Source organism: Vibrio sp. V30_P3S12P165, assembly GCF_009904905.1.
In the GTDB taxonomy this organism is placed as follows: domain Bacteria; phylum Pseudomonadota; class Gammaproteobacteria; order Enterobacterales; family Vibrionaceae; genus Vibrio; species Vibrio fujianensis.
Genome location: NZ_WXWH01000055.1, coordinates 57,672 through 105,032, shown reverse-complemented (window position 1 = coordinate 105,032; position 47,361 = coordinate 57,672). Strand labels below are relative to the sequence as shown.

The following is a 47,361-nucleotide window of genomic DNA, read 5'->3' as shown; positions in this document are numbered from 1 at the left end:
CATTGGGTCATACTAGTCTGTTTGATAGACAGTTAAAAAGCATAATTCACTATTGAATTGGTTAATATTTTGTAAATAAAATGCTTAGTAGGCTAGAATGCAATACAAAATCTTTTATGGGGATTTTGTCACGCCATCGTTGCGCTGCTTGGCATGTAGTATCGAGAGGGAATCTGTGATGACGGTAGAAAAACATGTGGATCGTGCTTTATTTGATGAGGTGATGGTACCTTGCTATAGCCCGATGGAATTTATTCCAGTCAAAGGTCAAGGCTCCCGAGTCTGGGATCAGCAAGGGCGTGAATATATCGATTTTGCTGGCGGTATTGCGGTCAGTTGCTTGGGCCATTGTCATCCCGTTTTGGTTCAAGCATTGACAGACCAAGCCAATAAGTTATGGCATTTGAGTAATGTAATGACTAATGAGCCAGCTTTACGCTTAGCGAAGCGGTTAACTGAGCTCAGCTTTGCTGAAAAAGTTTTTTTTGCTAATTCAGGCGCGGAAGCGAATGAAGCCGCCTTAAAGTTGGCTCGCCGTTATGCGGCGGATAACTTTGGCCCAGAAAAATCAGAAATTATTGCCTTTACTCAGGGATTTCATGGCCGAACCTTTTTTACCGTCACGGTTGGGGGGCAAGCCGCATACTCCGATGGTTTTGGCCCGAAGCCGGGCAATGTCACCCATCTTCCTTATAATGATATCAGTGCATTACAAGCGCAGATCTCTGATCGTACCTGTGCTGTGATGATGGAACCCTTACAAGGTGAAGGTGGTCTAATTTCACCCTCTGCTCCATTTATTCAAGCCGTACGAGAGCTTTGTGATAAACACCATGCATTGCTGATTTTTGATGAGGTTCAAACGGGCAATGGACGTACGGGAGATTTCTATGCCTACCAAGGTATCGGTGTGAAACCTGATATTCTTAGTACGGCCAAATCGCTCGGAGGAGGTTTCCCCATTGGCGCAATGTTGACGACCGATAAGCTGGCAAAACATTTAAGTGTCGGTACGCATGGGTCAACTTATGGTGGAAATCCATTAGCATGTGCCGTTGCAGAAGCGGTCGTGCAGATTGTGAGTCAGCCAGAGACGCTAGCAGGGGTTGTTAAGCGTGGCGAATGGATCCGTCAAGGTTTGGCTAAAATAAACGATAAGTATCAAGTTTTTAAAGAAATTCGAGGGAAAGGTCTATTGGTTGGTGCCGAGCTTAATGAGCAATGGCAAGGCCGAGCAAGAGAGATTCTTGTCGCAGCCGGTCAACAAGGTTTAATGATCTTGGTGGCGGGAGCCAGTGTAATACGCATTACCCCATCGCTGATTATTAGTCAGCAAGAGATCGAACTTGGTTTGGAAAAATTGGATCAAGCGATTGCTTCACTGGTTTAGATCGCTTGATTCACTACATCCACCATGGAGCCGGTGGGTGTGCCTCTAGGTTTCATCTCTCTCCCTAGGGGCAGTTGACCTTTCGAACAAAATTTAATCGCGAAAGGTCAACAAACCCTAGATTCTTCATGCGTCAGGAGGGAATATTGATGCTAGTTATTCGTCCAATTGCCATCTCAGACTTCGACGCTTTACATACTTGTGCGGTAGAGTCCGGTTATGGCTTTACTTCATTGCCGGTCAATCAAGAACTGCTAACGAAACGCATCGAGCACTCAGAATATAGCTTTGCCAAAGCAGAGGTGTTATATCCGAGTGATGAAGGCTATCTGATGGTTGGGGTGGATTCAGAGACGGGTGAGGTGGTGGGGACAACCGGAATTGAAGCGGCTGTTGGTTGGGATCGCCCGAGTTATTCCTATCATATCAGTACCATTGTCCATTCATCTCATAAGTTGGGGGTGCATAATACGGTTAAACTGTTGACGTTTGGCAATAATTACACTGGGTGCAGTGAAATATGTACATTATTCCTACGTGAGCCTTACCGCCAAGGCTTAAATGGCCGTTTGTTATCGAAAAGCCGTTTTTTAATGATGGCAGAGCATCCAGAGCGCTTCTCGCAAACTATTTTTGCGGAAATGCGCGGCGTTTCGGATGACAAGGGTAACTCTCCCTTCTGGCAGTGGTTACAACAGCACTTTTTCTCGATTGACTTTACACTGGCTGACTATCTGACCGGTATTGGTAAAAAAGGTTTTATTGCTGATTTGATGCCAAAGCTACCGATTTATATCAACTTGCTCAGTCCAGAAGCGCAAGCGGTGATCGGGCAAGTGCATGACAATACTCGACCAGCATTAGCTTTGCTTGAACAAGAGGGGTTTACTTGTCGTAATTATGTCGACATTTTTGATGCCGGCCCAACAGTAGAATGTGACCTTCGTCACATTGAGTCTGTGCGTCACTCCGTACGGGCTCGAGTTGAAGTGGCTCGCCATGCTAGTGGGCAAGATTACTTAATGTGTAATTGTACCTTTGAGAATTTTCGGGCAACGGCAGCCAAGGCGGGCTATAACCGAGAACGTGAGGTGGTGATCATTACACCTGACGTCGCGAAAGTACTAGAGGTCGAGCAAGGAGACTGGTTGCGGATTCTAGCGCAATAAAATAAAGGGGCAAGATCATGACACAATGGATTAATGGGCAATGGTTAGCTGGTGATGGAGAGGTTTTTTCCTCACTCAGTTCATATAACGGTTGCGTAATTTGGCAAGGAAATAGTGCGAGTCAAGTTCAAGTAGAGCAAGCGATTGCAGCGGCCCGTTCGGCCTTTATTCGTTGGAAAAATTGTCCCTATCATGAGCGAGAGCAAATCCTGCTCCGCTTTGCTGATCTTGTTCAAGCCAATAGTGAAAATATCGCAGAAATCATCGCTAAAGAGACCGGAAAACCGTTATGGGAAGCACGCACTGAAGCTGCAGCGATGGCGGGAAAAATTGCCATTTCCATTCGGGCTTATCAAGATCGCACAGGGGAACAACACCGTGCAACTGCGGGAAGTCAACTAGTGTTACGTCATCGCCCGCTGGGAGTCATGGCGGTATTTGGCCCTTATAACTTTCCTGTTCATCTACCGAATGGACATATTGTTCCGGCTTTATTGGCGGGTAATACGGTCGTATTTAAACCTTCAGAACAAACACCTTGGTGTGGCGAATTAGCGGCCAAGCTTTGGCAACAAGCGGGATTACCCGATGGTGTGCTGAACCTTGTGCAAGGTGGTAAAGAGACGGGCATTGCGCTAGCAAGTTCTGCGAATATTGATGGATTACTGTTCACGGGGAGCGCCAATACTGGCCATCTCTTACACCGTCAGTTTGCTGGTCAACCTGAGAAAATGTTGGCATTAGAAATGGGTGGTAACAACCCGTTGGTGGTGTCGAAGCAGTATGGTGAGATTGATGCCACCGTTTATACTATTATTCAATCTGCCTTTATTAGTGCAGGGCAGCGTTGTACTTGTGCTCGTCGCTTGTATCTTCCTGCTGATGAATCTGACGATCGACTGCTAGCGAAGTTGGTTAGTACTGCGGCCAATTTAATCATTGATGAACCGTTTGCCGAGCCTGCTCCTTTTATGGGGCCGTTAATCTCGGTTGCCGCAGCACGGGCAATGATTCAAGCACAGAAACATTTATGTTCGCTCGGAGCTAAGCCATTGTTGGCGGCTCAGTTGACTCATTTTGCGTTTGTTACTCCCGCCATTCTTGATGTGACGGAAATCGATAATTTACCCGATGAAGAATATTTTGGCCCATTGCTGCAAGTGGTCCGTTATCAGACGTTCGAGCAAGCTGTCGCATTTGCGAATCAGACTCGTTTTGGGTTGTCTGCGGGGCTGATTTCTACCGACGATACAGAGTGGCGCTATTTTATCGATCATATTCGTGCCGGAATTGTCAACCGTAACCGCCCATTGACCGGAGCCAGTGGTGATGCGCCTTTTGGTGGCCCCGGTGCTTCTGGAAACTTACGTCCTAGTGCGTATTATGCGGCAGATTATTGCGCTTATCCTATGGCTTCGATGGAAGGGGAAAGCACACAATTGCCCACGACTTTAGCGCCTGGGATCGAGCTTATCCTATAAACGAGTAAATGGTTGGGTAAAAATAAGGAGACGCTATGACTGTTGATGAATTATTCCAAGCCTTATGGGCTGATTACACCACACGACTTTGTCCTTCTGCGCAGCAAGTGCATCAGTTACTACAAGAAGGTTTTCCGCTAATCAATGACCATATTGCTTTACGAACCTTTAATATCGCACCGCTGGGCATGAATACTTTAGCTCAGCCTTTTCTAGCCTTAGGTTATCAAGCGTGTGGTGATTATTTGTTTGAGAGCAAAAAGTTAGTCGCTAAGCATTACGAGCACTCAGATCCTAAGCAGCCGAAAGTGTTTATTAGTGAATTAAAAGTTGAAGCGTGTTCAGCTGAGTTACAAGCGATAGTCGCTAAGTTAGTGGCTCAAGTGGATACGTCTCGTTTTGATCATGTCGACTTTCTTTACGCAGGCCGTCTATGGGATCTCTCGTTTGCTGATTATCAAATCTTAGCCAAAGAGAGCGAATATGCGGCATGGTTAGCGGCTCATGGCTATGGGGCAAATCACTTTACGGTCAGTGTGAATCAGCTCAAGGCATTCAATCAGGTTAAAGCGGTCAATGACCATTTACGTCAGGCAGGCTTCACCATTAACGAACATGGCGGTGAAGTGAAAGGAACCCCAGAAGTATTACTAGAACAGTCCTCGACCATGGCCGATAAGGTGCCAGTATCGTTTCACGAAGGTGTTGAAGTGATTCCTGGTGGTTTTTATGAATTTGCTAAACGTTATCCAATGGTAAATGGACAACTCTATCAAGGCTTTGTTGCCGCTTCTGCCGATAAAATTTTTGAGAGCACAGATAGAAAGTCGTGACCAAATAAAAAGCTACTTTAAAATGAATAAAGTAGCTTTGTGCATCTGTTATTTAATATCGCTAGCGGGTACCGTAAACGACAATGGTTTTGCCGTGTGCTGAAATTAAGTTTTGCTCTTCCAGCATTTTTAAAATACGACCCACAGTTTCACGTGAACAACCGACGATTTGGCCAATTTCCTGACGAGTGATTTTGATTTGCATCCCATCAGGATGAGTCATTGCATCAGGTTGTTTTGCTAGGTTGAGAAGCGTTTGCGCAATACGACCAGTCACGTCTAAGAAGGCAAGGTCGCCAACTTTTTGGCTGGTGACTTGCAGACGACGGGCCATTTGGCCTGACAAACGCATCAGAATATCAGGGTTAACTTGAATCAATTGGCGGAATTTTTTAAATGAGATCTCTGCCACTTCACAAGGCGATTTAGCTCGAACCCAAGCGGTACGTTCTTGATCTTCTTCGAACAAACCAAGCTCGCCGATGAAATCACCTTGGTTAAGGTAAGAAAGAATCATCTCTTTACCTTCTTCATCTTTAATCAGTACCGCAACAGACCCTTTGACAATGTAGTACAAAGTTTCTGCCTTTTCGCCCGCATGAATCAGCGTGCTTTTAGAAGGGTACTTATGAATATGACAATGTGAAAGAAACCACTCTAGTGTTGGGTCGGTTTGAGGTTTACCTAGAACCATAATATCTCACTTCCTCTGCAGGGTATGCTCGCTGCTGTCCATATATTTTAGCGAAGCCTTAATGGGTTAACTAGAATAAGAGGACTTCCTAATTGCTGCAAGCTATCTTGTGTTCGGTATGGAATAGTATCCTTTTTCTCAGGCGATTTCTTGATTTTAATCGTATCAAAGTACGGATAATCTAAGCAAAAGTGTGCACATGATCACGGTATGAAAAGTAATCGTCATTAGCACGGAATGATTAACCAATTTTGCCCGATTCAATCAACTGTTGCAGTAGTGGTCGAACGATTAACTCCATGGTAAAGCTCATTTTTCCACCGGGGACAACGATGGTGTTGTGGCGAGACATAAATGAACCGTCTATCATCGCTAATAGATAAGGATAATCGACATTCTTGATCCCTCGCAGTCGAATCACCACAAAACTTTCATCTAAGCTAGGAATGCCTTTGGCGTTCAGTGGATTAGAAGTGTCAACCGTTGGAACACGTTGAAAGTTAATGTGCGTGCGAGAAAATTGTGGCGTGATGTAATTAAGGTAATCATCCATTGAGCGAACGATGGAGTCCATGACCGCTTCTCGCGAATGACCTCTATCACGGGTATCTCGAACGTATTTTTGAATCCATTCTAAATTGACAATCGGTACCATGCCTATCAAAAAGTCAACATGCTGCGCAACATTGATTTCGCCATCGACAACTCCGCCATGAAGTCCTTCATAAAACAATACATCAGTATCTTCAGGCAGCTGTTGCCACGGGGTAAAGGTACCGGGCATTTGATTATAGGGAACGGCTTCATCAAACGTATGCAGGTAACGGCGAATTTGACCCGTACCTGATTTACCATATTCCCGAAAAAATTCTTGTAGCGCGGGAAAATCATTCGCTTGTGGGCCAAAATAACTGATGTGGCGACCTTGTTCACGCGCTTTTCGAATTTCAATATCCATTTCTGGGCGGGTAAAACGATGAAAACTGTCTCCTTCGACCCAAGCGGGTTTAATGTTCATCATATTGAACATTTTCCGAAATGCTTCTGATGTCGTGGTGGTTCCTGCGCCTGAAGAGCCAGTGACGGCAATAATAGGGTATTTTGCTGACATGACAAACCTTGTCTATAAATCCTCAACAGGTCACAGCGACCGTGTTGTTAGTTTTCACTATATCATGGAAAATTCGCCGCAGAAAATGGCAGATTCACACTCAATTAGCGAATTTTACTTTTGATATCGATCGTTTCATGTAATTCTGAATAGACGATCACCGCTTCTCCTGTTTCCAGTTGGTGCTTTACTTGCTCGATTTTATCTTGCAAGCTCACCTCTGTTTCACCGTAGTCTGTCCCTTCTCTTAATACAAATTCTCGGATTAAATTCTCTAAGGTTTCATTGGCGATCTGTTGCCAAGGTACGATCATAAATACCTCAATTTATTTTATGTTCGAAGATCAATCGGTGAGCCACCGTTTTAGAATGATAAAAGTGATAAACAGCGAGCTTTGTGGTCAGGCGAATGAAAAGGCTTACAGCCCTGCGTAGTAGTCGGGGAGGGCTTTTTCTAACCAAAGCTCCGGTTGTGTGAGGGTGCCGGAGATAAATCCGACATGGCCACCATTGGTAAATAGTCGATAATCTATATTGTCGGGCAGCGAAAATTTAGGAATGACGGCATCGGTCATAAATGGGTCATCTTTGGCATGGATGATCTGGGTTGGGGTGCGGATTTCTTTCAATCGCTGCATACCAGAACAGCGTTGATAGTAATCATGCGCATTTTTAAAACCATGCAGTGGGGCGGTAATGAGCTGATCAAAGTCATACAGTTTTGTGATTCGTTGAATACCGTTTTCTGAAAGTCCGAGTGTGTCTTGGAGTAAGCGATGCTTTTTCAACGCGTTGCGTTTTAATGATGAGAGCAAATAACGACAATAGAGTTTGGAAAAACCTTGTTCAATACGTTGTGAGCAAGCGGCTAAGTCCAAAGGAGCTGAAATGGCCGTGGCAGCGGTAACAATGGGATCCGTTTGATAATCCGCAAGGTAATTGATCAACATATTACCGCCTAAGGATACTCCGGTAGCGATAATCGGTTGTTGGGGAAATTGTTGGCGTAAATATTCAAGTACCCAGCGGGCATCTGCAGTTTCTCCAGAATGATAAGCACGAGCTAAGTGATTCGGTTTACCACTACAGCCGCGAAAATGCATCATGACCGAAAGCCAGCCCTGTTTGGCAAAGGCATCCATTAATCCATTGGCATAAGGGCTATAAAAAGAGCCTTCCAAACCGTGGAATAGAATAAAAATAGGTTTGCTTTGCGCCTTTTTTGTGCCCGGCGCTTCACTCCAAGCGAGATCGAGAAAATCACCATCGGGGGTATCGAGCGTTTGCCACGTGGGTTCAAACCGTGCCTTTTTGCGAATGAAACGGGGGAGCAGTGTTTGTAAGTGTGGGTTTTGTAAACCGCTGGCGGCAACGAATGGATGCATTATTTGACCCTAACTCATAATTTATCGCGCCAGTATACACCGAAGTCATATGCCCTTCCTAACGAGAACCATGATGTTCGGCTTGCTTTGCTTTAGCCGATGTTGACGGGGGACGAGAATCGTTGGCTCAAATGTGATGCTCCTAGCTGCTGACAGTAGTTTGTAGTGAGGGGTATCTCGCTTGATGTGGTCATTGGGAGCTGATGAATACAGGCGATGAGATCGGCTTGCTGCTGTTTTTCTATCTGCAATTCAAATTGTAGGGCTTCGCGATATAGTGTATCGGGTAGGTGAGACTTTAGCTTACGACGCAGTTCTCGGTAATGTTCGATAAGATCTTCAGTTTGCGCTAATGCGCTGGCAATTGTTGCCCAAGCCGATTCAGGGAAGGTCAGTTGTTTCTCATCTAACCATTTGAGCAACAATAGTAAATTTACATTGCCATGAAACTGATTTTGCAAGCATAAGCACGCCTCTTTGACTTCTCGAACACTGTAATAGCGTAAACTGAATTGCCATAGGCTTTCCAGGGTCAGTAAAGACGTGGCGTGCATATCATTCATTGACTGTTGAATTCCTGTTCCATCTGTTCGAGGTTTTCTTGTTCGCTCATCCATTCGCTTTCAACCGATTCTAATTCAGATTTACTACTGGCTTGTGTGGCGAGTACCTCTGTCAGTTTAGCCTTATTTTCCGCGTCATATAAGGTGGTATCAGATAACGTGAATTCCATTTGAGCTAAAATTGCATTCAACGTATCCATTTTTTCTTCGAGCTGTGTCAGTTTTTTGCGAATTGGTGCCGTTTGCTTACGAAAATCGGCTTCTCGACGCTTTTGTTCTTTTTTGGCGGCCGCACTATTGCTGCTGTCTTTATTGGGTTGAGCTACTTGTGCTTCTTTACGTGCAGCTTTTTGTTGATCAGTGAGCCATTTATAGTAATCGGTCAGATCGCCATCAAAAGGTGCGACTTGTCGATCATGAACCAGATAAAGATCATCGGTGGTGGCTCGTAGTAAATAACGATCGTGACTGACGATCACCATCGCGCCTTCAAAACTTTGTAAAGCCAGTGTGAGAGCTTGGCGCATATCTAGATCTAAGTGGTTGGTTGGTTCATCAAGCAGTAGCAGATTTGGCTTTTGCCATACCACTAACGCCAGCACCAAGCGTGCTTTTTCACCCCCCGAGAAAGGGGCAACTTTTTCGAGTGCTTTATCGCCATGGAATCCAAAGCTACCAAGATAATTACGTAGTTCTAATTCGGTTTTCTCAGGCGCAAGCTGCATCATATGTTGTAGTGGCGTTTCTTCTGGGTGTAAGGTCTCGAGTTGGTGCTGAGCAAAATAACCAATTTTGACTCCTTGAGAATAAGTGAGATCGCCCCCTAGAGCGGTTAGCTCGCTTGATAGCAGTTTAATTAGCGTGGATTTCCCCGCACCGTTACGGCCAAGCAGACCAATGCGACTACCGGGAACCAAGTTAAGACGAATTTTTTCTAAAATAAGATGATCGCCATAACCTGCACTGACGTTATCCATCATTAAAATAGGATTGGGTAAGGCGCTGGGCTCTCGAAATTCAAAACTAAAGGGGTTATCAAATTGTGCTGGCAGCACTTTTTCCATTTTTTCGAGTGCTTTAATTCGGCTTTGGGCTTGGCGTGCTTTAGATGCTTTATAACGAAAACGATCAATATAGCTCTGCATATGAGCCATCTGTTTTTGTTGTTTTTGAAATTGTGCTTGCTGCTGCATCAGTTTTTGAGCACGTTGGACTTCAAAAGAGGAATAGTTTCCGGTGTATTCATTAAGCTGCTGATTTTCGATATGAATAATGCGATTAATGATTGGATCTAGAAAATCACGATCATGAGAGATTAATAATAAGGTACCGGGATAACTTTGTAGCCAACGTTCTAACCACATCACGGCATCTAAATCTAAGTGGTTAGTGGGCTCGTCAAGTAATAGTAAGTCAGAGCGACAAATAAGAGCTTGAGCAAGGTTAAGACGCATACGCCAGCCACCAGAAAATTGAGTGAGGTTCCACCCCATCTGCTCTTGGCTAAAGCCCAATCCATCAAGCAGTTCTGAAGCTCGAGCTTTAATACTATAGCCACCGATGGTTTCGATTTGCCCATGTAGTTCTGCCACTCGTGTGCCGTTATCTAATCGTTCAGCCTCACTGAGTTGTTTTTCCAGTTGACGGTATTCTCTATCGCCATCAATTACATACTCTAAGGCTTGACGCTCAAGCGCTGGTGTTTCTTGAGCAACCCAAGCCATTTCCCAATGTGCAGGCAGGCTAAACGATCCAGCATCAATGGATAGTTCGTCTTTGAGCAGAGCGAATAATGTCGATTTACCGCAGCCATTTTTTCCGACTAGTCCGACTTTGTCGCCAGGATGAATGGTAGCAGAAGCTTGGTCAAGGAGAGGTTTCCCACCGCGAAGTAACTGAATGTCAGAGAAGGTAATCATAATAAATCGTATCTAGTTAGCCGTGATTGTGTCGTCGCGAATAGTAGGGGCAATCAGGATAAATGTCGAACATTATACATTCGTATGTCCTTATGATGCTTATCGCTTTTGTATTTGAATCTCAATATTATTGGCGATGGTTTTTATCCCAATGCTCCCCCTCATCTATCTTTATGAGCCATGATTTACTTGCGGTTAATCTGCAACTTTAAGTTGTTTTGATATATAGTTTGTTAATAAAAAGTGATTAATTAATGTATTCTTTTTATTAAAACGTGTGGTTTTTATCTTGAACAAAATTTAATCGAGAAAGGTCAACAGACCGTAGGAAGAACAGGCTCTAGGAAGAGAGTGCTGTATTTTACGCTTCATTTGCTTATCGAGGGAGTTAAGAATGAGCGAGGCTGATGTTAAGCCAAAGGTTTTAGTTATTTATGCTCACCCTGATCCGGATCATTCGGTGGCTAATCAGGTGATGATCGAGCACATCGCGACGTTACCACATGTCACACTTATTGATCTTTATGCAACATATCCTGATTTCTTCATTGATGTTCACCGCGAACATCAGAGACTACTTGCTCACGATGTCATTGTATTTCAGCATCCACTCTATCTTTATTCTTGCCCAGCTTTACTGAAAGAGTGGATGGATATGGTGTTAGGCAAAGGTTTCGCTTTTGGGCCTGAAAGTGCGTTGCGGGGTAAATATTGGCGCAGTGTGATTACCGTCGGAGGACAACAAGAGGCTTTTAGTGAGCAAGGTTACAATCGTTATCCATTGAGTGACATTTTGCAGCCGTTTGAATTAACCGCAGCATTATGTCGTATGCAGTGGATTGACCCATTGGTGATCTATTGGGCAAGGCATATCAGTGATGCTGAACGCCGACAACATGCCGCACAATATGTCTCTTGGCTAGAAGGGTTATGTCATGATGACTGATTGGCTATCTAGTTCGGTGATTTTTTTGATGGCCGCTGTGGTCGCGGTGCCGATTGCTCAGCGGCTAGGCCTTGGGGCGATTTTAGGGTATTTACTTGCTGGGATAGTGATTGGACCTTGGGGCTTAAAACTCATTAATGACGTGAATGCAATTTTACACTTTGCCGAATTTGGTGTGGTGCTATTGCTATTTTTAGTTGGGTTAGAGCTGAACCCTAAGCGATTGTGGCGTATGAAAGGGCCGATCCTCGGGCTAGGTGGCTCACAGATGCTAGTGTCTAGCGTCATACTGGCGAGTGGCTTGTGGGTATACGGTTTCCCTTGGCCTGTGAGTCTTTGTATTGGGCTGATCCTCGCTCAATCATCGACCGCAATCGCACTGCGTACCATTGATGAAATGCGTTTAACCTTGAGTGACACAGGACGCACGGTCTTTGCCGTCTCTTTATTTCAAGACTTAGCGGTTATACCCACCTTAGCTTTAGTCACCATATTTTCAGGGCAACAAACCGGCGAAAGCCTACCATTAGTTTGGATGTTAACGGGGGTAATTGGGCTATTAATCGCAGGACATTTTTTATTACAGCCTTTATTTCGTTGGGTCGTCAATAGTCAAGTGCGCGAACTATTTACCGTCGCTTCGCTATTGTTAGTGATAGCGATGGCCTTATTGATGGAAAAGCTCGGTTTATCAATGGCATTAGGCGCTTTTTTAGCGGGCATGCTACTGGCTGAAAGTGAATTTCGTCATGAACTCAGCACAGCAATTGAGCCTTTCAAAGGCTTGCTCTTGGGGTTATTTTTTATCGCGGTGGGGATGTCGGTGAATATGACCCTTTTATGGCAAGAGTGGTGGCTGGTTGGTCTACTGGTGACGGGGCTAATCAGTATCAAAATGACGATCATGTATGGTTTAGCTCGAATGGCTAAAGTACGTTCTAAAGCGCGTAGCCGTAGTGCTTTAATCTTAAGTCAAGGTGGAGAAATTGGTTTTGTGATTTTAACATCAGCTACGGAGGGGGCTTTATTAACGGCTGATCAATCAGCATTACTGATTTTAGTGATCAGTGTCTCGATGATGACAACCCCATTGCTGCTCAAACTCCAAATCTTTTACTATCATCAGACCTTAAATGGCCCGGAAGAAGAGCCAGAGAGCACGATTGATAACCAGACTCCGCAAGTTATTGTGGCCGGTTTTGGCCGCTTTGGTCAGATTGTGGGTCGATTAATGTATGCCAATAAAATTAAAATCACTGTATTAGAGAATGATGCCAGTCAAATCAAACTACTACGCAAGTACGGTTATAAGGTGTTCTATGGAGATGCAACTCATCTAGAACTACTGCGTTCGGCAGGGGCAGAACAAGCACAGGCGATAGTAATTTGTACCGATGATCCCGATGAAGTGATGCGCATTACCCAGTTATGTCAGCAACATTTTCCTCAGTTGAGCATTCTCGCTCGAGCCCGTAGCCGGGTTGAGGCGTATCAGTTACTGAATCAAGGTATCCAAGGCTACTCAAGAGAAACGTTTTTAGGTGCATTAGATTTAGGGCGTCAAGTGTTGATAAAACTTGGCATGCATCCTTATCAAGCCAAGCGTGCGCAAGCTCATTTTTGTCGTTTAGATACCGTGATGCTAAAAGAATTATTACCTCAACATAACAACGACAAAGCTTTAACGTTAAGAACCAAAGAGGCTCGAAAAGAATTAGAAGAGATTTTTAGCCGTGAAATGGCGAATGATCGCCAAACCCGAGATGATTGGGAAAAAAGTAGGACTAAGCCGTGAAAGAAAAAAAACGCTTTATTGCTGGCGCGAATTGCCCGCAATGTCAAATGCAAGACACCCTTCGTTGGTGGATAGAAAATAACATTGAATGGGTTGAGTGTGTCGAGTGCCACTACATAGAACAGAGAAAACCGCAATCGGTGACTAAAACTGTGCACGCAGATGGACAAATGATCGGGATTTTTAAGCCAGAATAATTGAGTTTCTGTGTATAATCGCCATAATATTGCTTAACTCACTCTTTTTCCAACTGATGTGAGAGAACCAAACCAACCTCCTTGGAGCCGTTATGAAAATTGAAAAAAACGTGGTTGTTAGCATTGCCTACCAAGTCAAACTTGAAGATGGCATTGTGGTAGACCAATCCACAGCGGAAGCCCCGCTGGAGTACTTACATGGTCACAACAACCTAATCACAGGCCTTGAGCGTGAATTAGAAGGCAAAGTTGCCGGTGATAAATTCAGCGCAACAGTGGCTCCTGAAGACGCTTATGGTGAACACAGTGACGAGCTTGTACAGCGTGTTCCTGCCGAAGTATTCCAAGGCGTCGATGAAATTGAAGTTGGTATGCGTTTCTTAGCGGATACTGATCAAGGTCCAATCCCAGTTGAAATTACTGAAGTAGATGGTGATGAAGTCGTGGTTGATGGTAACCATATGCTCGCTGGCCACACATTGACGTTTGATGTTGAAGTCGTTGCTTTACGTGCTGCTACTGAAGATGAAGTAGCTCATGGTCATATCCACCAATCAGGCGGTTGTGGTCATGACCACGATCACGACCATGAAGGTGGTTGTTGTGGTGGTGAAGGCCATGGTCACGGACATCATCATGGTAAAAACGATGGTTGTTGTGGCGGCGGTAACTGCGGTTCCCATTAATCAACATTATCAAACTATCTTATCCCATATCATCATGTCGATAAGTGTGGTGGACTGATGTAAAAAGCGTTAATTGCCAAAGCGATTAACGCTTTGTTTTTATCTGGAGGTTTGAATGAGCCAACCTTTTGCTATTGCTATTCATGCGGGTGCCGGAACGTTGGTAAAGGCGAAGATGGATGAGCGAGTTAGACAAGAGATCACTAACGGTTTAGAGCGTGCCGTGCAAGCAGGTTACCAACAGTTGTTAGACGGTCATCATGCGTTAAATGCGGTGGTCGAAGCGGTTAAAGTTTTGGAAGATATTCCCCTCTTCAATGCGGGTAAAGGTTCGGTACTTACTCACCAAGAAATGGTCGAAATGGAGGCGATGGTGATGTATGGAAAATCTCATGCTGTAGGCGCTGTCGCTGGACTTAGACATATCAAAAATCCGATAACCCTTGCCTGTGATGTGTTGAAAAAGGGTAAGCAGTTTTTGATTGGTGAAGGGGCAGAAGCATTTGCTTTTAAGCTCGGGCATCATTATACCGAACAAGACTACTTTTTTACGGAACCTCGTTACCAGCAATTATTCGCTATTAAAAATGCCGCACCATTCCTGCCTAGTGAGCAAACCATTGGCGCTGTTGGCGCAGTCGCTCTTGATCAATTCGGTGATTTAGCGGCGGCCACCAGTACTGGTGGTGTTTGTGATAAAGCGTGTGGTCAAGTTGGGGGAGCGGCGATGCTCGGTGTTGGTGCTTTGGTCGATAACAACGAGGTTGCTTTATCGGCTTTTGGTGCACGGGAGGAGTTAGTCAAATACCGAACCACCAGTGAAATTGCTGCCAGAATGCGTTATTTAAAGGAGGATATGGCAACAGCGTGTGCAAGCGTGATGCAAAGAGATTTACAGCCTCAAGCAGGAGTGGTTGGGTTGGATCGACAAGGAGAGATTTATTTTGCAGTGAATGGGCCGACAATGTATCGCGCGAGTATTAACCGACAAGGTGAATGTCGTATTCACATTGATCCGGATGAATGAGGTATCAAGACAAAATCATAGCAAATAAGCCGTTACTTTCGCCGGTGACTTATGTTCTTTGAACTGGGTAGGAATACGTCTAAAAAAGGACTGCAAGAAAGGAAATTCGGTGCTAGAATCCTTTTTTAACTAGCAATCAGATTTGGAAAGATGGGAAATAACGTTGTCGTTCTAGGCACCCAATGGGGTGACGAAGGTAAAGGTAAGATCGTAGACCTTTTAACAGAAGATGCTAAATATGTGGTTCGCTACCAAGGCGGTCATAATGCTGGGCACACTCTGGTTATCGACGGTGAAAAAACCGTTCTTCATTTAATTCCATCCGGTATTCTCCGTGATAATGTAAAATGCATTATCGGTAACGGGGTCGTACTTTCACCGGATGCACTCATCAAGGAAATGAAACCTCTCGAAGAGCGTGGCATTCCCGTTCGTGAACGCCTTTTCATTTCTGAAGCTTGTCCTTTGATTCTCCCTTACCACATTGCGCTTGACCAAGCCCGTGAAGCGGCTCGTGGTAAAAAAGCCATCGGTACCACAGGTCGTGGTATTGGCCCGGCTTATGAAGATAAAGTCGCGCGTCGTGGCTTGCGTGTTGGTGATTTGTTCAATATGGTTTCCTTTGCTGAAAAACTCAAAGAGGTGATGGATTTCCATAACTTCCAATTAGAGCATTTCTACAAAGCAGAACCAGTGAGTTATGATGATGTGTTAGCGCAAGTTGAATCTTACGCAGCGCTACTCACTGCTATGGTGATTGATGTTACTGATGAACTTGATGCTGCTCGTAAGCGTGGTGATAAAATCATGTTTGAAGGTGCTCAAGGTACATTGCTGGACATCGACCATGGTACTTATCCCTATGTAACCTCTTCTAATACGACGGCTGGTGGTGTCGCGGCAGGTTCTGGTTTTGGCCCTCGTCATTTAGGCTATATTCTTGGTATTGCTAAGGCTTATTGTACTCGTGTTGGTGCGGGCCCATTCCCAACAGAATTAGATGATGATATCGGTAATCATCTGGGCACGAAAGGCCATGAATTTGGTGCCACTACCGGGCGTAAGCGTCGTTGCGGTTGGTTTGATGCGGTCGCTATGCGACGTGCCATTCAAATTAACTCAGTGACTGGCTTTTGTTTGACTAAACTTGACGTGTTGGATGGGCTTGAAGAGCTAAAAATCTGTACCGGCTATCAAATGCCAGATGGCTCTGTCGCTCAGGTTTCGCCAATGGCGGCGGACGCTTTTGAAGCGGTGACGCCTATTTATGAAACCATGCCAGGTTGGTCAGAAAATACCTTCGGTGCGCAATCATTGGCGGATCTTCCGCAAGCAGCACTTAACTACATTAAGCGTATTGAAGAGTTGACTGGCGTACCGATTGATATTATTTCCACCGGCCCAGATCGCAACGAAACTATTATCAAAGTGCACCCATTTAACGTGTAACTCCGTTTTAAAACATAAAAGCTGGCCAATGAGTCAGCTTTTTTTATAGGCCGTAGAACGAGTTTTATTGAGAGGCAAAAAATTGCCGCCTAAAGGAAACTTTTGTTAAAGCCTGCTATCGACTGGCCGATATAAGGATCAAACTAAATCTTTGTGCGTAGCCACACTATACTATTATGGTGGCTATCGAAGTTAACTAAGAGTGCCTGTATGAAACTACGTACGGTAGTTGCTTCATTATTTTTTGCATTACATTCTGCGTTCAGTCACGCTAACGTGGCGGATGTCGGAGAGCCCGTGCCGATTTATTCTGAAGCTGAGCTAATCAAACTGATTGAACAAAATAAACATTTAACGCGAGTTAAAGCAGATCATTGCCAGTTAGTTGAAGACATTGTTGCTCGGGCAACACGGATTAGCCTGCCTGCTTATGAATTTCTTTATGGTGATATGCTGGCATGGGGGGTTTGTGTCGAGCAAGACGTTGAGCTCGGTTTATATTATATGGAAAGCGCGGCGCATCAAGGTTTACCTACGGCTCTAGAGCAACTTGGTCGTTACTATTCGCGAGGAACTTTAGTACAGCAAGACAAAGAACGTGCGATTCCCTATTTACGCGAAGCCGCGGCGATGGGAAATTTAAATGCTCGTATTCATTTGGCTGAACTTTTACTCCGAGATCATGGTAGCCCGCTCGATTACGAAGATGCCTATCGTTGGCTGTATAATTCTGTCAGCGCTGATCAACGAACCCACAACCGGATTACCTTGCTACGACAGGGATTAGAAATGAGAATGCCAGAAAATATTATTGCTCGTGCTAAGCGGCGTGGCAGCTTCTGGTAAATAAAGCTTGTTTATCTTAGCTTTTAACTCTATGATTCTTCCGCTTACTGGATGATTGTCATGCAGTAAGTGATAGAAATAGAATATTATTAATACTCAATCCTATCTTATTATTTCCTACTTAGCGTCTAACGCTCGCTTTACCACTTTCTCTCAACATCCTGTCATCATACTCACGATTCAAGGTTTCGTTATTTATAGTGACAACTTGATTCCGGTCACGTAATACACAAAGTTGTTACGCTTCTGCCGGTTGGGATTAGCTATTAAGCTTAAGAACACAGTAGGATATACTTTATGTACCTTCCTAAAATAGCAGGTCTGCCTATGTCTGATAATACCCATAATGATCCTTTTGCGGATCGTGAAGCTGATAACTACGAAAACCCTATTCCAAGCCGAGAATACATTTTAGAATTTCTTACTCAAGCCAATGTACCGATGAATCGTAATGACTTATTTGCCGCGCTTGAACTTAATGGTGAAGATCAATACGAAGGCCTGCGTCGTCGCTTGCGCGCGATGGAACGCGATGGCCAATTGGTTTTTACCCGTCGTCAATGTTATGCCCTACCCGAAAAACTAGAAATGGTAAAAGGGGTCGTTATCGGTCACAAAGATGGCCATGGTTGGGTTCGCCCGGAAGGTAGCCTTAATAAAGAAAACGACATTTTACTACCTCATCATCAAATGCGTACTTTGATCCATGGCGATTTTGTTTTAGTTCAACCAACGGGCACCGATAAACGAGGAAGAAAAGAAGGGCGCTTGGTACGTATTTTGGAAGCGCGTACGACTCAGATTGTTGGTCGGTTTTTCTTGGAACATGGCTATTCATATGTGGTGCCGGATGACTCGCGCATCCATAAAGATATTTTAATCCCTAACGAACACCGCGAAGGCGCTCGGATGGGTAATGTGGTGGTAATTGAAATTACCGATCGCGGCTCACGTAGTCGAGGCATGATGGGGAAAGTGGTTGAAGTGCTTGGTGAAAATATGGCACCCGGCATGGAAACCCAAATTGCTATTCGAACTCACCAGATCCCTCACGAGTGGCCTGAAGAAGTGCTTAAGCAGGTTGAAAACTTTAGCGAAGAGGTGCCAGAAGAAGCTAAACAAGGGCGAGTCGATTTACGCGATTTACCACTGGTGACGATCGATGGTGAAGATGCGCGAGATTTTGATGACGCCGTGTATTGTGAAGCGAAAAAAGGGGGTGGATGGCGTTTATGGGTGGCGATTGCTGATGTCAGTTACTACGTTCGTCCAGATAGTGCGTTAGACAAAGAAGCCATTAATCGAGGCAACTCGGTTTATTTCCCTTCACAAGTGGTACCTATGTTACCTGAGGTTCTTTCCAACGGGCTGTGCTCACTTAACCCGCAAGTTGATCGTTTGTGTATGGTTTGTGAAATGACGATTTCAGACACTGGAAAGCTCTCGGGTTATAAACACTACGAAGCCGTCATGAATTCACATGCCCGCCTCACCTACACCAAAGTGCATGAGATTTTGCAAGGGGATGAAGAGCTACGTGAGCGTTATCAAGCGGTAGTCCCCCATCTTGAAGAGCTGCATAAGATGTATCTTGTACTTAAAGAGGCAAGAGATCAGCGAGGGGCGATTGAGTTTGAAACGGTTGAGACCAAATTTATCTTTAATGCTCAACGTAAGATCGAGAGCATTGAACCTGTCATTCGTAATGAGGCCCATAAGCTGATTGAAGAATGTATGATCATGGCCAATATTGCCTCGGCTTCTTTGGTTGAAAAAGCCAAAGAGCCTGCTCTTTTCCGAGTTCACGAGTCTCCGGGTGAAGAACGCTTAATGGGCTTTAGAGACTTCTTAGGCGAACTTGGCTTAGATTTGGGAGGAGGGCTTGAGCCATCGCCGACCGATTATGCGCATCTCATGAAGCAAATCGGTGAGCGGCAAGATAAAGAATTGATTCAAACTATGTTGCTTCGCTCAATGAAACAAGCCGTTTATAATGCAGACAATGCCGGTCACTTTGGCTTAGCACTGAAACGCTATGCACACTTTACTTCACCCATTCGTCGTTATCCTGATCTATTACTGCACCGAGCTATTAAGTACTTGATTGCCAAAGAAGAAGGACGCAATCAGGATCGTTGGACACCGACTGGTGGTTATCATTATTCTTTTGATGATATGGATTTTTACGGCGAACAATGCTCGACCACTGAGCGTCGCGCTGATGATGCAACGCGAGAAGTGTCTGACTGGCTTAAATGTGAGTATATGCAAGATCATGTCGGAGAAGAACTCGATGGCGTGATCGCGAATGTGACTGGATTTGGTTTTTTTGTTCGACTCACTGAATTACATATCGATGGTTTGGTACATATCTCAACATTGGCCAATGATTACTATCAATTTGATCCAATAGGACAACGACTCATCGGAGAATCTTTTGGTAATATTTATCGCTTGGGTGACGCCGTTAAGGTCAAAGTATTATCGGTTAATTTAGATGATCGACAAATTGATTTTGAATTAATCGAGACTAGTCGTAAGCTACGCGGCGAAGGAAAAACTGCCAAAAAACGCGCAGTGGAAGCGAAAGCCAAAGCAAAAGGAAAAAAAGCGGCGGCTAATCGTGGTGCAAAAGCGGTTCCGATGATAGAGCCTATTAAACGCCCAGATGAACAAGAAACGGGAAAAAGCCCGAAAGGAAAACGAGCTAAACCGAATAAATCTCAGAAAGCTAAATTGGGCCCTAAAACGGCAAAAAGTCGCTCGAAATCGAAATAGGTAAGTCATGAGTAACGAATTAATTTATGGTATTCACTCGGTCAGCGCTGTGATGCAGCGTGACCCTGCGCGCATCATCGAAGCGTATGTATTAAAAGGTCGCCAAGATGACCGGTTATTGCCTGTACTGAATGAATTGTTGCGTTTAGGTGTGTCTATTCAGGAAATGGGGCGTAAAGCCTTAGATGACAAAGCACAAGGGGCAAATCATCAGGGTGTGATCGCCAAAGTTCGCCCGGCAAAAGCGCTCAATGAACATGACTTAGAAGAAATTTTGAGCCAGCATGAGCAGCCTTTGTTATTAGTGCTGGATGGCGTTACCGACCCACACAACTTGGGGGCTTGCTTACGTAATGCTGATGCCGCAGGCGTTGCAGCGGTGATTGTCCCTAAAGATAAATCCGCTCCAATGACGGCAACCGTAAGCAAGGTGGCTTGTGGCGCAGCAGAAACTGTCCCTTTAGTTCGAGTGACCAATTTGGCACGCACGATGCGTGCTCTACAAGAGCAAGGGGTTTGGTTTGTTGGTACCGCAGGTGAAGCTACGCATGATATTTACCAGAGTAAACTCACTGGCCCTTTAGCGATTGTCATGGGCGCGGAAGGGGATGGTATGCGCCGTTTAACGCGTGAAACTTGTGATGATTTGATCAAAATTCCAATGGCGGGTAGCGTGTCGAGCCTCAATGTCTCGGTTGCTACAGGCATTTGCCTATTTGAAGCAGTCCGCCAACGTGGTCATAGCTAGTCTAGGCTATAATTTTAGCTAGAACCTAGAAGCGAGGTTCTAGCGCCTTTTACACGATTATTCGTTTATTTTTCAAACACCCCTTGCAAGAGAATCTGTGATCTGTATAATGCACCCCCACTGGTTAAGCCAGTTGTGAACCAATGAGCAGCGAGGAGCAAGCTTGTGGCAACACGAGTGAGGTAACGTATACTCAGCTTATGTTCGCAGTTAATATGATTAGCTTTGGTTAATTTAATTAGCTGACAATGTGCCCAATTTGGGTACTACGGTTTCACATAAATCAATCGGCATTCACCCGCATTAGCAGGTTCGAATGGCGATATTGTTTGTGTAATTTTTACTTATTGGAGCTCTGTCTCATGCAGAACCAACGCATCCGTATCCGCCTTAAAGCTTTCGATTACAAATTGATCGATGCTTCTACTGCGGAAATCGTTGAAACAGCTAAGCGTACCGGCGCACAGGTTCGTGGTCCAATCCCACTACCTACTCGTAAAGAGCGTTTCACTGTTCTTATCTCTCCACACGTAAACAAAGATGCACGTGATCAGTACGAAATTCGTACTCACAAGCGTCTGATCGACATCGTCGAACCCACTGACAAGACGGTAGATGCGTTAATGCGTCTTGATCTTGCGGCTGGTGTTGATGTGCAAATCAGCCTAGGTTAAGGGAGATTAGAATAATGATTGGTCTAGTCGGACGTAAAGTGGGTATGACCCGCGTATTTACTGAAGAAGGCGTTTCTATCCCAGTAACTGTTGTTGAGGTTGAAGCGAACCGTATTTCTCAAGTGAAAACGCTTGAGACTGACGGCTACGCAGCAATCCAGGTAACTGCTGGTACAAAGAAAGCTAGCCGCGTAACTAAACCAGAAGCTGGTCACTTTGCGAAAGCAGGTGTTGAGGCTGGTCGCGGTCTTTGGGAATTCCGTTTAGAAAACGGCGAAGAGTTCGAAGTTGGTGCTGAACTAACGGTTGAACTGTTCAACGAAGTTAAAAAAGTAGACGTTACTGGTACATCTAAGGGTAAAGGTTTCCAAGGTGCTGTTAAGCGCTGGAACTTCCGCACTCAAGATATGACTCACGGTAACTCTTTGTCTCACCGTGCACCGGGTTCAATTGGCCAATGTCAAACTCCAGGTCGCGTATTTAAAGGCAAAAAAATGGCAGGTCACATGGGTGCTGAGCGTGTAACGACTCAAAACCTAGAGATCGTACGTGTTGACGCTGAGCGCAATCTGCTTCTTATTAAAGGTGCAGTCCCAGGTGCAACTGGCGCTAACGTGATCGTCAAACCAGCTGTTAAAGCATAACGTCTAGGAGTAAGTAATGGAATTGATGGTTAAAGGTGCTAACGCACTAACTGTTTCCGAAACTACTTTCGGACGTGAGTTCAACGAAGCTCTTGTACACCAAGTAGTTGTTGCTTATGCAGCAGGTGCTCGTCAAGGTACTCGTGCTCAAAAGACACGTTCAGAAGTTTCTGGCGGTGGCGCTAAGCCATGGCGTCAAAAAGGTACTGGCCGTGCACGTGCTGGTACAATCCGTAGCCCAATCTGGCGTACAGGTGGTGTTACTTTTGCTGCGAAACCACAAGATCACAGCGTTAAAGTAAACAAAAAAATGTACCGTGGTGCTATGAAAAGCATTCTTTCTGAGCTTGTTCGTCAAGAGCGTTTGATCGTTGTTGATAACTTCTCAGTTGAAGCACCAAAAACAAAAGAGCTAGTAGCTAAGCTTAAAGAACTTGAGCTTAACGATGTGCTTATCGTTACTGGCGAAGTAGACGAAAATCTATTCTTAGCTGCTCGTAACCTGTACAAAGTTGACGTGCGTGACGTTGCTGGGATTGATCCAGTGAGCCTCATCGCATTTGACAAGGTTCTTATGACTGCTGCTGCAGTTAAGCAAGTTGAGGAGATGCTGGCATGATTCGTGAAGAGCGTCTACTAAAAGTTCTACGTGCACCGCACATCTCTGAAAAAGCAACCATGGCTGCTGAAAAAGCGAACACTATCGTTTTTAAAGTAGCAAAAGATGCCACTAAAAAAGAGATCAAAGCAGCTGTAGAAAAGCTATTTGAAGTTGAAGTTAAGTCTGTAAATACTCTTATTCTTAAGGGTAAGACCAAGCGTCAAGGTCTACGCCAAGGCCGTCGTTCAGACGTGAAGAAAGCGTACGTTACTTTGAAAGAAGGTCAAGATCTTGACTTTGTTGGCGGCGCGGAATAACAGGAGTAGTTGAAAAATGGCTATTGTTAAATGTAAGCCGACTTCGGCTGGTCGTCGTCACGTTGTTAAAGTTGTTAACGCTGACCTGCACAAGGGTAAGCCTTACGCCCCTCTTCTAGAGAAAAACTCTAAGAATGGTGGTCGTAATAACAACGGTCGTATCACAGTACGTCACATCGGTGGTGGTCACAAACAACACTATCGTTTGATTGATTTCAAACGTACTAAAGACGGTATCCCAGCGAAAGTTGAGCGTCTAGAATACGATCCAAACCGTAGCGCAAATATTGCTCTAGTTCTGTATGCAGACGGTGAGCGTCGTTACATCATTGCACCTAAAGGCATCAAAGCTGGTGATACTATCCAGTCTGGTGTTGATGCGCCAATCAAAGCAGGTAATGCTTTGCCAATGCGCAATATCCCAGTGGGTTCAACCATTCATAACGTTGAATTAACGCCTGGTAAAGGTGCGCAGATCGCTCGCTCTGCGGGTGCATATGCACAACTTGTAGCGCGTGATGGTGCTTATGTCACTATCCGTCTACGCTCTGGTGAAACGCGTAAAGTACTTGCTGAAGGCCGTGCAACAATCGGTGAAGTTGGCAATGCTGAACACATGCTGCGTGAACTAGGTAAAGCGGGTGCTAGCCGTTGGCGTGGTGTTCGCCCTACCGTTCGCGGTGTGGTAATGAACCCAGTTGATCACCCACATGGTGGTGGTGAAGGTCGTACTTCTGGTGGCCGTCATCCAGTATCTCCATGGGGTATGCCAACGAAAGGCTTCAAGACCCGTAAAAACAAACGCACCGACAAGTACATCGTACGTCGTCGCACTAAGTAATCTATTTAAGAGGATAAGCCATGCCACGTTCTCTCAAGAAAGGTCCATTTATTGACCTACACTTGCTGAAGAAGGTAGAGAAAGCGGTGGAAAGCGGAGACAAAAAGCCTATTAAGACTTGGTCCCGTCGTTCAATGATCATTCCTACAATGATTGGTTTGACCATCGCTGTCCATAATGGTCGTCAACACGTTCCAGTTTTCGTAACTGACGAGATGATCGGTCACAAACTGGGTGAATTTGCCCCAACTCGCACTTACCGTGGCCATGCTGCGGATAAGAAAGCTAAGAAGCGTTAAGGAGTAGATGATGGAAGCATTCGCTAAACATAACTTTGCTCGCATTTCGCCTCAGAAAGCTCGCTTAGTTGCAGATCAAATTCGTGGTAAGTCAGTAGACCAAGCTCTAGAACTTCTAACATTCAGCAACAAAAAAGCAGCTGAATTGATCAAGAAAGTTCTTGAGTCAGCAATCGCTAACGCGGAGCACAACGAAGGTGCTGACATCGACGATCTATGTGTCGCTAAAATCTTCGTAGATGAGGGCCCAATCATGAAGCGTATTATGCCTCGTGCTAAAGGCCGTGCGGACCGTATCTTGAAGCGTTCAAGCCACATTACTGTGGTTGTCGCAGATCGCTAAGAGACTAGGAGAGTAAGCAATGGGTCAGAAAGTACATCCAAATGGTATTCGTCTAGGCATCGTTAAGCCTTGGAATGCTACCTGGTTTGCTAATACCAAAGATTTCGCTGACAACCTAGACGGCGACTTCAAGGTACGTCAATACCTCACTAAGGAATTGGCAAAAGCGTCTTTATCACGCATCGTTATTGAGCGTCCTGCGAAAAGCATTCGTGTGACTATTCACACTGCTCGTCCAGGCGTGGTTATCGGTAAAAAAGGTGAAGACGTTGAGAAGCTACGCGCAGCTGTAGCTAAAATCGCAGGTGTGCCAGCTCAGATCAATATTTCTGAGGTGCGTAAACCTGAGCTAGACGGTCAATTAGTGGCTGATAGCATCGCGTCTCAACTAGAGCGTCGCGTTATGTTCCGTCGTGCGATGAAGCGCGCAGTACAAAACGCAATGCGCCTAGGCGCTAAAGGTATCAAAGTGGAAGTAAGTGGCCGTCTAGGCGGTGCTGAAATTGCACGTTCTGAGTGGTATCGTGAAGGCCGTGTGCCTCTACACACTCTTCGTGCTGACATTGATTACGCAACTTCTTCGGCTCACACCACCTACGGTGTAATCGGCGTTAAAGTTTGGATCTTCAAAGGTGAGATTCTAGGCGGTATGCCAGCTGCTAACGCAGTAGAGCCAAAGGCTGACAAGCCTAAGAAGCAGCGTAAAGGCCGTAAGTAAGGAGTAGACAGATGCTACAACCTAAACGTACTAAGTTCCGCAAGGTTCATACAGGTCGTAACCGTGGCCTAGCAAAAGGTACTGAAGTCAGCTTCGGCACCTTTGGTTTGAAAGCTGTAGGCCGTGGTCGTCTAACTGCTCGTCAAATCGAAGCGGCACGTCGTGCGATGACGCGTCATATTAAGCGTCAAGGTAAAATCTGGATCCGTGTGTTCCCAGACAAACCAATCACAGAAAAACCACTTGAAGTTCGTCAAGGTAAGGGTAAAGGTAACGTTGAGTACTGGGTAGCCCAAATCCAACCTGGCAAGGTGATGTACGAAGTTGATGGTGTACCTGAAGAATTGGCTCGTGAAGCGTTCCGCCTAGCGGCACGTAAACTGCCATTCAAGACTACATTTGTAACTAAGCAGGTGATGTGATGAAAGCACAAGATCTACGCGAAAAAAGCGTTGAAGAGCTTAACTCTGAGCTACTGAGTTTGCTGAAAGAACAGTTCAACTTGCGCATGCAAGCGGCAACTGGTCAACTGCAACAGACTCATACTCTGAAAGCTGTCCGCCGTGATATCGCACGTGTGAAAACTGTTTTGACTGAGAAGGCAGGCGCATAATGAGCGACAAAATTCGTACCCAACAAGGTCGTGTTGTTAGTGACAAGATGGATAAGTCTATTGTTGTTGCTATCGAGCGTTTCGTGAAGCACCCAATTTACGGTAAATTCGTTCGTCGCACGACTAAAGTACACGCACATGATGAAAACAACCAGTGTGGCATTGGCGACACCGTTGAAATCTGTGAGTGTCGTCCTCTGTCTAAGACTAAGTCTTGGACATTGGTTAAAGTAGTAGAAAAAGCCAAAATTTAATTGAGCTTTTGATGCGAATACAGCGGCCCCAATTATTTTTGGGGCCGCTTGTTTTTTGACTACCCAATCACAAAAAAGGGTGGTACAATTCGCGTCCCTTTAAAGAGGCAGCCCGACCCGAGATGGGTCTAGTTTTTTTAATATTTAGCGGAGCACTAACATGATCCAAATGCAAAGTATGCTGGACGCAGCTGATAACTCAGGCGCTCGCAGCGTAATGTGTATTAAGGTTCTGGGTGGCTCTCACCGTCGTTACGCCCATGTGGGCGACATCATCAAAGTTACTGTTAAGGAAGCAATTCCTCGCGGTAAAGTAAAAAAAGGTGATGTATTGAAGGCAGTGGTAGTTCGCACCCGTAAAGGCGTACGTCGTCCAGACGGTTCTGTCATTCGCTTCGACCGAAATGCTTGCGTATTGCTTAACAATAATACTGAGCAACCAATCGGTACACGTATCTTTGGTCCAGTGACTCGTGAACTTCGTAATGCGAAATTCATGAAGATTGTGTCACTAGCACCTGAAGTTCTGTAAGGAGCGGCAAACAATGGCAGCTAAAATCCGTCGTAATGACGAAGTGATCGTTCTTGCTGGGAAAGACAAAGGCAAGAAAGGTAAAGTAACTAAGGTTCTCGCAACCGGTAAAGTTATCGTTGAAGGTATCAACCTTGTTAAAAAACACCAAAAGCCAGTTCCGGCTCTAGGTCAACAAGGTGGCATCGTTGAACAAGAAGCAGCAATTGATGCTTCTAACGTTGCAATCTTTAACGCAGCAACTGGCAAAGCGGACCGTATCGGTTTCCGTTTCGAAGATGGTAAGAAAGTTCGTTTCTTTAAGTCTAATAACGAAATCGTTTCTAACTAATAGAGTAATTTGGAGTTCTACTATGGCGAAACTGCATGATTACTACAAGTCGTCTGTAGTCGCTGAACTGACCAAACAGTTCGGTTACACAAGCGTCATGCAAGTCCCTAGAATTGAGAAAATCACCCTCAATATGGGCGTTGGTGAAGCTATCAACGATAAGAAACTACTTGAAAATGCAGCGTCTGATATGGCAACGATCTCTGGTCAAAAGCCACTTATCACGAAAGCACGCAAATCTGTAGCTGGTTTCAAAATCCGTGAAGGCTACCCAATCGGTTGTAAAGTAACCTTGCGTGGCGAACGCATGTGGGATTTTCTAGAGCGTTTGATTGCTATCGCTCTACCACGTGTACGCGATTTCCGCGGTGTTAGCGCTAAGTCTTTTGACGGACGCGGTAACTACAGCATGGGCGTTCGCGAGCAAATCATCTTTCCGGAAATCGACTACGATAAAGTCGATCGTGTACGCGGTCTTGATATCACTATCACGACGTCTGCTAGTACCGATGAGGAAGGCCGTGCTCTGCTGGCTGCCTTTAACTTCCCATTCCGTAAGTAAGGTGAAGGGTTACTGTTATGGCTAAACAATCAATGAAAGCACGTGAAGTTAAACGTGCCAAGCTCGTAGCTCAGTACGCAGAAAAGCGTGCAGCGCTTAAAGCTATCATCAGCGATGTAAACGCATCAGAAGAAGATCGTTGGAATGCAGTTCTGAAACTGCAAACTCTTCCACGTGATTCAAGTGCATCACGTCAGCGCAACCGTTGCAACCAAACTGGTCGTCCACACGGTTACCTACGTAAATTCGGTCTAAGCCGTATCAAAGTTCGTGAAGCTTGCATGAAAGGCGAGATTCCTGGACTTCGTAAGGCTAGCTGGTAATTGCCACTTAATCATTTGGAGTATAGTCTATGAGCATGCAAGATCCGATTTCGGATATGCTGACCCGTATTCGTAACGGTCAGGCAGCAAATAAAGTTGCTGTAAAAATGCCTTCTTCAAAGCTGAAAGTTGCAATTGCTGCACTACTTAAAGCTGAAGGTTATATCGCAGACTTCGCTGTTGAAGGCGAAGCAAAACCTGAGCTGGAAATCACACTTAAGTATTTCCAAGCAAAACCAGTAATTGAGCAAATCAAACGCGTTTCTCGTCCAGGTCTTCGTGTTTATAAGAAGAAAGATGAGCTTCCATCAGTGATGGGCGGTCTTGGTGTTGCTGTTATTTCCACTTCCAAGGGTCTGATGTCAGACCGCGCTGCTCGTAAAGCAGGTCTTGGTGGTGAAATCATTTGCTACGTAGCTTAATTTAATAGGAGTAGAACATGTCTCGTGTTGCTAAAGCACCTGTCGCTATTCCAGCTGGCGTAGAGGTGAAACTAAACGGCCAAGAGATCACGGTTAAAGGTCCTAAAGGTGAGCTATCTCGTGTAGTTCATACTGGCGTCGTGATCGCTCAGGAAGAAAACAACCTAACGTTCGGTCCTCGTGAGGGTATCGCAAACGCTTGGGCACAAGCAGGAACTGCCCGTGCTCTAGTGAACAACATGGTTGTTGGTGTTACTGAAGGCTTTACTAAGAAGCTCGTTCTTAAGGGTGTAGGTTACCGTGCTGCTATGAAAGGCAACGCTGTAGGCTTAACTCTAGGCTTCTCTCATCCAGTTGAGCACGAGTTGCCAGCGGGTGTTAAAGCCGAATGTCCAAGCCAAACTGAAATTGTCCTAACTGGTTGCGATAAGCAAGTTGTTGGTCAAGTTGCGGCTGACATTCGTTCTTACCGCGCACCTGAGCCTTATAAAGGTAAAGGTATTCGTTACGCAGATGAAAATGTGCGTACTAAAGAAGCTAAGAAGAAGTAAGGTAACACTATGGATAAGAAAGCATCTCGCATCCGTCGTGCTACACGCGCACGTCGTAAGATTGCAGAACTGGGTGCAACTCGCCTAGTAGTACACCGTACTCCTCGTCACGTGTACGCTCAAGTGATTGCAGCTAATGGCTCTGAGGTTATCGCCGCAGCTTCTACTGTAGAAAAAGCGATCCGTGAGCAAGTGAAGAATACTGGAAACATCGATGCAGCAAAAGCAGTGGGTAAAGCTGTTGCTGAGCGCGCGCTAGAAAAAGGCGTAGCATCAGTTGCATTTGATCGTTCTGGTTTCCAATACCACGGTCGAGTAGCCGCGCTAGCAGAATCTGCTCGCGAAGCTGGTCTGAAATTCTAAGGTAGGGTTGGAAGATGGCTAAAGAACAACAAGTTCAAGCGAATGATTTGCAAGAAAAATTAATCGCCGTTAACCGTGTTTCTAAGACGGTTAAAGGTGGTCGAATCATGAGCTTCACTGCACTAACTGTGGTTGGTGACGGTAATGGTCGTGTAGGTTTCGGTTACGGCAAAGCTCGTGAAGTACCTGCTGCGATTCAAAAAGCAATGGAAAAAGCACGTCGTAACATGGTTACTATCGCGCTTAACGAAGGCACTCTTCACCATCCAGTGAAAGGTCGCCACTCGGGCTCTAAAGTTTACATGCAGCCAGCTGCAGAAGGTACGGGTGTTATCGCCGGTGGTGCGATGCGTTCAGTACTTGAAGTTGCTGGTGTACATAACGTTTTATCTAAAGCATACGGTTCAACAAACCCTATTAATATCGTTCGTGCAACGATCGACGCTTTAGTTGACGTTAAGTCACCTGAAATGGTTGCAGCTAAACGTGGTCTAACTGTTGAAGCGATTTCGGAGTAAGAACACATGGCAACTATTAAAGTAACTCAAACTAAAAGCTCAATTGGTCGCCTGCCAAAGCATAAAGCTACTTTGCGCGGTTTAGGTCTTCGTAAAATCAACCATACAGTGGAACTTGAAGATACAGCGTGTGTACGCGGTATGATCAACAAGGTTCACTACATGGTTAAAGTTGAGGAGTAATCATAATGTTTTTGAATACTCTATCGCCGGCTGCGGGTTCTAAGCCTTCTAAGAAGCGTTTAGGTCGTGGTATCGGTTCTGGCCTTGGTAAAACAGGTGGCCGTGGCCACAAAGGTCAAAAGTCACGTTCTGGCGGCAGCGTTCGTCCAGGTTTTGAAGGCGGTCAAATGCCTCTGAAACAACGTCTACCAAAATTCGGTTTCACTTCTCGCAAGAGCCTAGTGAGTGCAGAAGTTCGTCTAGCTGAGCTAGCGAAAGTAACCGGTGACGTTATTGATCTTAACAGCTTGAAAGCAGCAAACGTTGTGACTAAAAACATTGAGTTTGCAAAAATTGTTCTTTCTGGCGAGATCAACAAAGCAGTGACTGTTAAAGGTCTACGCGTGACGAAAGGCGCTAAAGCTGCAATCGAAGCTGCAGGCGGTAAAATCGAGGAATAATCTCGAGGATTGAGGTACAGATGGCTAAGAAACCAGGACAAGATTTTCGCAGTGCTCAGAGCGGCTTAGGTGAGTTAAAGTCGCGCTTATTATTCGTAATTGGTGCACTTTTAGTATTCCGAGCGGGCTCTTTTGTGCCGATCCCTGGTATTGACGCAGCTGTACTTGCCGATTTGTTCGAACAGCAAAAAGGCACCATCATTGAAATGTTTAACATGTTCTCTGGTGGTGCTCTTGAGCGTGCATCTATATTTGCACTGGGCATCATGCCGTATATTTCGGCTTCGATTGTTGTCCAGTTGTTGACTGTAGTTCATCCAGCGTTAGCCGAGCTCAAGAAAGAGGGTGAAGCAGGCCGTCGTAAGATTAGCCAATATACACGCTACGGCACGCTTGTACTTGCAACATTCCAAGCAATAGGTATTGCAACAGGTTTACCAAATATGGTCAATAATCTGGTCGTTATCGACCAAACCATGTTTACCCTGATTGCGACCGTGAGTTTAGTAACCGGTACCATGTTCTTAATGTGGTTAGGTGAACAAATTACAGAGCGAGGAATTGGGAATGGTATTTCCATTTTGATATTTGCAGGTATTGTTGCTGGTTTGCCAAAAGCAATCGGACAAACGATAGAGCAAGCGCGTCAAGGTGAACTGCATGTGCTTCTTCTACTGTTAATTGCAGTATTGGCTTTTGCTGTTATCTATTTCGTTGTTTTCATGGAGCGTGGTCAGCGTCGTATCGTCGTTAATTACGCGAAGCGTCAGCAAGGACGTAAGGTATTTGCAGCACAAAGCACACACTTGCCGTTGAAAATCAACATGGCTGGTGTGATTCCTGCAATTTTTGCATCAAGTATTATTTTGTTCCCTGGAACATTGGCACAGTGGTTTGGTCAAAATGGTGAAAGTAAGACATTCGGTTGGTTAACTGATGTCTCTTTGGCTTTAAGTCCAGGCCAGCCCCTGTACGTAATGCTTTATGCAGCAGCAATTATTTTCTTCTGTTTCTTTTATACCGCGTTGGTGTTTAACCCACGTGAAACAGCAGATAACCTGAAGAAGTCTGGTGCATTCGTACCCGGTATCCGCCCAGGTGAGCAGACTGCAAAATACATCGATAAAGTAATGACACGGTTAACCTTAGCCGGTGCTTTGTACATTACCTTTATCTGTCTGATCCCTGAGTTCATGATGGTCGCATGGAACGTACGTTTCTATTTCGGCGGTACATCATTACTGATTGTCGTTGTGGTGATCATGGACTTTATGGCACAGGTACAGACTCATTTGATGTCAAATCAATATGATTCTGTGTTGAAAAAGGCAAATTTAAAAGGCTATGGCCGTTAATATGGCCGCCATTTAAGTTAGATTTACGGAGTTTAGCAATGAAAGTTCGTGCTTCCGTTAAAAAAATCTGCCGTAACTGTAAAGTTATCAAGCGTAACGGTGTTGTTCGCGTGATTTGCAGTGAGCCAAAGCATAAGCAGCGCCAAGGCTAATAAGCAGAAATTTTTACTTGAAAATTAAAGGTTGGTCGAGTATATTCCTCGGCCTACCTTTTGCGTGCAAAAGAAGTAGTATCCCGCAGCGTATCCTCGACGGGCTTTGCTGCGGATAATTCTTTATAGAAAGTACTAGGAGTGCATAGTGGCCCGTATAGCAGGCATTAACATTCCTGATCAAAAACATGCTGTAATCGCTCTAACTGCAATTTACGGTATTGGTAAAACCCGCTCTCAAGCTATTCTAGCTGATGTGGGTATTGCTGAAAGTGTTAAGATCAGTGAACTAACTGAAGAGCAGATCGATCAACTGCGTGATGGTGTAGCTAAATACACTGTAGAGGGTGATCTACGTCGTGAAGTTTCCATGAACATTAAGCGTCTAATGGACCTTGGCTGTTATCGTGGTCTTCGTCATCGTCGCAGTCTACCACTACGTGGACAGCGTACTAAAACCAATGCTCGCACCCGTAAGGGTCCGCGTAAGCCGATCAAGAAATAGTCGGGAAGGGTAGAGTACAATGGCTAAACAACCAACACGCGCTCGTAAGCGCGTACGCAAGCAAGTTGCTGATGGCGTAGCGCATATCCACGCATCTTTCAACAACACAATCGTAACCATCACTGACCGTCAAGGTAACGCATTAGCTTGGGCTACTGCTGGTGGTTCAGGTTTCCGCGGTTCTCGTAAATCAACACCGTTCGCTGCACAGGTTGCTGCTGAGCGTTGTGCTGAAATGGCTAAAGAATATGGCCTAAAGAACCTTGAGGTTATGGTTAAGGGTCCAGGTCCAGGTCGTGAGTCTACTGTTCGCGCACTGAACGCTGCTGGTTTCCGTATCACAAACATCGTTGATGCGACACCAATCCCTCATAACGGTTGTCGTCCACCTAAGAAACGTCGCGTTTAACGTTTCTGGGAACATTGGAGAAAGATCATGGCAAGATATTTGGGTCCTAAGCTGAAGCTTAGCCGCCGCGAAGGTACTGACTTGTTCCTTAAGTCGGGCGTTCGTGCGATTGATACCAAGTGTAAAATCGATAACGCACCAGGTGTACACGGCGCTCGTCGCGGTCGTCTATCTGAGTATGGCGTTCAGCTTCGTGAGAAGCAAAAAGTTCGTCGTATCTATGGCGTTCTAGAAAAGCAATTCCGTAACTACTACAAAGAAGCTGCTCGCCTGAAAGGCAACACAGGTGAAAACCTACTTCAGCTTCTTGAAGGTCGTCTAGACAATGTCGTTTATCGTATGGGCTTCGGTGCAACTCGCGCAGAAGCACGTCAGCTAGTTAGCCACAAAGCTATCCTAGTAAACGGTAACGTTGTAAACGTACCTTCTTTCAATGTTGCGGCTAACGACGTTGTTGCAATCCGTGAGAAAGCGAAAAAGCAATCTCGCATTAAAGCAGCTCTTGAAGTTGCAGAACAACGCGAAAAACCAACTTGGATTGAAGTAGATGCAAGCCAGATGGAAGGTACATTCAAGCGTTTGCCTGAACGTTCTGATCTATCAGCTGACATCAACGAACAATTGATCGTCGAGCTTTACTCTAAGTAAGGTTTAAACTAAAGAGAGGACACAATGCAGGGTTCTGTAACAGAATTTCTTAAGCCACGTCTTGTTGATATCGAACAGATTAGCACGACACACGCAAAAGTAACTCTTGAGCCATTAGAGCGTGGTTTCGGCCATACTCTTGGTAATGCACTTCGCCGAATTCTTCTATCTTCTATGCCGGGTTGTGCCGTAACAGAGGTAGAAATTGAAGGCGTACTTCATGAGTACAGCACTAAAGAAGGCGTTCAGGAAGATATCCTAGAGATACTCCTTAACCTGAAAGGGCTGGCAGTTCGCTTAGGCGAAAATAAAGATGAAGTGTTCATTACATTAAACAAATCAGGCTCGGGCCCTGTGGTTGCAGGTGACATCACCCATGACGGTGATGTAGAGATCGTAAACCCTGAACACGTTATTTGTCACCTAACCAGTGATAACGCTGAAATCGCTATGCGTATTAAAGTTGAACGTGGTCGTGGTTATGTTCCTGCTTCTGCTCGTATTCATACCGAAGAAGATGAACGTCCTATCGGTCGTTTGCTTGTTGATGCAACATTTAGCCCAGTAGACAAAATTGCCTACTCGGTTGATGCTGCTCGTGTTGAGCAACGTACTGACTTGGACAAGCTCGTTATCGATATGGAAACGAACGGTACTCTAGAACCTGAGGAAGCTATCCGCCGTGCAGCAACGATTCTTGCTGAACAGTTGGATGCGTTCGTAGATCTTCGCGATGTACGTGTTCCTGAGGAGAAGGAAGAGAAGCCTGAATTCGATCCGATCCTACTGCGTCCTGTAGACGATCTTGAACTAACAGTTCGCTCTGCCAACTGTTTGAAAGCAGAAGCGATTCACTACATCGGTGATCTAGTACAGCGCACTGAGGTTGAGCTACTGAAAACGCCTAACCTTGGTAAGAAATCTCTTACTGAGATCAAAGACGTGCTTGCATCACGTGGCTTGTCTCTGGGCATGCGCCTAGAAAACTGGCCACCAGCGTCTATCGCTGAAGATTAATCGATATTAGTTAGAAGGATTTGGTCATGCGCCATCGTAAGAGTGGTCGTCAACTCAACCGCAACAGCAGTCATCGCAAAGCGATGTTCAGCAACATGGCTAGCTCTTTAGTACGTCATGAAGTTATCAAGACTACTTTGCCAAAAGCGAAAGAGCTGCGTCGCGTCGTTGAGCCTTTGATTACATTAGCTAAGACTGACAGTGTTGCTAACCGTCGTCTAGCATTTGCACGTACTCGTGATAACGAAGTTGTTGCAAAATTATTTAACGAACTTGGTCCACGTTTTGCTGCTCGTCAGGGTGGTTACACGCGTATCCTAAAAGCTGGCTTCCGTGCTGGTGATAAAGCTCCAATGGCTTACATTGAGCTTGTTGATCGCCCAGCTGCTGAAGAAGCTGCTGAGTAATCAGTTCGCGAATAAAAAGCCGAGCATTACGCTCGGCTTTTTTATTGATATTTGCTAGCCGTATATTATGAAACTTTAATATCTGGCTTTGCGATCACGTCGTAATATGTTTTAGTCCTTTTTCTTTCACTATTTTTTCTTGATTAAGCCTTGATCTGTCTAATATGACTTGGTGGTGTTTAAATCGAGAGGAAGCGATATTTTCTCAATTGCATAAAAAAGCGGCGCTTATTAGCACCGCTGACATTAGAATAATGAATTACTTTTGATTACAGAATATCTAGTAACTCAACTTCAAATACTAGAGCAGCAAAAGGTGGAATTGCTGCACCAGCACCACGCTCGCCATAAGCAAGGTCGTGCGGAACATATAATTTCCATTTTGAGCCGACAGGCATCAGTTGCAGTGCTTCAACCCAGCCTTTAATCACGCCTGTTACTGGGAATTCGGCAGGTTGGCCACGAGTAACTGAACTATCGAATACCGTACCATCAGTCAGTTCACCATGGTAGTGTACGCGAACGGATTTATCAGCACTTGGTATTTCGCCTGTACCTACATTCATGATTTCATATTGTAGGCCAGATTCTAAGACAGTCACTTCTGGACGTAGCGCATTATCTTTTAAAAAACTATCCCCTTCTGCAGCGGCAATTTTGGCCGCTTCTTGGCGCGCTTCTTCCGCACGCATGTGAATAGTTTGTAGAGCTTGGTTAATTTCATCCACTTCAATTGCAGGCATTTCACCGACTAAAGCGGTAGCAATCCCCGCAGCGATCGCGTCTACATTTAAGCCTTCTAAGCCGCTTCCTGCTAGTTGCTGGCCCATTTGTAGACCAATGCCGTAGCTGGCTTTTTGCTCTACTGTTTCAAATTTTACGTCAGACATAAGTGTCACTCTTTGTCACAAAAAGAAAGCCGACAGAATACCAGTTTCAGCGTTTGGATGAAATGCTTGCCAGGAAAACAGATTAGAAAGGTGTTAAGGTGTGACTCAACGCAGGATATAAGATGAAAAACTTCAAGATTGTGTCAACCTTTGGTAGAAGCAAGGTCATACTCTATACTCTTGGCTCGTGAGTTTTTATACTGTACCAAGCATTTGAGGGACGGATAGAAATGAATCGTCGACATAAGAAGAAAAAGCAAACGGATTACTTTGCATTGATGGTACGTCACTGGTCATCCATTAAGTTGAAAAGTAAATTTCAGCGTTTCGCCGCGCATAAAAATGTTAATCGCTCGCGAGCTTTGTGGCTGCAGTTACCTATTTATCACCAAAGGGCGTTAATGGTGCTCATTCCTTTGGTGGTCATTTTACTGGTTGCACCATGGCCATCAAAAGAATCCCCTGCTCAAAACGAACAGCCTAAATCGACTCATCACAGGGTACCTGTCGCAGTGAATACTCAAGGGTTAAGCGAGCAGAATAAACCGCTATCTGTACCAACCGCTGAAAAAGTTTGGCATGAGTATATTGTTCAGCGGGGGGATACATTATCACAAGTTTTTCGTAGCAATGATTTACCGCTATCAGATCTCAATGCATTAGTCAAGATTGAAGGCAGTGATAAGCCTCTTAGTCAGATTCAACAAGGCCAATTAATCCGCTTTAAACTTGCCAGTGATGGCCAACTCGATATTCTGCAAGTGGAAAAAAACAATCAGTCGGTTATGTTTTTCCGTTTGTCCGATGGTGATTTTGGGCGCAGTAAATAGTTTCTTGCTATGTTTGCTCGTTGCAATACTCGGACCGGTAAGAGTGGCAGTATAATCAGTGTGATGCCTAGCCAGGTGAGAGTATCAGGCATCTCGTTGAACCACCAAGCCCCCATTAATGCCACGAAGATTAACCCAGAATACTCTGCTAGTGCGATCTGGCTTGCTGGTGCGCGCTGGTAGGCGGCGACGGCTAATCCATTGTACGTCAATATCAGCAATGCGCTGCTTATCACCCAACCCAATTGTATCTGATCGATAGGTTGCCATTGCCATAAGGCAAATGTACCAGAGCATGGTAACGAAAAAAGTGACGTCCACATGAGTGTCGTAATTACCGTTTGTTCGGCTGGAATTTGACGCGCTAAAATATTAAACAGTGCCAGTGTTATGGCGGTGCCGAGGGCAAACATTACTGCCCAATGGAATTGGCTAGGACGAATGACAACTAATACACCAATAAAACCTAACACCGTCATGACTACTTTTCCGAGCCCAGGTTTTTCTTTCAGGAGAATAATTGACAGCGGGAGCATCAATAGGGGCGAAGCGTAAAATACGGCGTTGGCCGTTGCCAGTGGCAAATAGGTAACTGCCATCAACATGCAACCACTCCCCATTAAGACTAGATGCCCGCGTAGTGCGGTGATGCCAGGATTATGCAGCGCACGTTGTGCGCGTGGTTGTCGCCACCATAGTGGTAAAATGGCAGTAAAAGAAATGAATTGGCGTAAAAACATGTACTGAAATGGCCCGACATCACCATGAAGCATTTTAACGGAGACATCTGATAGGGATGCCGCTAGATTGCCGAGAATCAACAACCAAAGTGCTATACGATATGTATTCATTCGCTGCGTTTCATATCGATATGTAAAATGCCATCTTCGAGGTAGGGCTGTGATGTGGGTACAAATCCATATCGACAATAAAATTTCGCGAGGTATTGCTGCGCGCCGATTTCAATGGCTTGCTCTGGCCACAAGGCTTGGCATTGTTGCAGTGCTTGCGTGAGTAACAGGTGGCCAAGACCGTCACCGCGCACAGATGGATGAGTGGCTATGCGACCGATACTGACGCTCGGATAACTAATACCGGGTGGTAACAGGCGCGCACAAGCGATCAGTTGTCCGTCACGATAACCCAGTAGATGTTTGACGCCGGTAATTCTATCCTTGTTATCCAGTTCTGGATATGGACAAGATTGCTCAACCACAAAAACATCAACCCGCAGTTTGAGTAGTTCATACAGTTGGTGATTATTAAGTTCTGCAAAAGAAAGCCATTGCCAAGTGACCATAGATTACTCCTTGAGATGATTTGCCATGCACTTTAGCAGGGCACTTGAGCATCATCATTAACAAAGGTTAAGTTTTGCTAGAAAATTAAATCAATATTCACTGGTGCTGACGATTAAAATAATGATAATAGTTGCTCGCTTTTTCGTCTGACCTAAGGATACTCCTTTGAATCCATCATCTTTTGCTGTTTTGCATTTAAAGCCAGAACTGCTTTCTAACCTCGATACGATGGGGTTTACTCATATGACGCCTATTCAGGCTCAATCATTGCCAGCCATTCTCAACGGTCAAGATGTGATCGGTCAGGGGAAAACGGGTTCAGGAAAAACCGCTGCGTTTGGTCTGGGGGTGTTGCAGAATCTAAACGTTAAGCGCTTTCGAGTGCAAGCATTGGTACTGTGCCCAACCCGAGAATTGGCAGATCAAGTCGCGAGTGATATTCGCACTCTTGGACGCTCAATCCATAATATCAAAGTGTTAACACTATGTGGCGGTATGCCGATGGGCCCACAAATTGGTTCACTAGAGCATGGTGCGCATATTTTGGTCGGAACGCCGGGACGAATTTTGGATCACTTGAGCAAAGATCGTATCGATCTCAGTGAGCTCAATACCTTGGTGTTGGATGAAGCGGATCGCATGTTAGAAATGGGTTTTCAAGAAGCGCTGGAGGCGATTATTGCTGCCGCGCCAGCCGAGCGTCAAACCTTGCTGTTTAGTGCAACTTACCCCGCCAGTATTGAGCAGATTGCGCAAAGCGTGACTCGCAATGCGCTGATGATTAAAGTTGAGGCGACCCACGATACCTCAAGCATTCGTCAATACTTCTACAAAGTCGAAGGCAGTGCTGCGCGTGATCAGGCTCTGGAAACGTTGCTCTTACACCATCAACCGACTTCTTCGGTGGTGTTTTGTAATACCAAACGTGAAGTACAAAATGTTGCCGATGCCTTGCATCAAAGTGGCTTTAGCGTGATTGAACTGCATGGTGATATGGAGCAGCGTGAGCGCGACCAAGCCTTATTGCAGTTTGCTAATAAGAGCATCTCAATTCTGGTGGCGACCGATGTCGCGGCACGTGGTTTGGATGTCGATAACCTTGATGCTGTGTTTAACTATGATCTGTCTCGCGATCCTGAAGTACATGTACACCGCATTGGCCGTACTGGTCGAGCGGGAAGTAAAGGCTTAGCGTTTAGCTTCTTTAGTGACAACGAGAGCTACCGTGTGGCGCAAATTGATGAGTACATGGACATCGCGATTGAACCTTCAACCTTGCCGCAATCTGCTGCAGGCGTACGTCCTTACGCGGCGAATATGGTCACCATTCAGATTGACGGTGGTAAGAAAGACAAGGTACGTCCCGGTGATATTCTTGGCGCGCTGACCGGTGATGGCGAACTGACCGCGGAGCATATCGGCAAGATTAACCTGTTCCCGATGCGCGCTTATGTAGCCGTGCACAAGAAAATCGCCACCAAAGCACTGAATAAGATCGTCAACGGTAAGATGAAGGGACGCCAGTTCCGCGCTCGCTTACTCAAATAATCTCATGCATCCTGTCTTAGCCGAGCTTTGATGCGGCTGAGGCTAATTGGCGTGATCCCCAAATACGCGGCGATGTGATGATCGCAAAGCCGCGCCATCAAATCTGGAAACTGAGCGCACATCACTTGGTAACGCTGTTCTGGGCGATAGAGCAGCATAAAGCGCTCTTTTTGCTCCTTGTGCAACAATTGCGTCTCAAGTAAACGTTGATAGAGCGGGTGACCGCTGGTGCGCCATGCACGCAATACATCAATTGGTACGCCCATCAGCTGTACAGGTGATAAGCTTTCCAGCATAAAGGGCGAGGCTTGCTCACGCAGCAAGCTTTCAAAACCAATCGCCCAGTCTTGCTCCCAATAGAACTCTTTACTGAAACTTTTGCCCTCTTCGGTGAGATAGCAAGCGTGGCACAGCCCTGCGAGCACCCAATAGGCAAAGGGAGTGGTTTCACCTTGTGCGACTAACACATGTCGTGTTGGCAGCTCAAGTGGCTGAGCGACATTTTGTAATTGCGTGCATTCGGCATCGGAAAAACCATGCTGTTTTAGATAAGCGTGAAACTGTGCTTGCATAAAAGCCTCATAGAAAAGTAGACAGCCACTCTAGGTGGCTGTCTACTTTACGTGATAACCCAAGTGACTTGAAGCCGCAGTAGAGTTGGTTGCCGCTTCAATATTGGGTTATCGGTGCCTATTTTTGTAAGTCGATGCGATAAACAGCAAATCCGATGTCATCGGTATTGAGATAGGTCATCGGATACTGACCATATTTTTTAATAAATTGGGTGGCTTTATCGCTTGGTGAGGTTTCAAAGCGAATATCCAGCTTGGTTTTGCTGCTGATCGGAGCAAATGACCAATTGTTATCAGCACTTGGGCGAACTTTGCCCTGTTCTTGGCTGACTTTTTGAATATAGCTGGCGACGATCGTTCTATTTTCATCGGGAGAATCAAAAGCAATGTGCTCGCTACCCGTTCCGGCAAATTTATTGCTGTACGCTCGGTAATTATTCGTTGCGACTAAAAATATTTGTTGTGGATTTATTGGCTGTCCTTGGTAAGTCAGGTCAATAATTCGCTCGGCATCGGGATTGATGATTTTACAATCACCGTCATATTTTGCTGGCTGAGTGACATCAATATGGTAATTCACCCCTTCCATGACATCGAAATTATAGGTACGAAAGCCACTCCAGTTAATCAGCGATTGAGGTGCGGTATCATTGATATCAATTTGATTAAATTGTCCGGCGCTACATTCCAACCACTCTTTAACCTCTGCTCCAGTCATCTTTAACGCGGCTAATGTATTGGGATACAGATAGAGGTCTGCTGCGTTGCGAAATGTTAATTGACCCGTTTCGACTTCAGTAAAACCCTGGGGATCATCTTTACGGCCACCAACTTTAAAGGGGGCTGCTGCCGAAAGAACGGGCAAACCATCTAAAGTTGGATCGCCTTGAATAAAGCGTTCCACATAATCTTTTTGTGCAAAATTTACGATTTGTACGGTCGGATCATCTTGCACAAGCGCTAAAAAACTGTACATCACATCATCAGTTTGGCCGATTGGTTGGTTGACAAACTGACGCGTTGCTTGATGATCGGTTGCCAGTGCTTTCACAATTCCTGCATCGGCTTTAGCGAGAGATGTCTTGCTCTGTTTATCAAAAATGGGGCGAGCTTGCGAGTGGCTTTGGATGACTTGCCATTTTTCTTGTGTATTGTCTAATGTGAGATCGATAACTCCCACATGACTTCCCCATCGTCCAGGCATGACCGCAGCGACACCGTTGATTGTCCCTTGTTCAATATCGGCTCCGGGTAATTGAGCAAAGTCTTTGCTTGGAAAAACGGCATGTGAATGGCCAAATGTAATGGCATCAATATCTTCTATTTGCGTGAGATAGTAGACTGAATTTTCAGCACCAACTTGATAAGGATCAGCGGAAACCCCAGAGTGAGGGATGGCGATAATGACATCGGCACCTTCTTGTTTCATTTGTGGTATTAACTGTTGCGCGGTTTGTTTGATATCTTTAGTGAACACCTTGCCTTGTAAATTTTTTTTATCCCATATCATGATTTGAGGCGGGACAAAACCAATGTATCCGACCTTAATCGTATGTCGTTTGCCATCATTATCTGTAACCGTATGATTTTTGATGAGATAAGGCGTGAAATAGTGTTTACCTGTTGCTTGATCAAACACGTTAGCATTTACATAAGGAAATTGTGCCCCCTCAATGGCTCGGCGGAGAAACGTTAAACCATAATTAAATTCATGGTTACCAATATTGCCCACATCATAGCCCAATTGGTTCATGGCTTTGTACGCTGGATGAATTTCGCCAGAGCTAATACCTTTGGCAGCCATGTAGTCCCCCATTGGACTACCTTGGATTAAATCCCCATTATCGACCAACACAGCATTATTCACTTCAGCTCGCGCTTGTTTGACTAAGCTGGCTGCCCGAGCCAACCCCAGTTGCTGAGATGGTTTGTCTTTGTAGTAATCATAATCCATTAAATTAGTATGAATATCGGTTGTTTCTATGATTCTCAATTGAATGGTATCGGCTATCGCTGAGCTTGCCAGACACAATAGCCCACCGAAGAGAGCGATTGAGAGTGGCTTGAGTGCTGAATTCATGATGAGGTTCCTATCTATTTGAAGGGAGTGAAGATGTCTCTCGACAAAGGTAACAAATAGTAATGCAACAAGAAGCTTAACGCATCACAAAGTGTGATTTATTACCGCTTAAGTGTTAGGAAGGGATTTGCTGGCAGATAATCAAAGTGAGCGACGGTTTTGCTTGTTAGTCTTTTTCTTATCATATTTTAGTATAAAAAATGAAATTTTAGAATTTCAGGTAATAAATAGAACGGCTCATAATGCAGTGCATCGGTTGAGTTATGGATAACAAGTATGGCGGGTTCAAAGCGTGTTAACACAAGGGGCAACTCCCCAACCCCATTAGTAGCATTAGAAGGACGGGCATCGGTTCATCCTTTTACTCGTCTTTCGCGTAGTCAATTACAAAGCGGAGAAGTCGCATTAGTTGGGGCCGGACCTGGTGACCCTGAATTATTAACGGTCAAAGCCTTAAATTACCTCCAGCAAGCGGATGTCATTCTTTATGACTGTTTGGTTTCCGATGAAATTATGAGCTTAATTCCTGCTGAAGCGATATTGGTTTGTGTTGGTAAGCGTGCTGGTCATCACAGTGTGCCACAAGAAAAAACCAATCAGCTATTGGTCGATTTTGCTCAGTCAGGTTATCGAGTTGTCCGTATCAAAGGGGGGGACCCTTTTATTTTCGGACGAGGAGGCGAAGAGCTAGAAGTTTTGGTTGAGGCCGGGATCCGCTTTCAGGTTATTCCTGGGATTACTGCGGCAGCAGGCGCAACGGCTTATGCGGGGATTCCATTGACTCACCGAGACTACGCGCAATCAGCAGTATTTATTACCGGTCATCTTAAAAATGACGCCGTGGATGATATGGACTGGTCAACCTTAGCGCGCAGCCAACAAACTTTGGTCATTTATATGGGATTGATGAAGTCGAGTATCGTGACTCAGCAGTTAATTGAACATGGTCGCAGTGCTAATACACCGATTGCGATTATCGAACGTGGTACACAGGCAGCACAAAAAGTGTTTTGCGGTGCACTGAGTGATTTACCGCAACTCGCGACACAAGCTCAGTCACCGTCGCTGATCGTGATTGGTGAAGTGGTGGCTTTGGCCGACAAATTAGCTTGGTTTGGTCGAGAGACTTGCTCATCAATGCAATACCAGTACGCGTAATTTTATTCTTTAAATTGAAAAGCCCAAGTGATGGGGCTTTCCGGCCATTAGGTAGCGAAAAGGAAGCACGGACAATGGATCAACCCCGCTTAACTCATCTACAACAGCTTGAAGCTGAAAGTATTCATATCATTCGTGAAGTGGCTGCGGAATTTGCCAATCCTGTGATGATGTATTCGATTGGTAAAGACTCTTCGGTCATGCTTCATTTGGCGCGTAAAGCATTTTATCCGGGAAAGATTCCATTCCCATTGTTACACGTTGATACCAATTGGAAATTCCGCGATATGATCGCGTTTCGTGATGCGATGGCAAAGAAATACGGTTTTGAGCTCTTAGTGCACAAAAATCCACAAGGAATGGCAATGGGGATCAATCCGTTTGATCACGGTTCAGCCAAACATACTGATGTTATGAAAACCCAAGGATTGAAGCAGGCTCTGGATCAGTATGGTTTTGATGCCGCCTTTGGTGGTGCGCGCCGTGATGAAGAAAAATCTCGCGCTAAAGAGCGGGTCTATTCATTTCGAGATAAGCACCACGCTTGGGATCCAAAAACTCAGCGACCTGAATTATGGAAAACTTACAATGGTCAAATCAATAAAGGCGAAAGTATTCGTGTTTTTCCACTATCCAATTGGACTGAACTCGATATTTGGCAATACATCTATCTAGAAGGGATCGACATTGTACCATTGTACTTGGCAGATATTCGTCCGGTGGTTGAGCGAGAGGGGATGTTGATTATGGTCGATGATGACCGAATGAAGCTGCAACCGAATGAAAAGGTTGAGTATAAGAGTGTACGATTTCGTACGCTTGGCTGTTACCCACTCACCGGTGCGATTGAATCGAACGCCAAAACGTTGCCAGACATTATCGAAGAGATGTTAGTGGCGACATCGAGTGAACGCCAAGGCCGAGCAATCGACCATGATCAGTCTGGATCGATGGAATTGAAAAAACGTCAAGGTTACTTTTAAGGGTCAATAGATCCTTTGATCTAAGGAAAGAAAATGAATAGTGCAGTTCACGCTCAACTTGCAGAGCTCGGTATTGAAGGGTACCTCAATCAGCACCAACACAAATCGCTACTTCGCTTCCTCACTTGTGGCTCAGTGGATGACGGAAAAAGTACGTTAATTGGTCGCCTGCTTCACGACTCAAAACAGATTTATGAAGATCAACTTGCGGCGGTGCATTGCGACAGTCAACGTGTTGGGACGACGGGCGAGCGACCAGACCTAGCGCTGCTGGTGGATGGTTTGCAGGCCGAGCGCGAGCAGGGGATTACCATTGATGTGGCGTATCGTTACTTTTCAACCCAGAAGCGCAAGTTCATTATCGCCGATACTCCGGGGCATGAGCAGTACACGCGTAACATGGCGACGGGTGCATCAACCTGTGATCTGGCGGTGATCCTGATTGATGCGCGTAAAGGTGTTTTAGATCAAACGCGTCGACATTCGTTCATCTCTAATTTATTGGGATTGAAGCACTTTGTGGTTGCGGTCAATAAAATGGATTTGGTCGATTACTCCCAAGCGCGTTTTGAAGAGATTCGAGCTGAATACTTTGAGTTTTCCAAGCACCTGCAAGGTGATGTCACTATTCAAATCATTCCACTTTCGGCGCTTGAAGGTGATAATGTGGTGGATAAAAGTGTCTACATGGACTGGTATCAAGGCCCATCTTTGCTAGAACTACTTGAACGCGTTGATATTAAACAGGAAAAAGGCAACGGTGAATTTCGTTTTCCTGTGCAGTATGTTAATCGACCTAATCTTGATTTTCGTGGCTTTGCTGGCACCATTGCCTCTGGTTCGTTGAAAGTGGGCGATACGATCAAAGTATTACCTTCAGGTAATACGTCAACGGTGACTCGTATCGTGACGTTTGATGGTGATTTACCAGAAGCGAGTGCCGGTCAGGCTGTGACTCTGACCTTGGCCGATGAAATTGATATTAGCCGTGGTGATCTATTGGTATTAGCCGATGCCTCTTTACAGAGTACGCAGCACTTATTGGCTGATGTTGTCTGGATGACAGAGCAACCGTTACAAGTTGGATATGAATACGATATTAAAATCGCCGGTAAAAAAACGGTTGGGCGGGTGGAATCGATTCGTTATCAATATGATATTAATCAGCTCTCGACCTTTGCTAGTGAAGCATTGCCACTGAATGGTATTGGTCGATGTGAGTGGACATTTCATCAGTCAATCGCGTTGGATCACTACTTAGATTGTGCCGATACTGGTGGCTTTATTATTATTGATCGCTTAACCAATGTCACGGTTGGAGCTGGATTGGTTCGTGAGTCGTTAACTAGCATATTACCAGAACGCCATTCTATTTCAGCGTTTGAGTTAGAACTCAATACGCTGATTTGTAAACATTTCCCACATTGGAACGCTCGTGATCTTTCAATGTTGAAGGAGCGTTTATGAGTCAAATAAAGGACAATATTGTTTGGCATCATCACGAGGTTGATAAAATATACCGGGCAGAGCTTAAAAAACAACGTCCTGCAGTATTGTGGTTTACTGGGCTGTCTGGTGCAGGCAAATCAACCATTGCTGGGGCTTTAGAAAACCGGCTTGCACAATTAGGCTACCACACCTATTTATTGGATGGCGATAATGTGCGTCATGGTTTGTGTGGCGATTTAGGCTTTTCTGTACAAGATAGGAGAGAGAATATTCGCCGAATTGGTGAGTTAGCCAAACTCATGGCGGATGCGGGATTAATTGTATTGACCGCATTTATTTCACCTTATCGAGAAGAGCGGCAGTTAGTGCGAGCGCTATTACCAGAAGGAGAATTTTTTGAAGTGTATGTTAATACTCAATTAGCGGTCTGTGAACAACGAGATCCTAAAGGATTATATAAAAAGGCTCGTGCGGGTCAAATAACTCACTTCACTGGTATTGATGCAGTTTATGAAGCCCCTTTGGCAGCCGAACTCGATTTACCGGCAGGAGAAGCAGGCGTTGAGACCTTAGTAGAAACCTGTTTAGACTATTTGCATCAACGTGGTGTCATTCATCTGAACTAAGCCTTGATCGCCCAACAATAGCAACCGACTATTATGGCTTGTGATGGTTAGACTGTATGATGGATGGTATTGGCGCTATCGCTGTGGACAACAAATTTCTGACCAAGTAGAGCAATCAGTTGATCGTAATAGCTCATGTTGGGTTTATTACCAAGCAGTCGACACAATTCATTGCCTGTTGGAGTGAAACGATAATACAGTAAATGGACGCCTTTCGAAGTGGCATTAAGCGTCAAGTGCTTATTTTGATAATTGAAGCTAAGCGGTGGGTCGAGCTCAATTTCTCCGGACTCTAGTTCCGTGGCGTGCAATAAGCCGAGTTCAATTAACACCAGTAAGCTGGAATAAGGCAATTGGTGGCTACCAATATTTAGTGTAATGGTCGAGTTGCGCTTTCCTAAACTAAAAAGACCATTATTTATTTTTAATCCAAACAGTACCTTCAAGCTGGTATCACTACCAAAGCTACATGCTAATGTGGCTGCGCGTTGTAAAATTTGCGCTTCTTTTGGTGTCATACTCTGCAGTACCGTTAATGCTTTCATGGAGGTAAAGCCTGGATTTGTGACTTCTCGCTTGAGTACTTGAGCCCAAAGACGCTGCATGGAGGAGTTATGAATGTCCTGAGCCATATCGAAGAAGCGATATAACCAATCTTGATCCGGATCACCGGCCGTTTCGTTGTGACATGCCACATGTGCCAGTTGAATAATGTGCTCTAAATTTTTTTGGCGCTGCTCTTTACGATCTCGCTCACGTTTTAGTGCCCGATCTAAGGCGGTTTTTTGTGGTTTTTCTGAGAGCAATAGCGCATCAAGTCCATGTTGCTTAGCAATGGTAGAAATGCGGCTCGCGCTATCTTTGAGATAGCTGGATTTTTTTTCT

At 45.1% G+C, this 47,361-nt stretch carries 58 protein-coding genes and 1 pseudogene (1 of these 59 cut by a window edge); 47 read left to right on the top strand and 12 right to left on the bottom strand.

Going from position 1 to position 47,361, the window contains the following annotated elements; genetic code table 11:
• The first annotated feature begins 178 nt into the window (after positions 1-178).
• The 4 genes from CAG57_RS11430 to CAG57_RS11415 all read left to right on the top strand — a co-directional run bounded on the left by CAG57_RS11430 (position 179) and on the right by CAG57_RS11415 (position 4,873).
• Positions 179-1,390, top strand: coding sequence for an aspartate aminotransferase family protein (locus CAG57_RS11430; RefSeq protein WP_099610488.1), 1,212 nt, complete (start codon positions 179-181; stop codon positions 1,388-1,390).
• A gap of 149 nt (positions 1,391-1,539) precedes the next feature.
• Entirely contained in the window at positions 1,540-2,559 is a 1,020-nt protein-coding gene (astA, locus tag CAG57_RS11425) for an arginine N-succinyltransferase (RefSeq protein WP_099610487.1), read from the top strand.
• Positions 2,560-2,576: 17 nt separating this feature from the next.
• A complete protein-coding gene (gene astD, locus CAG57_RS11420; RefSeq protein ID WP_161427004.1) occupies positions 2,577-4,040 on the top strand; it encodes a succinylglutamate-semialdehyde dehydrogenase in 1,464 nt (487 codons plus the stop codon).
• Positions 4,041-4,075: 35 nt separating this feature from the next.
• Complete coding sequence (locus CAG57_RS11415) at positions 4,076-4,873, top strand: DUF1338 domain-containing protein (protein WP_161427003.1); 798 nt, start codon at positions 4,076-4,078, stop codon at positions 4,871-4,873.
• Positions 4,874-4,934: 61 nt separating this feature from the next.
• On the opposite strand, the gene crp is transcribed toward CAG57_RS11415, so the two are convergent.
• The 6 genes from crp to CAG57_RS11385 form a co-directional block, all read right to left on the bottom strand.
• Positions 4,935-5,567, bottom strand: a complete 633-nt coding sequence (gene crp / locus CAG57_RS11410) for a cAMP-activated global transcriptional regulator CRP (protein WP_004394497.1) — start codon at positions 5,565-5,567, stop codon at positions 4,935-4,937.
• Between the two features lie 241 nt (positions 5,568-5,808).
• Positions 5,809-6,678, bottom strand: coding sequence for a phosphoribulokinase (locus tag CAG57_RS11405; protein WP_099610484.1), 870 nt, complete (start codon positions 6,676-6,678; stop codon positions 5,809-5,811).
• A gap of 104 nt (positions 6,679-6,782) precedes the next feature.
• Complete coding sequence (locus tag CAG57_RS11400; RefSeq protein ID WP_161427002.1) at positions 6,783-6,992, bottom strand: YheU family protein; 210 nt, start codon at positions 6,990-6,992, stop codon at positions 6,783-6,785.
• Positions 6,993-7,097: 105 nt separating this feature from the next.
• Positions 7,098-8,063 carry a hydrolase gene (locus tag CAG57_RS11395; RefSeq protein ID WP_161427001.1) on the bottom strand — a complete coding sequence of 322 codons (966 nt, stop codon included), beginning with the start codon at positions 8,061-8,063 and terminating at the stop codon, positions 7,098-7,100.
• A gap of 92 nt (positions 8,064-8,155) precedes the next feature.
• On the bottom strand, positions 8,156-8,626 hold the full coding sequence (locus tag CAG57_RS11390) for a TIGR02444 family protein (protein ID WP_099610481.1): 471 nt from the start codon (positions 8,624-8,626) through the stop codon (positions 8,156-8,158).
• Entirely contained in the window at positions 8,623-10,545 is a 1,923-nt protein-coding gene (locus CAG57_RS11385; protein ID WP_161427000.1) for an ABC transporter ATP-binding protein, read from the bottom strand. Before CAG57_RS11385 ends, CAG57_RS11390 begins: the two co-directional genes overlap by 4 nt.
• Positions 10,546-10,939: 394 nt before the next feature.
• On the opposite strand from CAG57_RS11385, the gene kefG reads away from it, so the two are divergent.
• The 37 genes from kefG (at position 10,940) to rplQ (ending at position 35,039) form a co-directional block, all read left to right on the top strand.
• The gene (gene kefG, locus CAG57_RS11380; protein ID WP_099610479.1) at positions 10,940-11,491 is read left to right on the top strand and encodes a glutathione-regulated potassium-efflux system ancillary protein KefG; all 552 of its coding nucleotides are present in this window, start codon (positions 10,940-10,942) and stop codon (positions 11,489-11,491) included.
• Complete coding sequence (kefB, locus tag CAG57_RS11375; protein WP_443083771.1) at positions 11,481-13,286, top strand: glutathione-regulated potassium-efflux system protein KefB; 1,806 nt, start codon at positions 11,481-11,483, stop codon at positions 13,284-13,286. Before kefG ends, kefB begins: the two co-directional genes overlap by 11 nt.
• Entirely contained in the window at positions 13,283-13,483 is a 201-nt protein-coding gene (locus tag CAG57_RS11370; RefSeq protein WP_099610478.1) for a YheV family putative zinc ribbon protein, read from the top strand. The genes kefB and CAG57_RS11370 overlap by 4 nt, the downstream gene beginning before the upstream one ends.
• Before the next feature lie 92 nt (positions 13,484-13,575).
• Positions 13,576-14,169, top strand: coding sequence for a peptidylprolyl isomerase (gene slyD / locus CAG57_RS11365; RefSeq protein ID WP_099610477.1), 594 nt, complete (start codon positions 13,576-13,578; stop codon positions 14,167-14,169).
• A 115-nt stretch (positions 14,170-14,284) separates the two neighbouring features.
• Entirely contained in the window at positions 14,285-15,196 is a 912-nt protein-coding gene (locus CAG57_RS11360) for an isoaspartyl peptidase/L-asparaginase family protein (RefSeq protein WP_099610476.1), read from the top strand.
• A gap of 150 nt (positions 15,197-15,346) precedes the next feature.
• On the top strand, positions 15,347-16,645 hold the full coding sequence (locus tag CAG57_RS11355; RefSeq protein ID WP_099610475.1) for an adenylosuccinate synthase: 1,299 nt from the start codon (positions 15,347-15,349) through the stop codon (positions 16,643-16,645).
• Between the two features lie 210 nt (positions 16,646-16,855).
• Positions 16,856-17,491, top strand: a complete 636-nt coding sequence (gene motX / locus CAG57_RS11350) for a flagellar protein MotX (RefSeq protein WP_099610474.1) — start codon at positions 16,856-16,858, stop codon at positions 17,489-17,491.
• 327 nt (positions 17,492-17,818) lie between these two features.
• On the top strand, positions 17,819-20,269 hold the full coding sequence (rnr, locus tag CAG57_RS11345) for a ribonuclease R (RefSeq protein WP_161428097.1): 2,451 nt from the start codon (positions 17,819-17,821) through the stop codon (positions 20,267-20,269).
• A gap of 7 nt (positions 20,270-20,276) precedes the next feature.
• Positions 20,277-21,017 carry a 23S rRNA (guanosine(2251)-2'-O)-methyltransferase RlmB gene (gene rlmB / locus CAG57_RS11340; RefSeq protein ID WP_099610473.1) on the top strand — a complete coding sequence of 247 codons (741 nt, stop codon included), beginning with the start codon at positions 20,277-20,279 and terminating at the stop codon, positions 21,015-21,017.
• A 362-nt stretch (positions 21,018-21,379) separates the two neighbouring features.
• Positions 21,380-21,691 (top strand): 30S ribosomal protein S10, encoded by a 312-nt coding sequence (gene rpsJ, locus CAG57_RS11335; RefSeq protein ID WP_001181007.1) that lies wholly within the window; start codon positions 21,380-21,382, stop codon positions 21,689-21,691.
• Positions 21,692-21,705: 14 nt separating this feature from the next.
• On the top strand, positions 21,706-22,335 hold the full coding sequence (gene rplC, locus CAG57_RS11330; RefSeq protein ID WP_099610472.1) for a 50S ribosomal protein L3: 630 nt from the start codon (positions 21,706-21,708) through the stop codon (positions 22,333-22,335).
• Positions 22,336-22,351: 16 nt separating this feature from the next.
• Positions 22,352-22,954: a 50S ribosomal protein L4 gene (gene rplD / locus CAG57_RS11325; RefSeq protein ID WP_078926691.1), complete on the top strand. Its 603-nt coding sequence runs from the start codon at positions 22,352-22,354 to the stop codon at positions 22,952-22,954.
• Positions 22,951-23,253: a 50S ribosomal protein L23 gene (gene rplW / locus CAG57_RS11320; RefSeq protein ID WP_004394523.1), complete on the top strand. Its 303-nt coding sequence runs from the start codon at positions 22,951-22,953 to the stop codon at positions 23,251-23,253. The genes rplD and rplW overlap by 4 nt, the downstream gene beginning before the upstream one ends.
• 16 nt (positions 23,254-23,269) lie before the next feature.
• Positions 23,270-24,094 (top strand): 50S ribosomal protein L2, encoded by an 825-nt coding sequence (gene rplB, locus CAG57_RS11315; protein WP_099610471.1) that lies wholly within the window; start codon positions 23,270-23,272, stop codon positions 24,092-24,094.
• 20 nt (positions 24,095-24,114) lie between these two features.
• Positions 24,115-24,393: a 30S ribosomal protein S19 gene (gene rpsS / locus CAG57_RS11310; protein ID WP_004394525.1), complete on the top strand. Its 279-nt coding sequence runs from the start codon at positions 24,115-24,117 to the stop codon at positions 24,391-24,393.
• Between the two features lie 10 nt (positions 24,394-24,403).
• Positions 24,404-24,736, top strand: coding sequence for a 50S ribosomal protein L22 (rplV, locus tag CAG57_RS11305; RefSeq protein WP_078926689.1), 333 nt, complete (start codon positions 24,404-24,406; stop codon positions 24,734-24,736).
• Between the two features lie 19 nt (positions 24,737-24,755).
• The gene (rpsC, locus tag CAG57_RS11300) at positions 24,756-25,454 is read left to right on the top strand and encodes a 30S ribosomal protein S3 (protein ID WP_004394527.1); all 699 of its coding nucleotides are present in this window, start codon (positions 24,756-24,758) and stop codon (positions 25,452-25,454) included.
• A gap of 11 nt (positions 25,455-25,465) precedes the next feature.
• Positions 25,466-25,876: a 50S ribosomal protein L16 gene (gene rplP / locus CAG57_RS11295; RefSeq protein ID WP_004394529.1), complete on the top strand. Its 411-nt coding sequence runs from the start codon at positions 25,466-25,468 to the stop codon at positions 25,874-25,876.
• Positions 25,876-26,067, top strand: coding sequence for a 50S ribosomal protein L29 (gene rpmC, locus CAG57_RS11290; protein ID WP_099610470.1), 192 nt, complete (start codon positions 25,876-25,878; stop codon positions 26,065-26,067). Before rplP ends, rpmC begins: the two co-directional genes overlap by 1 nt.
• On the top strand, positions 26,067-26,321 hold the full coding sequence (rpsQ, locus tag CAG57_RS11285; RefSeq protein WP_099610469.1) for a 30S ribosomal protein S17: 255 nt from the start codon (positions 26,067-26,069) through the stop codon (positions 26,319-26,321). Before rpmC ends, rpsQ begins: the two co-directional genes overlap by 1 nt.
• Positions 26,322-26,481: 160 nt before the next feature.
• Positions 26,482-26,853: a 50S ribosomal protein L14 gene (gene rplN, locus CAG57_RS11280; protein WP_004394532.1), complete on the top strand. Its 372-nt coding sequence runs from the start codon at positions 26,482-26,484 to the stop codon at positions 26,851-26,853.
• A 13-nt stretch (positions 26,854-26,866) separates the two neighbouring features.
• Entirely contained in the window at positions 26,867-27,184 is a 318-nt protein-coding gene (gene rplX, locus CAG57_RS11275; RefSeq protein WP_004745885.1) for a 50S ribosomal protein L24, read from the top strand.
• Between the two features lie 22 nt (positions 27,185-27,206).
• Entirely contained in the window at positions 27,207-27,746 is a 540-nt protein-coding gene (rplE, locus tag CAG57_RS11270) for a 50S ribosomal protein L5 (protein WP_099610468.1), read from the top strand.
• Between the two features lie 17 nt (positions 27,747-27,763).
• Positions 27,764-28,069 (top strand): 30S ribosomal protein S14, encoded by a 306-nt coding sequence (rpsN, locus tag CAG57_RS11265; protein ID WP_099610467.1) that lies wholly within the window; start codon positions 27,764-27,766, stop codon positions 28,067-28,069.
• Between the two features lie 29 nt (positions 28,070-28,098).
• Positions 28,099-28,491 (top strand): 30S ribosomal protein S8, encoded by a 393-nt coding sequence (gene rpsH / locus CAG57_RS11260; RefSeq protein ID WP_099610466.1) that lies wholly within the window; start codon positions 28,099-28,101, stop codon positions 28,489-28,491.
• Between the two features lie 17 nt (positions 28,492-28,508).
• Entirely contained in the window at positions 28,509-29,042 is a 534-nt protein-coding gene (rplF, locus tag CAG57_RS11255; protein ID WP_099610465.1) for a 50S ribosomal protein L6, read from the top strand.
• A 9-nt stretch (positions 29,043-29,051) separates the two neighbouring features.
• Positions 29,052-29,405 carry a 50S ribosomal protein L18 gene (rplR, locus tag CAG57_RS11250; protein WP_008072351.1) on the top strand — a complete coding sequence of 118 codons (354 nt, stop codon included), beginning with the start codon at positions 29,052-29,054 and terminating at the stop codon, positions 29,403-29,405.
• 14 nt (positions 29,406-29,419) lie between these two features.
• Entirely contained in the window at positions 29,420-29,923 is a 504-nt protein-coding gene (gene rpsE, locus CAG57_RS11245; protein WP_078926680.1) for a 30S ribosomal protein S5, read from the top strand.
• A gap of 6 nt (positions 29,924-29,929) precedes the next feature.
• Positions 29,930-30,106 carry a 50S ribosomal protein L30 gene (rpmD, locus tag CAG57_RS11240; RefSeq protein WP_078926679.1) on the top strand — a complete coding sequence of 59 codons (177 nt, stop codon included), beginning with the start codon at positions 29,930-29,932 and terminating at the stop codon, positions 30,104-30,106.
• Positions 30,107-30,111: 5 nt separating this feature from the next.
• Positions 30,112-30,546, top strand: coding sequence for a 50S ribosomal protein L15 (rplO, locus tag CAG57_RS11235; protein WP_099610464.1), 435 nt, complete (start codon positions 30,112-30,114; stop codon positions 30,544-30,546).
• Between the two features lie 20 nt (positions 30,547-30,566).
• Positions 30,567-31,901, top strand: coding sequence for a preprotein translocase subunit SecY (gene secY / locus CAG57_RS11230; protein WP_099610463.1), 1,335 nt, complete (start codon positions 30,567-30,569; stop codon positions 31,899-31,901).
• A gap of 38 nt (positions 31,902-31,939) precedes the next feature.
• Complete coding sequence (gene rpmJ / locus CAG57_RS11225) at positions 31,940-32,053, top strand: 50S ribosomal protein L36 (protein WP_000868186.1); 114 nt, start codon at positions 31,940-31,942, stop codon at positions 32,051-32,053.
• A gap of 148 nt (positions 32,054-32,201) precedes the next feature.
• Positions 32,202-32,558 carry a 30S ribosomal protein S13 gene (gene rpsM / locus CAG57_RS11220; protein WP_099610462.1) on the top strand — a complete coding sequence of 119 codons (357 nt, stop codon included), beginning with the start codon at positions 32,202-32,204 and terminating at the stop codon, positions 32,556-32,558.
• A 19-nt stretch (positions 32,559-32,577) separates the two neighbouring features.
• Entirely contained in the window at positions 32,578-32,967 is a 390-nt protein-coding gene (gene rpsK, locus CAG57_RS11215; RefSeq protein WP_001118870.1) for a 30S ribosomal protein S11, read from the top strand.
• Between the two features lie 27 nt (positions 32,968-32,994).
• Positions 32,995-33,615: a 30S ribosomal protein S4 gene (rpsD, locus tag CAG57_RS11210; protein ID WP_099610461.1), complete on the top strand. Its 621-nt coding sequence runs from the start codon at positions 32,995-32,997 to the stop codon at positions 33,613-33,615.
• 24 nt (positions 33,616-33,639) lie between these two features.
• A complete protein-coding gene (locus CAG57_RS11205) occupies positions 33,640-34,632 on the top strand; it encodes a DNA-directed RNA polymerase subunit alpha (RefSeq protein WP_078926675.1) in 993 nt (330 codons plus the stop codon).
• Between the two features lie 26 nt (positions 34,633-34,658).
• Positions 34,659-35,039, top strand: a complete 381-nt coding sequence (rplQ, locus tag CAG57_RS11200; RefSeq protein ID WP_005383141.1) for a 50S ribosomal protein L17 — start codon at positions 34,659-34,661, stop codon at positions 35,037-35,039.
• A gap of 269 nt (positions 35,040-35,308) precedes the next feature.
• Here the strand turns inward: rplQ and CAG57_RS11195 are convergent, their stop codons facing one another.
• Positions 35,309-35,929 carry an FKBP-type peptidyl-prolyl cis-trans isomerase gene (locus CAG57_RS11195; protein WP_161428096.1) on the bottom strand — a complete coding sequence of 207 codons (621 nt, stop codon included), beginning with the start codon at positions 35,927-35,929 and terminating at the stop codon, positions 35,309-35,311.
• 230 nt (positions 35,930-36,159) lie between these two features.
• Between CAG57_RS11195 and CAG57_RS11190 the strand changes: the two genes are divergently transcribed.
• Positions 36,160-36,759: a LysM-like peptidoglycan-binding domain-containing protein gene (locus tag CAG57_RS11190; protein ID WP_161428095.1), complete on the top strand. Its 600-nt coding sequence runs from the start codon at positions 36,160-36,162 to the stop codon at positions 36,757-36,759.
• Here the strand turns inward: CAG57_RS11190 and CAG57_RS11185 are convergent.
• Together CAG57_RS11185 and CAG57_RS11180 are read right to left on the bottom strand one after the other, a co-directional pair.
• Positions 36,705-37,610, bottom strand: coding sequence for a DMT family transporter (locus tag CAG57_RS11185; RefSeq protein ID WP_161428094.1), 906 nt, complete (start codon positions 37,608-37,610; stop codon positions 36,705-36,707). The genes CAG57_RS11190 and CAG57_RS11185 overlap by 55 nt on opposite strands.
• The gene (locus CAG57_RS11180; RefSeq protein ID WP_099610457.1) at positions 37,607-38,059 is read right to left on the bottom strand and encodes a GNAT family N-acetyltransferase; all 453 of its coding nucleotides are present in this window, start codon (positions 38,057-38,059) and stop codon (positions 37,607-37,609) included. The genes CAG57_RS11185 and CAG57_RS11180 overlap by 4 nt, the downstream gene beginning before the upstream one ends.
• A 166-nt stretch (positions 38,060-38,225) precedes the next feature.
• Here CAG57_RS11180 and dbpA point away from each other — a divergent pair, with 166 nt between their 5' ends.
• Entirely contained in the window at positions 38,226-39,608 is a 1,383-nt protein-coding gene (gene dbpA, locus CAG57_RS11175; protein WP_161428093.1) for an ATP-dependent RNA helicase DbpA, read from the top strand.
• 2 nt (positions 39,609-39,610) lie between these two features.
• Here the strand turns inward: dbpA and CAG57_RS11170 are convergent, their stop codons facing one another.
• Together CAG57_RS11170 and cpdB are read right to left on the bottom strand one after the other, a co-directional pair.
• The gene (locus tag CAG57_RS11170) at positions 39,611-40,180 is read right to left on the bottom strand and encodes a Crp/Fnr family transcriptional regulator (RefSeq protein WP_099610456.1); all 570 of its coding nucleotides are present in this window, start codon (positions 40,178-40,180) and stop codon (positions 39,611-39,613) included.
• Positions 40,181-40,298: 118 nt separating this feature from the next.
• A complete protein-coding gene (gene cpdB, locus CAG57_RS11165) occupies positions 40,299-42,260 on the bottom strand; it encodes a 2',3'-cyclic-nucleotide 2'-phosphodiesterase (protein ID WP_161428092.1) in 1,962 nt (653 codons plus the stop codon).
• A 360-nt stretch (positions 42,261-42,620) separates the two neighbouring features.
• Here cpdB and cobA point away from each other — a divergent pair.
• The 4 genes and pseudogenes from cobA to cysC form a co-directional block, all read left to right on the top strand.
• Positions 42,621-43,418, top strand: a pseudogene (cobA, locus tag CAG57_RS11160) (uroporphyrinogen-III C-methyltransferase); the annotation flags it as partial.
• Positions 43,419-43,432: 14 nt separating this feature from the next.
• Positions 43,433-44,401 carry a sulfate adenylyltransferase subunit CysD gene (gene cysD, locus CAG57_RS11155; RefSeq protein WP_272924567.1) on the top strand — a complete coding sequence of 323 codons (969 nt, stop codon included), beginning with the start codon at positions 43,433-43,435 and terminating at the stop codon, positions 44,399-44,401.
• Between the two features lie 33 nt (positions 44,402-44,434).
• Complete coding sequence (gene cysN / locus CAG57_RS11150) at positions 44,435-45,868, top strand: sulfate adenylyltransferase subunit CysN (RefSeq protein ID WP_161428089.1); 1,434 nt, start codon at positions 44,435-44,437, stop codon at positions 45,866-45,868.
• Positions 45,865-46,476, top strand: coding sequence for an adenylyl-sulfate kinase (gene cysC / locus CAG57_RS11145; protein ID WP_161428088.1), 612 nt, complete (start codon positions 45,865-45,867; stop codon positions 46,474-46,476). The genes cysN and cysC overlap by 4 nt, the downstream gene beginning before the upstream one ends.
• Positions 46,477-46,523: 47 nt before the next feature.
• On the opposite strand, the gene CAG57_RS11140 is transcribed toward cysC, so the two are convergent.
• Positions 46,524-47,361: the 3' portion of a TIGR03899 family protein gene (locus CAG57_RS11140; protein WP_099610451.1), read on the bottom strand. Its footprint extends 59 nt past the window's final position; only the last 838 of its 897 coding nucleotides appear in the window; the start codon falls outside the window, past its right edge — the gene reads right to left on this strand; it ends in the stop codon at positions 46,524-46,526.

Excerpts from the sequence above, each read along its gene's own strand:
- kefB (WP_443083771.1), top strand. The coding sequence starts at position 11,481 with ATGATGACTGATTGGCTATCTAGTTCGGTGATTTTTTTGATGGCCGCT.
- rplQ (WP_005383141.1), top strand. The coding sequence starts at position 34,659 with ATGCGCCATCGTAAGAGTGGTCGTCAACTCAACCGCAACAGCAGTCAT.
- rplD (WP_078926691.1), top strand. The coding sequence starts at position 22,352 with ATGGAATTGATGGTTAAAGGTGCTAACGCACTAACTGTTTCCGAAACT.
- rplC (WP_099610472.1), top strand. The coding sequence starts at position 21,706 with ATGATTGGTCTAGTCGGACGTAAAGTGGGTATGACCCGCGTATTTACT.
- CAG57_RS11395 (WP_161427001.1), bottom strand. The coding sequence starts at position 8,063 with ATGCATCCATTCGTTGCCGCCAGCGGTTTACAAAACCCACACTTACAA.
- rplV (WP_078926689.1), top strand. The coding sequence starts at position 24,404 with ATGGAAGCATTCGCTAAACATAACTTTGCTCGCATTTCGCCTCAGAAA.
- CAG57_RS11400 (WP_161427002.1), bottom strand. The coding sequence starts at position 6,992 with ATGATCGTACCTTGGCAACAGATCGCCAATGAAACCTTAGAGAATTTA.
- CAG57_RS11385 (WP_161427000.1), bottom strand. The coding sequence starts at position 10,545 with ATGATTACCTTCTCTGACATTCAGTTACTTCGCGGTGGGAAACCTCTC.
- rlmB (WP_099610473.1), top strand. The coding sequence starts at position 20,277 with ATGAGTAACGAATTAATTTATGGTATTCACTCGGTCAGCGCTGTGATG.
- rpsS (WP_004394525.1), top strand. The coding sequence starts at position 24,115 with ATGCCACGTTCTCTCAAGAAAGGTCCATTTATTGACCTACACTTGCTG.
- cysN (WP_161428089.1), top strand. The coding sequence starts at position 44,435 with ATGAATAGTGCAGTTCACGCTCAACTTGCAGAGCTCGGTATTGAAGGG.
- rplF (WP_099610465.1), top strand. The coding sequence starts at position 28,509 with ATGTCTCGTGTTGCTAAAGCACCTGTCGCTATTCCAGCTGGCGTAGAG.
- CAG57_RS11170 (WP_099610456.1), bottom strand. The coding sequence starts at position 40,180 with ATGCAAGCACAGTTTCACGCTTATCTAAAACAGCATGGTTTTTCCGAT.
- rplP (WP_004394529.1), top strand. The coding sequence starts at position 25,466 with ATGCTACAACCTAAACGTACTAAGTTCCGCAAGGTTCATACAGGTCGT.
- astA (WP_099610487.1), top strand. The coding sequence starts at position 1,540 with ATGCTAGTTATTCGTCCAATTGCCATCTCAGACTTCGACGCTTTACAT.
- CAG57_RS11405 (WP_099610484.1), bottom strand. The coding sequence starts at position 6,678 with ATGTCAGCAAAATACCCTATTATTGCCGTCACTGGCTCTTCAGGCGCA.
- rplE (WP_099610468.1), top strand. The coding sequence starts at position 27,207 with ATGGCGAAACTGCATGATTACTACAAGTCGTCTGTAGTCGCTGAACTG.
- rpsD (WP_099610461.1), top strand. The coding sequence starts at position 32,995 with ATGGCAAGATATTTGGGTCCTAAGCTGAAGCTTAGCCGCCGCGAAGGT.
- CAG57_RS11360 (WP_099610476.1), top strand. The coding sequence starts at position 14,285 with ATGAGCCAACCTTTTGCTATTGCTATTCATGCGGGTGCCGGAACGTTG.
- secY (WP_099610463.1), top strand. The coding sequence starts at position 30,567 with ATGGCTAAGAAACCAGGACAAGATTTTCGCAGTGCTCAGAGCGGCTTA.
- rpsN (WP_099610467.1), top strand. The coding sequence starts at position 27,764 with ATGGCTAAACAATCAATGAAAGCACGTGAAGTTAAACGTGCCAAGCTC.
- CAG57_RS11390 (WP_099610481.1), bottom strand. The coding sequence starts at position 8,626 with ATGAATGATATGCACGCCACGTCTTTACTGACCCTGGAAAGCCTATGG.
- rplB (WP_099610471.1), top strand. The coding sequence starts at position 23,270 with ATGGCTATTGTTAAATGTAAGCCGACTTCGGCTGGTCGTCGTCACGTT.
- rplX (WP_004745885.1), top strand. The coding sequence starts at position 26,867 with ATGGCAGCTAAAATCCGTCGTAATGACGAAGTGATCGTTCTTGCTGGG.
- slyD (WP_099610477.1), top strand. The coding sequence starts at position 13,576 with ATGAAAATTGAAAAAAACGTGGTTGTTAGCATTGCCTACCAAGTCAAA.
- rplW (WP_004394523.1), top strand. The coding sequence starts at position 22,951 with ATGATTCGTGAAGAGCGTCTACTAAAAGTTCTACGTGCACCGCACATC.
- CAG57_RS11355 (WP_099610475.1), top strand. The coding sequence starts at position 15,347 with ATGGGAAATAACGTTGTCGTTCTAGGCACCCAATGGGGTGACGAAGGT.
- CAG57_RS11180 (WP_099610457.1), bottom strand. The coding sequence starts at position 38,059 with ATGGTCACTTGGCAATGGCTTTCTTTTGCAGAACTTAATAATCACCAA.
- rpsE (WP_078926680.1), top strand. The coding sequence starts at position 29,420 with ATGGCTAAAGAACAACAAGTTCAAGCGAATGATTTGCAAGAAAAATTA.
- kefG (WP_099610479.1), top strand. The coding sequence starts at position 10,940 with ATGAGCGAGGCTGATGTTAAGCCAAAGGTTTTAGTTATTTATGCTCAC.
- rpsJ (WP_001181007.1), top strand. The coding sequence starts at position 21,380 with ATGCAGAACCAACGCATCCGTATCCGCCTTAAAGCTTTCGATTACAAA.
- rplN (WP_004394532.1), top strand. The coding sequence starts at position 26,482 with ATGATCCAAATGCAAAGTATGCTGGACGCAGCTGATAACTCAGGCGCT.
- rpmD (WP_078926679.1), top strand. The coding sequence starts at position 29,930 with ATGGCAACTATTAAAGTAACTCAAACTAAAAGCTCAATTGGTCGCCTG.
- cysC (WP_161428088.1), top strand. The coding sequence starts at position 45,865 with ATGAGTCAAATAAAGGACAATATTGTTTGGCATCATCACGAGGTTGAT.
- CAG57_RS11415 (WP_161427003.1), top strand. The coding sequence starts at position 4,076 with ATGACTGTTGATGAATTATTCCAAGCCTTATGGGCTGATTACACCACA.
- astD (WP_161427004.1), top strand. The coding sequence starts at position 2,577 with ATGACACAATGGATTAATGGGCAATGGTTAGCTGGTGATGGAGAGGTT.
- crp (WP_004394497.1), bottom strand. The coding sequence starts at position 5,567 with ATGGTTCTAGGTAAACCTCAAACCGACCCAACACTAGAGTGGTTTCTT.
- rpsQ (WP_099610469.1), top strand. The coding sequence starts at position 26,067 with ATGAGCGACAAAATTCGTACCCAACAAGGTCGTGTTGTTAGTGACAAG.
- rplR (WP_008072351.1), top strand. The coding sequence starts at position 29,052 with ATGGATAAGAAAGCATCTCGCATCCGTCGTGCTACACGCGCACGTCGT.
- CAG57_RS11190 (WP_161428095.1), top strand. The coding sequence starts at position 36,160 with ATGAATCGTCGACATAAGAAGAAAAAGCAAACGGATTACTTTGCATTG.
- cpdB (WP_161428092.1), bottom strand. The coding sequence starts at position 42,260 with ATGAATTCAGCACTCAAGCCACTCTCAATCGCTCTCTTCGGTGGGCTA.
- CAG57_RS11430 (WP_099610488.1), top strand. The coding sequence starts at position 179 with ATGACGGTAGAAAAACATGTGGATCGTGCTTTATTTGATGAGGTGATG.
- CAG57_RS11195 (WP_161428096.1), bottom strand. The coding sequence starts at position 35,929 with ATGTCTGACGTAAAATTTGAAACAGTAGAGCAAAAAGCCAGCTACGGC.
- rnr (WP_161428097.1), top strand. The coding sequence starts at position 17,819 with ATGTCTGATAATACCCATAATGATCCTTTTGCGGATCGTGAAGCTGAT.
- rpmJ (WP_000868186.1), top strand. The coding sequence starts at position 31,940 with ATGAAAGTTCGTGCTTCCGTTAAAAAAATCTGCCGTAACTGTAAAGTT.
- rpsK (WP_001118870.1), top strand. The coding sequence starts at position 32,578 with ATGGCTAAACAACCAACACGCGCTCGTAAGCGCGTACGCAAGCAAGTT.
- rpsC (WP_004394527.1), top strand. The coding sequence starts at position 24,756 with ATGGGTCAGAAAGTACATCCAAATGGTATTCGTCTAGGCATCGTTAAG.
- CAG57_RS11205 (WP_078926675.1), top strand. The coding sequence starts at position 33,640 with ATGCAGGGTTCTGTAACAGAATTTCTTAAGCCACGTCTTGTTGATATC.
- rplO (WP_099610464.1), top strand. The coding sequence starts at position 30,112 with ATGTTTTTGAATACTCTATCGCCGGCTGCGGGTTCTAAGCCTTCTAAG.
- rpsH (WP_099610466.1), top strand. The coding sequence starts at position 28,099 with ATGAGCATGCAAGATCCGATTTCGGATATGCTGACCCGTATTCGTAAC.
- rpmC (WP_099610470.1), top strand. The coding sequence starts at position 25,876 with ATGAAAGCACAAGATCTACGCGAAAAAAGCGTTGAAGAGCTTAACTCT.
- CAG57_RS11185 (WP_161428094.1), bottom strand. The coding sequence starts at position 37,610 with ATGAATACATATCGTATAGCACTTTGGTTGTTGATTCTCGGCAATCTA.
- motX (WP_099610474.1), top strand. The coding sequence starts at position 16,856 with ATGAAACTACGTACGGTAGTTGCTTCATTATTTTTTGCATTACATTCT.